General features: G+C 68.2%; 60 protein-coding genes and 1 tRNA gene (2 of these 61 running past the window's edge). 29 read left to right on the forward strand and 32 right to left on the reverse strand.

Translation table 11 applies throughout. The features are described from left to right. From IM738_RS02665 to IM738_RS02685, 5 genes are all read left to right on the forward strand, one after another. Positions 1-238, forward strand: partial view of a hypothetical protein gene (locus IM738_RS02665; RefSeq protein WP_236964353.1) — the 3' portion only. The gene continues 1,082 nt to the left of window position 1, outside the view; only the last 238 of its 1,320 coding nucleotides appear in the window; the start codon falls outside the window, past its left edge; it ends in the stop codon at positions 236-238. A gap of 19 nt (positions 239-257) precedes the next feature. Continuing rightward, positions 258-1,493: a hypothetical protein gene (locus IM738_RS02670; RefSeq protein ID WP_236964354.1), complete on the forward strand. Its 1,236-nt coding sequence runs from the start codon at positions 258-260 to the stop codon at positions 1,491-1,493. Positions 1,494-1,503: 10 nt separating this feature from the next. Then, complete coding sequence (locus IM738_RS02675; RefSeq protein ID WP_236964355.1) at positions 1,504-2,424, forward strand: hypothetical protein; 921 nt, start codon at positions 1,504-1,506, stop codon at positions 2,422-2,424. 2 nt (positions 2,425-2,426) lie between these two features. After that, entirely contained in the window at positions 2,427-3,968 is a 1,542-nt protein-coding gene (locus IM738_RS02680; RefSeq protein WP_236964356.1) for a hypothetical protein, read from the forward strand. A gap of 127 nt (positions 3,969-4,095) precedes the next feature. Beyond that, positions 4,096-4,443, forward strand: coding sequence for a hypothetical protein (locus IM738_RS02685; RefSeq protein ID WP_236964357.1), 348 nt, complete (start codon positions 4,096-4,098; stop codon positions 4,441-4,443). A 21-nt stretch (positions 4,444-4,464) separates the two neighbouring features. Here IM738_RS02685 and IM738_RS02690 read toward each other — a convergent pair whose 3' ends face one another. Both IM738_RS02690 and IM738_RS02695 read right to left on the reverse strand, forming a co-directional pair. Beyond that, entirely contained in the window at positions 4,465-5,334 is an 870-nt protein-coding gene (locus IM738_RS02690; protein WP_236964358.1) for a Rossmann-like domain-containing protein, read from the reverse strand. Then, the gene (locus IM738_RS02695; protein ID WP_236964359.1) at positions 5,331-6,173 is read right to left on the reverse strand and encodes a helix-turn-helix domain-containing protein; all 843 of its coding nucleotides are present in this window, start codon (positions 6,171-6,173) and stop codon (positions 5,331-5,333) included. The genes IM738_RS02690 and IM738_RS02695 overlap by 4 nt, the downstream gene beginning before the upstream one ends. A 122-nt stretch (positions 6,174-6,295) precedes the next feature. Here IM738_RS02695 and IM738_RS02700 point away from each other — a divergent pair, with 122 nt between their 5' ends. Next, positions 6,296-6,697: a hypothetical protein gene (locus IM738_RS02700; protein WP_236964360.1), complete on the forward strand. Its 402-nt coding sequence runs from the start codon at positions 6,296-6,298 to the stop codon at positions 6,695-6,697. A gap of 114 nt (positions 6,698-6,811) precedes the next feature. Here the strand turns inward: IM738_RS02700 and trhP are convergent, their stop codons facing one another. Then, positions 6,812-8,188 (reverse strand): prephenate-dependent tRNA uridine(34) hydroxylase TrhP, encoded by a 1,377-nt coding sequence (gene trhP / locus IM738_RS02705; RefSeq protein WP_236964361.1) that lies wholly within the window; start codon positions 8,186-8,188, stop codon positions 6,812-6,814. A gap of 197 nt (positions 8,189-8,385) precedes the next feature. Here trhP and IM738_RS02710 point away from each other — a divergent pair, with 197 nt between their 5' ends. The 9 genes from IM738_RS02710 to IM738_RS02750 all read left to right on the forward strand — a co-directional run bounded on the left by IM738_RS02710 (position 8,386) and on the right by IM738_RS02750 (position 18,740). Further along, complete coding sequence (locus tag IM738_RS02710; RefSeq protein WP_236964362.1) at positions 8,386-8,715, forward strand: collagen-like protein; 330 nt, start codon at positions 8,386-8,388, stop codon at positions 8,713-8,715. A 30-nt stretch (positions 8,716-8,745) separates the two neighbouring features. Then, positions 8,746-8,904 (forward strand): DUF3309 family protein, encoded by a 159-nt coding sequence (locus IM738_RS02715; protein WP_236964363.1) that lies wholly within the window; start codon positions 8,746-8,748, stop codon positions 8,902-8,904. Between the two features lie 167 nt (positions 8,905-9,071). Then, positions 9,072-11,975, forward strand: coding sequence for an aconitate hydratase (locus tag IM738_RS02720; RefSeq protein WP_236964364.1), 2,904 nt, complete (start codon positions 9,072-9,074; stop codon positions 11,973-11,975). A gap of 64 nt (positions 11,976-12,039) precedes the next feature. Next, on the forward strand, positions 12,040-12,960 hold the full coding sequence (locus IM738_RS02725) for a S1C family serine protease (protein WP_236964365.1): 921 nt from the start codon (positions 12,040-12,042) through the stop codon (positions 12,958-12,960). Between the two features lie 13 nt (positions 12,961-12,973). Continuing rightward, on the forward strand, positions 12,974-13,975 hold the full coding sequence (locus IM738_RS02730) for an AAA family ATPase (RefSeq protein WP_236964366.1): 1,002 nt from the start codon (positions 12,974-12,976) through the stop codon (positions 13,973-13,975). Positions 13,976-13,990: 15 nt separating this feature from the next. Then, on the forward strand, positions 13,991-15,109 hold the full coding sequence (locus IM738_RS02735; RefSeq protein WP_236964367.1) for a DUF58 domain-containing protein: 1,119 nt from the start codon (positions 13,991-13,993) through the stop codon (positions 15,107-15,109). Then, positions 15,106-16,176 (forward strand): VWA domain-containing protein, encoded by a 1,071-nt coding sequence (locus tag IM738_RS02740; protein ID WP_236964368.1) that lies wholly within the window; start codon positions 15,106-15,108, stop codon positions 16,174-16,176. Before IM738_RS02735 ends, IM738_RS02740 begins: the two co-directional genes overlap by 4 nt. A 228-nt stretch (positions 16,177-16,404) precedes the next feature. Continuing rightward, positions 16,405-17,622 carry an FAD-dependent monooxygenase gene (locus tag IM738_RS02745; RefSeq protein ID WP_236964369.1) on the forward strand — a complete coding sequence of 406 codons (1,218 nt, stop codon included), beginning with the start codon at positions 16,405-16,407 and terminating at the stop codon, positions 17,620-17,622. A gap of 143 nt (positions 17,623-17,765) precedes the next feature. Further along, a complete protein-coding gene (locus IM738_RS02750; protein WP_236964370.1) occupies positions 17,766-18,740 on the forward strand; it encodes a Bug family tripartite tricarboxylate transporter substrate binding protein in 975 nt (324 codons plus the stop codon). Between the two features lie 125 nt (positions 18,741-18,865). Here IM738_RS02750 and IM738_RS02755 read toward each other — a convergent pair whose 3' ends face one another. The 10 genes from IM738_RS02755 to IM738_RS02800 all read right to left on the reverse strand — a co-directional run bounded on the left by IM738_RS02755 (position 18,866) and on the right by IM738_RS02800 (position 27,483). Next, positions 18,866-19,957 (reverse strand): DNA glycosylase AlkZ-like family protein, encoded by a 1,092-nt coding sequence (locus IM738_RS02755; RefSeq protein WP_236964371.1) that lies wholly within the window; start codon positions 19,955-19,957, stop codon positions 18,866-18,868. 24 nt (positions 19,958-19,981) lie between these two features. Beyond that, positions 19,982-20,860, reverse strand: coding sequence for a tryptophan 2,3-dioxygenase (gene kynA, locus IM738_RS02760; RefSeq protein WP_236964372.1), 879 nt, complete (start codon positions 20,858-20,860; stop codon positions 19,982-19,984). Positions 20,861-20,871: 11 nt separating this feature from the next. Then, on the reverse strand, positions 20,872-22,146 hold the full coding sequence (gene kynU / locus IM738_RS02765) for a kynureninase (RefSeq protein WP_236964373.1): 1,275 nt from the start codon (positions 22,144-22,146) through the stop codon (positions 20,872-20,874). 128 nt (positions 22,147-22,274) lie between these two features. Continuing rightward, the gene (kynB, locus tag IM738_RS02770) at positions 22,275-22,904 is read right to left on the reverse strand and encodes an arylformamidase (protein WP_236964374.1); all 630 of its coding nucleotides are present in this window, start codon (positions 22,902-22,904) and stop codon (positions 22,275-22,277) included. Between the two features lie 103 nt (positions 22,905-23,007). Beyond that, the gene (locus tag IM738_RS02775; RefSeq protein WP_236964375.1) at positions 23,008-23,925 is read right to left on the reverse strand and encodes a class I SAM-dependent methyltransferase; all 918 of its coding nucleotides are present in this window, start codon (positions 23,923-23,925) and stop codon (positions 23,008-23,010) included. 15 nt (positions 23,926-23,940) lie between these two features. Then, complete coding sequence (locus IM738_RS02780) at positions 23,941-24,261, reverse strand: YkgJ family cysteine cluster protein (RefSeq protein WP_236964376.1); 321 nt, start codon at positions 24,259-24,261, stop codon at positions 23,941-23,943. Then, the gene (locus IM738_RS02785) at positions 24,258-24,818 is read right to left on the reverse strand and encodes a DUF2867 domain-containing protein (RefSeq protein WP_236964377.1); all 561 of its coding nucleotides are present in this window, start codon (positions 24,816-24,818) and stop codon (positions 24,258-24,260) included. Before IM738_RS02785 ends, IM738_RS02780 begins: the two co-directional genes overlap by 4 nt. 37 nt (positions 24,819-24,855) lie before the next feature. Next, a complete protein-coding gene (locus IM738_RS02790; protein WP_236964378.1) occupies positions 24,856-25,320 on the reverse strand; it encodes a GNAT family N-acetyltransferase in 465 nt (154 codons plus the stop codon). Next, complete coding sequence (argF, locus tag IM738_RS02795; protein ID WP_236964379.1) at positions 25,317-26,264, reverse strand: ornithine carbamoyltransferase; 948 nt, start codon at positions 26,262-26,264, stop codon at positions 25,317-25,319. Before argF ends, IM738_RS02790 begins: the two co-directional genes overlap by 4 nt. Positions 26,265-26,274: 10 nt before the next feature. Then, positions 26,275-27,483 (reverse strand): aspartate aminotransferase family protein, encoded by a 1,209-nt coding sequence (locus IM738_RS02800; RefSeq protein ID WP_236964380.1) that lies wholly within the window; start codon positions 27,481-27,483, stop codon positions 26,275-26,277. Between the two features lie 275 nt (positions 27,484-27,758). Here IM738_RS02800 and IM738_RS02805 point away from each other — a divergent pair, with 275 nt between their 5' ends. The 3 genes from IM738_RS02805 (at position 27,759) to IM738_RS02815 (ending at position 29,327) form a co-directional block, all read left to right on the forward strand. Further along, positions 27,759-28,076: a DUF3579 domain-containing protein gene (locus IM738_RS02805; protein WP_236964381.1), complete on the forward strand. Its 318-nt coding sequence runs from the start codon at positions 27,759-27,761 to the stop codon at positions 28,074-28,076. Between the two features lie 202 nt (positions 28,077-28,278). Then, positions 28,279-29,109, forward strand: coding sequence for a TIGR00266 family protein (locus IM738_RS02810; RefSeq protein ID WP_236964382.1), 831 nt, complete (start codon positions 28,279-28,281; stop codon positions 29,107-29,109). Beyond that, positions 29,106-29,327, forward strand: a complete 222-nt coding sequence (locus IM738_RS02815) for a hypothetical protein (protein ID WP_236964383.1) — start codon at positions 29,106-29,108, stop codon at positions 29,325-29,327. Before IM738_RS02810 ends, IM738_RS02815 begins: the two co-directional genes overlap by 4 nt. 25 nt (positions 29,328-29,352) lie before the next feature. Here IM738_RS02815 and rpsT read toward each other — a convergent pair whose 3' ends face one another. Then, positions 29,353-29,652, reverse strand: a complete 300-nt coding sequence (rpsT, locus tag IM738_RS02820) for a 30S ribosomal protein S20 (RefSeq protein ID WP_077335571.1) — start codon at positions 29,650-29,652, stop codon at positions 29,353-29,355. 118 nt (positions 29,653-29,770) lie between these two features. On the opposite strand from rpsT, the gene murJ reads away from it, so the two are divergent. Genes murJ through IM738_RS02835 form a run of 3 tightly spaced genes read left to right on the forward strand, consistent with a single transcriptional unit; the run spans position 29,771 to position 32,876 of the window. Further along, positions 29,771-31,336, forward strand: a complete 1,566-nt coding sequence (murJ, locus tag IM738_RS02825; RefSeq protein WP_236964384.1) for a murein biosynthesis integral membrane protein MurJ — start codon at positions 29,771-29,773, stop codon at positions 31,334-31,336. 39 nt (positions 31,337-31,375) lie between these two features. Further along, positions 31,376-32,233: a SirB1 family protein gene (locus IM738_RS02830; protein ID WP_236964385.1), complete on the forward strand. Its 858-nt coding sequence runs from the start codon at positions 31,376-31,378 to the stop codon at positions 32,231-32,233. Between the two features lie 10 nt (positions 32,234-32,243). Next, positions 32,244-32,876, forward strand: a complete 633-nt coding sequence (locus tag IM738_RS02835; protein ID WP_236964386.1) for an NAD-dependent dehydratase — start codon at positions 32,244-32,246, stop codon at positions 32,874-32,876. A 3-nt stretch (positions 32,877-32,879) separates the two neighbouring features. Here IM738_RS02835 and IM738_RS02840 read toward each other — a convergent pair whose 3' ends face one another. The 5 genes from IM738_RS02840 to purM all read right to left on the reverse strand — a co-directional run bounded on the left by IM738_RS02840 (position 32,880) and on the right by purM (position 37,197). After that, positions 32,880-33,878: a GlxA family transcriptional regulator gene (locus IM738_RS02840; protein ID WP_236964387.1), complete on the reverse strand. Its 999-nt coding sequence runs from the start codon at positions 33,876-33,878 to the stop codon at positions 32,880-32,882. Further along, entirely contained in the window at positions 33,863-34,486 is a 624-nt protein-coding gene (locus IM738_RS02845; RefSeq protein WP_236964388.1) for a DJ-1/PfpI family protein, read from the reverse strand. The genes IM738_RS02840 and IM738_RS02845 overlap by 16 nt, the downstream gene beginning before the upstream one ends. Continuing rightward, positions 34,483-35,040 (reverse strand): cysteine hydrolase family protein, encoded by a 558-nt coding sequence (locus IM738_RS02850; protein WP_236964389.1) that lies wholly within the window; start codon positions 35,038-35,040, stop codon positions 34,483-34,485. The genes IM738_RS02845 and IM738_RS02850 overlap by 4 nt, the downstream gene beginning before the upstream one ends. A 210-nt stretch (positions 35,041-35,250) precedes the next feature. After that, positions 35,251-35,982, reverse strand: coding sequence for a Crp/Fnr family transcriptional regulator (locus tag IM738_RS02855; protein WP_236964390.1), 732 nt, complete (start codon positions 35,980-35,982; stop codon positions 35,251-35,253). A 177-nt stretch (positions 35,983-36,159) separates the two neighbouring features. Next, entirely contained in the window at positions 36,160-37,197 is a 1,038-nt protein-coding gene (gene purM, locus IM738_RS02860) for a phosphoribosylformylglycinamidine cyclo-ligase (RefSeq protein WP_236964391.1), read from the reverse strand. Positions 37,198-37,390: 193 nt separating this feature from the next. On the opposite strand from purM, the gene IM738_RS02865 reads away from it, so the two are divergent. The 5 genes from IM738_RS02865 to folK are packed head-to-tail and all read left to right on the forward strand — an operon-like array spanning position 37,391 to position 42,021. Beyond that, the gene (locus tag IM738_RS02865) at positions 37,391-38,500 is read left to right on the forward strand and encodes an AI-2E family transporter (RefSeq protein ID WP_236964392.1); all 1,110 of its coding nucleotides are present in this window, start codon (positions 37,391-37,393) and stop codon (positions 38,498-38,500) included. 17 nt (positions 38,501-38,517) lie between these two features. Continuing rightward, positions 38,518-39,204, forward strand: a complete 687-nt coding sequence (gene hda, locus IM738_RS02870; protein WP_236966447.1) for a DnaA regulatory inactivator Hda — start codon at positions 38,518-38,520, stop codon at positions 39,202-39,204. A 6-nt stretch (positions 39,205-39,210) separates the two neighbouring features. Continuing rightward, on the forward strand, positions 39,211-39,879 hold the full coding sequence (locus IM738_RS02875; protein WP_236964393.1) for an HAD family hydrolase: 669 nt from the start codon (positions 39,211-39,213) through the stop codon (positions 39,877-39,879). Then, positions 39,876-41,534 (forward strand): polynucleotide adenylyltransferase PcnB, encoded by a 1,659-nt coding sequence (pcnB, locus tag IM738_RS02880; protein ID WP_236964394.1) that lies wholly within the window; start codon positions 39,876-39,878, stop codon positions 41,532-41,534. Before IM738_RS02875 ends, pcnB begins: the two co-directional genes overlap by 4 nt. Then, on the forward strand, positions 41,515-42,021 hold the full coding sequence (folK, locus tag IM738_RS02885; protein WP_236966448.1) for a 2-amino-4-hydroxy-6-hydroxymethyldihydropteridine diphosphokinase: 507 nt from the start codon (positions 41,515-41,517) through the stop codon (positions 42,019-42,021). The genes pcnB and folK overlap by 20 nt, the downstream gene beginning before the upstream one ends. A gap of 111 nt (positions 42,022-42,132) precedes the next feature. Here folK and pdxH read toward each other — a convergent pair whose 3' ends face one another. Then, complete coding sequence (pdxH, locus tag IM738_RS02890) at positions 42,133-42,768, reverse strand: pyridoxamine 5'-phosphate oxidase (protein WP_236964395.1); 636 nt, start codon at positions 42,766-42,768, stop codon at positions 42,133-42,135. Positions 42,769-42,820: 52 nt separating this feature from the next. Beyond that, positions 42,821-43,474: a gamma-glutamylcyclotransferase gene (locus tag IM738_RS02895; RefSeq protein WP_236964396.1), complete on the reverse strand. Its 654-nt coding sequence runs from the start codon at positions 43,472-43,474 to the stop codon at positions 42,821-42,823. Between the two features lie 101 nt (positions 43,475-43,575). Here IM738_RS02895 and IM738_RS02900 point away from each other — a divergent pair, with 101 nt between their 5' ends. Continuing rightward, positions 43,576-44,175, forward strand: a complete 600-nt coding sequence (locus tag IM738_RS02900) for an OmpA family protein (protein WP_236964397.1) — start codon at positions 43,576-43,578, stop codon at positions 44,173-44,175. 63 nt (positions 44,176-44,238) lie between these two features. On the opposite strand, the gene gloA is transcribed toward IM738_RS02900, so the two are convergent. Both gloA and IM738_RS02910 read right to left on the reverse strand, forming a co-directional pair. After that, positions 44,239-44,652, reverse strand: coding sequence for a lactoylglutathione lyase (gene gloA / locus IM738_RS02905; RefSeq protein ID WP_236964398.1), 414 nt, complete (start codon positions 44,650-44,652; stop codon positions 44,239-44,241). A 31-nt stretch (positions 44,653-44,683) separates the two neighbouring features. Then, a complete protein-coding gene (locus IM738_RS02910; protein ID WP_236964399.1) occupies positions 44,684-45,247 on the reverse strand; it encodes a PaaI family thioesterase in 564 nt (187 codons plus the stop codon). Positions 45,248-45,299: 52 nt separating this feature from the next. Between IM738_RS02910 and IM738_RS02915 the strand changes: the two genes are divergently transcribed. Continuing rightward, positions 45,300-45,785 (forward strand): MarR family winged helix-turn-helix transcriptional regulator, encoded by a 486-nt coding sequence (locus tag IM738_RS02915; protein WP_236964400.1) that lies wholly within the window; start codon positions 45,300-45,302, stop codon positions 45,783-45,785. Further along, positions 45,772-46,992 carry an MFS transporter gene (locus IM738_RS02920; RefSeq protein ID WP_236964401.1) on the forward strand — a complete coding sequence of 407 codons (1,221 nt, stop codon included), beginning with the start codon at positions 45,772-45,774 and terminating at the stop codon, positions 46,990-46,992. Before IM738_RS02915 ends, IM738_RS02920 begins: the two co-directional genes overlap by 14 nt. 34 nt (positions 46,993-47,026) lie before the next feature. On the opposite strand, the gene IM738_RS02925 is transcribed toward IM738_RS02920, so the two are convergent. The 9 genes from IM738_RS02925 to pepN form a co-directional block, all read right to left on the reverse strand. Beyond that, a complete protein-coding gene (locus IM738_RS02925; protein ID WP_236964402.1) occupies positions 47,027-47,638 on the reverse strand; it encodes a hypothetical protein in 612 nt (203 codons plus the stop codon). Between the two features lie 112 nt (positions 47,639-47,750). Further along, a complete protein-coding gene (locus IM738_RS02930) occupies positions 47,751-48,032 on the reverse strand; it encodes a DUF427 domain-containing protein (protein WP_236964403.1) in 282 nt (93 codons plus the stop codon). A 13-nt stretch (positions 48,033-48,045) separates the two neighbouring features. Then, positions 48,046-48,186: a hypothetical protein gene (locus tag IM738_RS02935; protein ID WP_236964404.1), complete on the reverse strand. Its 141-nt coding sequence runs from the start codon at positions 48,184-48,186 to the stop codon at positions 48,046-48,048. Positions 48,187-48,251: 65 nt separating this feature from the next. Continuing rightward, entirely contained in the window at positions 48,252-48,839 is a 588-nt protein-coding gene (locus tag IM738_RS02940) for a thioredoxin fold domain-containing protein (protein ID WP_236964405.1), read from the reverse strand. A 59-nt stretch (positions 48,840-48,898) separates the two neighbouring features. Continuing rightward, on the reverse strand, positions 48,899-49,324 hold the full coding sequence (locus IM738_RS02945) for a DUF6691 family protein (RefSeq protein WP_236964406.1): 426 nt from the start codon (positions 49,322-49,324) through the stop codon (positions 48,899-48,901). After that, complete coding sequence (locus IM738_RS02950; protein ID WP_236964407.1) at positions 49,321-49,794, reverse strand: YeeE/YedE family protein; 474 nt, start codon at positions 49,792-49,794, stop codon at positions 49,321-49,323. The genes IM738_RS02945 and IM738_RS02950 overlap by 4 nt, the downstream gene beginning before the upstream one ends. Positions 49,795-49,877: 83 nt before the next feature. After that, a tRNA-Thr gene (locus IM738_RS02955) sits at positions 49,878-49,953 on the reverse strand. An 11-nt stretch (positions 49,954-49,964) separates the two neighbouring features. Continuing rightward, positions 49,965-50,984: a class 1 fructose-bisphosphatase gene (locus IM738_RS02960; protein ID WP_236964408.1), complete on the reverse strand. Its 1,020-nt coding sequence runs from the start codon at positions 50,982-50,984 to the stop codon at positions 49,965-49,967. Between the two features lie 9 nt (positions 50,985-50,993). After that, a protein-coding gene (gene pepN / locus IM738_RS02965) for an aminopeptidase N (RefSeq protein WP_236964409.1) crosses the window boundary here: on the reverse strand, positions 50,994-53,369 show its 3' portion. It continues 327 nt past the right edge of the window; 2,376 of the gene's 2,703 nt are visible here — the last part of the coding sequence; the start codon falls outside the window, past its right edge — the gene reads right to left on this strand; the stop codon is at positions 50,994-50,996.

Below are 53,369 nucleotides of genomic sequence, written 5' to 3' on the forward strand. Positions count from 1 at the left end.
CATGGCGTCGGCCTCGCAGACCTCGATCAACGCGAGCCTGGAAACCAAGGCCAGCCTTGCCGGCAGCATGGAGGTGAACTTCAAGAGCGACTACCTGCCGCTGGAGAAGCTGGCGAACCCCGAGGCGATCGCCGCGATCCAGATGAACGCGCAGCCGGGCATGGTGAAGACGATGGCCTCGCGCCCGCCCGCCCCCGCGGCCGGCCAGACACCGCCCGCGACCGCGCCGGCGGCCTGAGCTTTCCACGGAGACCACCATGTCCGCCACCATCGTCCGCAACCCGCACACCGAGCCGGCCTGGCTGGACGACGATACCCTGCGCGCGGTGCGCCCCCAGGTGCGCCACCTGCTCGAATCCTCGGCCGGTTTCCGCGAGCTCGAGCCCGCGAAACAGCAGGAGATCGCGCGCACCATGGTGCGCGTCGCCTCGTACATGGCCAACCCGCAGGGCCTGGCGAAACAGGAGCTCACGCCCGGCCAGGGCGTGCTCGCGAAAGTGCCGGCGCCGGCGGGGCAGGGCGCGCCCGCGCAGGCGCTGGCCAACCCGGTCGACCAGGCGAAGAACAAGGCGTCCGAAAAAATCGGCACCTTCGCCGGCAGCGATTTCGAGGCCGGCTCGGTGAAGCAGGGCGCCGACAACTTCAGGAACTTCGTCGGCGCCGTCGACTTCCCGAAATTCGTCGGGGGGCTGATCCAGAACGTGTTCCAGGCCATCGTGGACGCCTCGATCCAGCAGATGGAGGCGTACGCCGAGCTGCTGAAGGCGGTGGCGCAGACCGTCGACCAGTTCGCGGCCGACAACATCAGCATGAACAACGCGCGCGACTGGATGTCGCAGCGCTTCCCCGCCGACCTCGCCATCGACACCAGCGACCCGGAGGCCGGCCCGCGCCTGGGCATGAAGAACGAAGACAGTGCCGAGGAGGCCCTGGCGCGCGTGAGCCAGGAGCTGCAGCTGGCCGAACCGGTGACCGACCTGTCCGACGAGGAACAGGAAGGCCGGCTGGTGATGGCCGCGCGCATGCAGATGGCGCGCAGCCGCCAGCAGATGCTGTCGTCCATGGTGATGCTGGGCATCAACCGCATCGTGGTGACCGACGGGCTGATCAACGCCAAGGTGGTGTTCAATTTCCGCGCCTCCGACGACGCCAAGCGCGACGCCAAGGCCTCGCTGTACGACCGCGACTCCAGCTACAACAAGAACACCACCGTGGCCGGCGCGCACTTCGGCTGGGGGGGCGCGGCCAGCGCGAACACCAATGTGCAGAGCCACATGACCACGGTCTCGTCGTCGGTCGATGAGACCTCGAGTTCCAGCCAGGAGATGAAGGCCAAGCTCACCGGCGAGGTGCGGGTCAACTTCAAGTCGGACTACTTCCCGATGGAGAAGCTGGCCTCGCCGGGCATGATCGCCAGCATCCAGGGCAACGCCACGCCGTTCGACCCGAACACCCGGTCGAACCCCGCGGGCGCGCCGGCCGCGGCGGGTTGAGGGGTGTGCCATGTTGCGTCTCGCGCCGCCGCCACCACCGACCGAACGCGCCCCGGTGCGGCACCCGCACGCGGCCCTGCTCGGCGCGGTGTCGGTGGCCCTGTCGGCGCTCGACCGCCACGAGCAGGCCCACGCCACGGCGCTGGCCGGCATCGACTTTGACCTGCCCGAGGCCGCGCCCACGGTCGACGACCGCGTCCAGCTCGACGCCGCCGCGCCGCTGTACTTCGCCAGTGAACTGGAGCGGGCCGGGTTGCTGGGCACGGCCGAGCTCATTGCAGGCCTTTTCGTGAGCGGCACCATCACCCAGCCCCTGGGGCCGACCGCGACGCTGCTGCATGAATTCTGGCGGGGTCGGCGCGCGCGCCTGGACGCCGATGAGCGCAACGCGATCTTCGAGCGGGTGATCGAGACGCCGCATTTCGACCGCCTGATGCGCGCCCTGTGCGAGGCCATCGTCGCGCAGGCCGACGGCGTGGACCTGCGCGAGCAGGTGCTGCTCGCGACCCACGCGCAGGGGCTGGGGGCGTTCCTCGCGCAACGGGTTGACCCGATGGCCGCCATCGCCGCGCGCGACATCGTCGAGACCATCAACACCGCGCTGGTGTTCCTGCGCGACCGCTTGCTGCAGGCCGCTTTCGGCGTGAACGACCTGTGGCGCCTGGTGGCCATCGTCGGCAGCCAGAACGGTGTGCCCGCCGGCATGGCCCGGGAGCACCTCGAACGGGGGCGCCACGGGCAGACCGTGCTGCTGTGGCTCGGGCAGCATGTCGCGGACAGCGCCATCCGCTTCGACCCGGCCCGGCCCGGGGACGTGGCGGTGATCGCGGCGGCGCAGCGCTGGCTGGCAGCGTCGCCCAGCGCGGCCGCGCCCGTGCGCCAGCCCGCAGCCGACGCCGCGCCGATGCCGCCGCTGTTGATGGCGGCCTAGCCATGATGGCCGCAGGCGCCTTGTCGACCGCGGCGGCGCTGTCGTCCCGCACGGCCCCGGCGCAGGCGCCACCGCCCTGGATACGCCGGGCCGTGCGCGATGTGCTGGAGCGCACGCCCCGCTACCACGGGCTGCCCCCGCCGCAGCGCCAGGCGCTGGCGCAGGCCATGGTCAAGGTGTCGACGCTGGCCGCCGAGCTGATCGCCGAAGAGGGCCAGGCGGAAGGCGAGATCGAGCGCCGCGACACCGCCAGGCCCGCGGTGCCGCTGGCCACCGCGCAGTCGGCGCAGCCAGAGTTCGGCGAGAGCGCCGACCGCATCGCGGGCATCACCCGCAACGTGCTGAATGCCGTGTCGTTCCCGCGCTTCGTCACCGACCTGATCAACGGCGTCTTCAAGGCCATGCTCGACGCCAACGCACAGCAGATGAACCAGTACGTGCAGCTGCTCAACGCGGTGTCGGCCTCGGCCGAGGGCTTCGAGCGCACCCAGTTCGGGCTGGTGCAGGTGCGGCAATGGGTGGCCGACCATTTTCCGGAGTCGATCGAATACGACGCCCCCGATCCCGAGGACCTGCCCAAGCCCGGGGAGAAGGTCGATCCGGACGACATGGAGGAGTTCGCCAGCATCCCCTTGCGCCTGCGCAGCGGGGCCTCGATGCCGGGGGAGGCCGAAATCCGCGCCACCCTGGGCGTGCCGCCGGAAGAATCGATCGACGCCAGCAACCCGGAAAAGCTGGTGCCGTTCGCGCGCCGCTACCTGGCGCGCCAGCGCCAGCAGCAGCTGGCGACCATGGTGATGATGGGCATGCAGCGCATCGTGATCGACAGCGGCAAGATCAACGCGTCGATGCGGTTCCACATCGACACCCGCAGCGCCGCCAGCGAAGACAAGGGCAGCGAGTTCGGCTTCAAGAACCGGGTGAAGGCCGGTGGCAGCTTCGGCGTCGGCCCCTGGGGCGCCAGCGCCGAGGTCGAGAACACCATCAGCTACGTGTCCACGGAACGCACCCAGCGCACCGAGGAAATCAACACCGACCTGGAGCTCAACTCGTCGGTGGAGCTGAACTTCCACACCGACTATCTGCCTCTGAACCAGATGGCGGCCCAGGCCCAGGCCGACCGCATCCGCAACAGCACCCTGAACCCCGCGGCGCCGATTCCAGACCCGTCCGCGGCGCGCAACGCGCGCCTGCAGATGCAGCAGCAATCGGAGCAGCAGCGCCGGGCCGGGGTGGACAAGGCGGTGACCGAAGCATCGAAGCCGCCGCCGCCTCCGCCCCCAGCTGCTCCTGCTCCTGCAAAAGCGCCTGCGCCAGCGCCTGCAAAAACACCATCGCCATCGCCTTCGCCATCGCCATCGCCTTCGCCAGCACCAGCACCAGCACCAGCGAACCGCCCGCCGGCGCCAGCGAACGCGCCGGCCGGTCCACCCGCCAAGGTGAATGCCCCCGCCGTCACGACACCGCCCCCACCAGCGGCGAACGCCGGTGGCGGCGGCGCGCCGGCGCCCGCTCCCAAGGACTTGTTCAGCACGCCGCAGTGACCAGATTGACAGGGCGGGAGGGGGGTGGGCGGGATCGATCCCTTACGATGCGCGCAGGGAGGCGAAGCAGGCTCGGCAACGGGTGGCGGGTCCTTGCCTGCTCGTCATTTCAAACAAGGAACACACCATGACCCGATCCCCTCAAACCCTCCGCCGCCGCGCGGTGGGCGCCCTGTCTCTGGCCATTGCCCTGACTGTCCTGTCGGGGTGCGGTGGTGGCGGCGGGGGATCGGACATCAACACGCTGCACGACGCCTACAAGGCCCTCGCCCCGGGCATGACCAAGGCCGAGGTGCTCGACCTCGTGCCGTTCAAGCCCTCGCAAGGCGCGAGCACCAGCCAGGTGCTGTGGGTGGAAGGCCAGGAGGCGCTGGGCGTGCGTTTCAACGGCAGCTCGTCGACCGGCGTGATCACGTTCGCGCAATGGGGCATGTCGATCCCTGCCGGTGGCCAGAACGAATCACGCAGCTTCTGAGCCCGGCGGTCCCGCGGCGGGTCAGTCCCTTTGGGTCAGCGCCCGCCAGCCCGGCCATGAACCCCGCTCGATCGCGAACTTGCGCGTGGCACCGCTCCACGATGCGCCGGCGGCCATGGCCGCAGCGAAGCCGGCCGGGTCGGTGATTCGCGTGCCGCCCAGCAGCGTCACGCCGCGCTCGAACAGGGTGTCGGGCCACAGGCCCGCCGAGGGGCCGATCACCGCGAAGCGCGTGGCCCGGGGCGCGGCCGCGAGCATGTCGTCCAGCGTGTCATTGAGCAGCATGGTCGAGGTGCCGACCACCAGGTTGCAGTCGGCCAGCAGCGCGCGGTCGAGGCCGATGGTCACGCCGGGAAAACGCTCGCGCTGGCGCGCCACCATGGCTTCGTTCATCTCCACCACCGACAGGCGCCCGCCGGCCTCGGCCACGCGCCGCACCAGCGGCGGGAAGAAGCCGATCATGCCCAGGTGGTCGGTGGCGGCGAGCTCCACATCGCCCAGCGAGTTGCCGGCCGGCGGCGGCTCGTAGCCCACGCGGCGCCAGACCGAATCGGTCATGGCGTTGATGGCGGCCAGCGCCAGGGCGCGTTCCACGGCGTTGCCATCGAGCAGCCTGGACGCCAGGCCCATCGGGTCGGCACCGGCCAGGGGCAGGGCACCGCCGCCGTGGGCCGCCAGCAGGCCGTTGAGCGTGTCGCCGAGCAGCACGTACGAGAGGCCGAAGGCGCCGTCGTCAAGCTCGATCGCGCAGAACTCGGCGTCGTGTTCGCCCGGCGCCGCGTCGCGGTGCGGCACGTGCAGGCGGTGCACGCGGGGCGTGGGCCAGCGCCGGGCGATGGCGTCGAGCTGCCGGGTGATCGCGGTCGCGATGGGCATGGTCGGAAGGCTCATGCAGGCATGGTAGCGGCCATCGCGCGCAGGGCATCGGCGGTGGCTTCGTCGCCGGGGAAGAAGGTTTCGAGCGCCAGTTCCTGCAGGGTGATGTCCACCGGCGAGCCGAACACGGTGGTGGTGCTGATCAGGTGCAGCGTGCCACCCGGCGTCTGGAACAGGAAGGGCATGAGCACGCCGGGGTGTTCGCCGTCCAGGCGTTGCGCGGCGTCGGCGGGCTGGGCAGGGTAGGCCATCAGCTCGGTCAGCAGGTCCGCCAGGCCCTCGTCGCCGGTCTGGTGGATCTGCTGGCGCAGGCGGGCGAACAGGTGCTCGCGCCACTGGTTGAGGTTCACGATGCGTGGCGCCAGGCCGCCCGGGTGCAGGCTGATGCGCAGCAGGTTGGCGGGCGCCTGCAGCAGCTCGGGCGCCACGCCGGACAGCAGCGGCGCGACCATTCGGTTGGCCAGGACCAGGTTCCGGTGCCGGTCGAAGGCCACGGCGGGCCAGGGCTCGTGGCTGTCCAGGATGTGCTGCACGGCGCGGCGCGCGGCCTGCATGCTGGGGTCGTCCATGGCGTGCTCCCGGTACATGGGCGCGTAACCCGCCGCGACCAGCCATGCGTTGCGCTCGCGCAGCGGCACCGCCAGCCGCTCGCACAGCCGCAGCACCAGCTCGCGGCTGGGGCTGGCCTTGCCGGTTTCCACGCAGCTCAGGTGGCGCGTGGACAGCTCGGCGTCGGCTGCCAGGTCGAGCTGGCTCAGGCGGCGCAGCTGGCGCCAGTGGCGCAGGTGGTCGCCGACGCTGGTGCGGCGCGTGGGTGATGTGGGTGTGGGTGTGGGGGCGAGGGCGGCATGCATGGGCACATGGTAGAGCGGGTGCGCCGACGGTCCATGACCTGCGGGGTCATGGACCCGGTGCGGATGCGAGCCGAGCATGGCGGCTCCCGTTCCTTCTTTTCAACCCTTTCAAGGAGTTCACCATGTTGAATCTGTCGGTTTCTGCGTTGCGTCGAGTGCTCTGGCTGGACGCCGCCAGCGGCCTGGGCATGGCCGTCGCCCACTTCGGGTTTTCAGACCTGTTGTCCGAGTGGCTCGGCCTGCCCCTGGCCTGGCTGCAGGTGTCGGGTGTGATCGTGTGCGGCGCGGCGTTGCTGTCGGGCGCGCTGGCCTTGCGAGCCCGGCCTCCGGCCGCGGGCGTGCGCCTGCTCGCGGCGGGCAATTTCCTGTGGGTGGCCGCCAGCGTGTGGGCGGTCTGGGGCGCCGGCCTGCCGCTCACCACGCTGGGCGCGGTGTGGGTGCTGCTGCAGGCGGCATTCGTGTTCGGGCTGGCCGAGCTGGAGTGGGCCGGCAGCCGTCAGGCGCAAGGCCTGGCGGTGGCCTGATACGGTTTTACCTTCAAACGCATAACGGCGTTGGTTCGCCTTGCCGTGCCAGAGCACTGTCTGCGGCTCCCGCCTTGTTCTGCGCTTGAATGCAAAACCGCATGAGAAGCGGGCTCAGATCAGGCGCGCGATCAGCGCGCCTTCGGTCGGCGCACCCAGCGGCACCCAGACGCGGATCGGGCTGCCCTGCGCGACCTCGATGGCCTCGCCGTCCTGGTTGCGCATGGCGTCCAGCTGCACGATGCGGTTGCCGCCGGGGTGGATCACCTCCAGCCGGTCGCCCACGGCGAAGCGGTTCTTGGCCTCGACCTCGGTCCAGCCGTCTTCGCGCACCTGCAGCACCTCGCCCACGAACTGGCTGCGCTGGCTGGCCGAGTGGCCGGTGATGTAGTTCTGGTAGTCCTGCGCCGGGCGGCGCTCCATCAGGCCGCCGGTGTAGCCGCGGTTGGACAGGCCTTCGAGTTCGAGCAGCAGCTCGGGGTTGAAGGGCTTGCCGGCCACGGCGTCGTCGATGGCGCGGCGGTACACCTGCGCGGTGCGCGCCACGTAGTAGTGGCTCTTGGTGCGGCCCTCGATCTTGAGCGAATCGATGCCCATGGCCGCCAGCTTGCCCACGTGCTCGACGGCACGCAGGTCCTTGCTGTTCATGATGTAGGTACCGTGCTCGTCTTCCATGATCGGCATCAGCTCGCCCGGTCGGCCGGCTTCTTCGATCAGCCAGACCTTGTGGGCCTCGGGGTGGCGCTGGCCGTTGCCCACGGTGGAGAAGGCGCTCGCCGCTTCTTCGTCTTCCTGCGCGAAGTTGAAGCCGTCGAGCTGGGCCAGCGGCACGGCTTCACCGGTGTCGGTGTCGGTGGTCGCGGCCTGGGTCTTGTATTCCCAGCGGCAGGCGTTGGTGCAGGTGCCCTGGTTGGGGTCGCGGCGGTTGAAGTAGCCGCTGAGCAGGCAGCGGCCCGAATACGCGATGCACAGCGCGCCGTGCACGAAGACTTCCAGCTCGATGTCGGGGCAGTCGTTGCGGATCGCGGCCACCTCGTCGAGGCTCAATTCGCGGCTCAGGATGATGCGGCTCACGCCCTGCTTGTGCCAGAACTTCACCGCCGCGCTGTTGGTGGTGTTGGCCTGCACAGAGAGGTGGATCGGCACCTCGGGCCAGAGGCCTTTCTCCATCTGCTCGCGCACCAGCATGATCAGGCCGGCGTCGGCCATGATGAGCGCGTCGGGCCGGAGCTCCACCACCGGCTGCAGGTCGCGCAGGTAGGTGCGCAGCTTGTCGTTGTGCGCGATCAGGTTGCTGGTGACGAAGAATTTTTTGCCGCGCGCGTGGGCCTCTTCGATGCCCTGCGCGATCTGTTCCATGCGGAACTCGTTGTTGCGCGCGCGCAAGGAATAGCGCGGTTGCCCGGCATACACGGCGTCGGCGCCAAAGTCGTAGGCGGCGCGCATGCGTTGCAGCGTGCCGGCGGGGAGCAGGAGTTCGGGGGCTTTCATCACACCCGGGATTGTCCCGCAAAGCCCGGGGTGTTTCCAGCGAAGGTGGCGGCGTGTTCGCCAGCGCACAGACGTTTCCGAAACGCCCCGCTACGCTGAGCCCACGCTGGTTGGACACACAGGTCTGACCGGCCACAAGGGTGATCCGGGCGACCCACGCCCCACCCGCCACAACCGCTTCCGCACAAGGATTCCCCATGAAAAACATCGCATTGATCTTGACGCTGCTGTCCACCATCGGCCTGGCCGCCTGCGACCGCACCCCCGTGGTGGTCAACACACCGCCCGCCACCGTGACGGTGCCCGGCCCCGCCGGTCCTGCGGGCGCATCGGGCGCCACCGGCGCCACGGGGCTGCAGGGTGACACCGGTGGTCAGGGGGTCCAGGGCAGCACGGGAGCCCAGGGCTACACCGGCGACCAGGGCGCCACGGGCACCCAGGGCGAAGAGGGGAAGACCGGCAAGACCGGCGGCAGCACCACCGTGATCATCGAGCCGGCCGCCCCGGCCCCGGCTCCCGCCAATTGAGCTTCACCCAGCCACACACAGGAGCCCATCATGAGCCTTGGAACCATATTGCTGATTGTGCTGATCCTGATGCTGATCGGTGTCTTTCCCACCTGGTCGCACAGCAAAAGCTGGGGCTACGGGCCCACCGGCGGGCTGGGGCTGGTGGTGGTCATCCTGATCGTGCTGGTGCTGATGGGGCGCATCTGATCACCTTCTCCCCATGCCCCTGAGCGACGCTCCGGAGCAGGCCACGGTGCCGGATGGACCCGTGGCCGTTCAACGGCCGTGACGGGGTCATATCCACTACAGACAGCGAGGTGATGGCCTGAGCGGCAAGAATGGTCCGGTCGGGAATCCTCCCGAAGGAGTCGTTCATGCCATCCCGCGTTGATTTCGCCCATCCGTTTGCCGCCACCGTCAAGACCTTCCGGACGGCGTCCGGCAAGAGCGGACGTTTCTATTCCCTGCCAGCCCTGGCGAAACAGCACCCCCAGGTGAGCCGCCTGCCGGTGTCGCTGCGCATCGTGCTGGAGAGTGTGCTCAGGCACTGCGATGGTGAGCGCGTGCTGCCCGAGCAGGTGGTGCGCCTGGCCAACTGGCAGCCCAACGCCGAACGCACCGACGAAATTCCCTTCACCGTGGCGCGTGTCGTGTTGCAGGACTTCACCGGTGTGCCCCTGCTCGCCGATCTGGCCGCCATGCGCAGCACCGCGCTGCGCCTCGGCCAGGACCCCCGCAAGATCGAACCGCTGGTGCCGGTGGACCTGGTGGTGGACCACTCGGTCATGGTCGACCACTACGGCACGAAGAGCGCGCTCGACCTCAACATGAAGCTGGAGTTCCAGCGCAACCGCGAGCGCTACCAGTTCCTGAAATGGGGCATGCAGGCCTTCGAGACCTTCGGCGTCGTGCCGCCGGGCTTTGGCATCGTGCACCAGGTCAACCTGGAGTACCTGGCGCGCGGCGTGCACATGAAGGGCGGTCTCTACTACCCCGACACCCTGGTCGGCACCGACAGCCACACCACCATGATCAACGGCATCGGCGTGGTGGGCTGGGGTGTGGGCGGCATCGAGGCCGAGGCCGCCATGCTGGGCCAGCCGGTGTCTTTCCTCACGCCCGACGTGGTGGGCTTCGAGCTCACCGGCCGCCTGCGCGAGGGCTGCACCGCGACCGACCTGGTGCTGACCGTGACCGAGATCCTGCGCCGCCACAAGGTGGTGGGCAAGTTCGTCGAGTTCTTCGGTGAGGGCACGGCCTCACTGTCGTTGCCCGACCGCGCGACCATCGCCAACATGGCGCCCGAATACGGCGCCACCATGGGCTTCTTTCCGGTGGATCACAAGACGCTCGACTACTTCCGGGGCACCGGCCGCAGCGCGGCCGAAATCGAGGCCTTCGAGGCCTACTTCCGTGCGCAGGGACTGTTTGGCGTGCCCGGCGCCGAGGGGGCTTCGCAGGCTAGCGGTGAAATCCTCTATTCGCAGGTGGTCACGCTGGACCTGGGCCAGGTGACGCCCAGCCTCGCCGGCCCCAAGCGCCCGCAGGACCGCATCGAACTCGGCCGGGTGTCGCAGCAGTTCGCCGAGCTGTTCAGCCTGCCCGCCGCGCAAAACGGCTTCAACCGCCCGGCGGCGCTGTTGCACACGCGCCACCAGCCCGAGCTGGGTGAGCCGGCCGACACCCTGGCGCCCGAGAAGGCGACGCCCACGCCCGCTGGCGCGCCGCGCTTTGTGGCCGAGATGGAAGCCAACAAGCCCGCGCGTGCCACCGCCCGTGCCGCGACCGAACCCCCTTCGCACGCCGTGCAGAAAAAGCTGTCCATCGGCAACGGCGACGTGCTGATCGCCGCCATCACCAGCTGCACCAACACCAGCAACCCCAGCGTGCTGCTGGCCGCCGGCCTGCTGGCGAAGAAGGCGGTCGAGGCCGGGCTCAGGGTGCAGCCGCACATCAAGACCTCGCTCGCGCCGGGCTCGCGCATCGTCACCGAGTACCTGACCCGCACCGGGCTGCTGCCGTACCTGGAAAAGCTGGGCTTCTCGCTCGCGGGCTACGGCTGCACCACCTGCATCGGCAACGCCGGCGACCTCACGCCCGAGCTCAACGCCGTCATCACGCAGAACGACCTGGTCTGCGCCGCCGTGCTCTCGGGCAACCGCAATTTCGAAGCCCGTATCCACCCCAACCTCAAGGCCAACTTCCTGGCCAGCCCGCCGCTGGTGGTGGCCTACGCCATCGCCGGGACCGTGTTGCGCGACCTCATGACCGAGCCCGTCGGCTTCGGCCCCCGGGGCAAGGCGGTGTACCTGGGCGACATCTGGCCGTCCAGCGACGAGATTCATGCGCTGCTGAAGTACGCGATGCACGGCAAGGCCTACCGCGAAAACTACGAGCGCATCGCCACCGAGCCGGGCAAGCTCTGGGAGCACATCCGTGGCGTGGACGGTCTGGCCTACACCTGGCCCCAGAGCACCTACATCGCCGAGCCGCCCTTCTTCGAGGGTTTCGAACTGGACACGCCCCCCAGCCTGTCGGCCTCGGTCCGTGGCGCGCGCATCATGGCCTTGTTCGGCGACTCGATCACCACCGACCACATCTCGCCTGCGGGCTCGATCCAGGAGCAGTCCCCCGCGGGCCAGTGGTTGCTCGCACACGGGGTGCTGAAGGCCGACTTCAACAGCTACGGCGCGCGGCGCGGCAACCACGAGGTGATGATGCGTGGCACCTTTGCCAACGTGCGCATCAAGAACCTGATGCTGCCCGCTGGCCCCGACGGATCGCGCGAAGAGGGCGGCCGGACGATCTACCAGCACGAGGGTACCGGCCAGGGCCAGACCATGAGCATCTTCGACGCCGCCATGCGCTACCGCGGGGCGCAGGTGCCGACGGTGGTGTTCGCGGGCGAGGAGTACGGCACCGGCTCCAGCCGCGACTGGGCCGCCAAGGGCACCCAGTTGCTGGGCATCAAGGCCGTGATCGCGCGCAGCTTCGAGCGCATCCACCGCAGCAACCTGGTGGGCATGGGGGTGTTGCCGCTGCAGTTCCAGGACGGTGAATCCTGGGAGCGGCTCGGCCTGACCGGGGAAGAGGTGATCGACGTGCTGCCGCCGGCCGACCTGCAGCCGCAGAGTGAAGCCCGGCTGGTGATCACCGGACCGGACGGCCGCCGCCGCGACATCCCGCTGGTGCTGCGCATCGACACGCCGATGGAAGTGAACCATTTCCGTGCCGGTGGAATCCTCCCCCATGTGCTCAGGCAATTGTTGAGCGCTTGAGCCGCCCCTTCTAACGCGGCATGATGTGTCTGAACCGCCGGCCCCCGGCGCACCAGGAGTCGCCATGCGAAAGCCTGCCCTGTACAGCCGATCGGCACGCGCCGCCCCTGTGGCAGAGCCCGTGGGGGACGGCGCGGCGGCGGCCCCGCCGGCCTCGGGCACGGTGTCCCGGCGGTCGCGCTGGCGCTCCGGCCTTTCCGCCGCCGCCGTCAACCCGCGCGTGATGTGGGCGGCGCTGGCCCTGCTCGGCGCCCTGTTGCTGGCCTCGGTGTGGCAACAGTCGACGCGAAGTCCCAAGGCGCTCACGCAAAAAGACATCGACGCCGCCGTGCTGCGCACGCTCACCACACAGAACCTGCCTTCTCGCGCGGCCCGCGCCGCCGAGAAAATCCGCCCCGCCGTGGTGCGCGTGGTGTCCTACGTGAAGAACAAGAAGGGCGAAGACGTGGAACACGGCGTGGGCACCGGCGTGGTCATCACCGACAAGGGCATCATCCTCACCAACCTGCACGTGGTGCAGTCGGCCCAGACCATCAAGCTGGTGTTTGCCGACGGCTCCGAGTCGGGCGCCCACATCGCGGGCGTGCAGGCCCAGCACGATCTCGCCGTGCTGCAGGCGCGGGTGATTCCGGACGACTTTCACGCCGCCACGCTGCGCACCACGGCCGACCTGGTGCCGGGAGACGAGGTGGTGGCCGTGGGGTTCCCCTTCGGCATCGGGCCCTCGACCTCGGCGGGCGTGATCTCCGGCCTGGGGCGTGCCTTCAAGTCACCCGAGGGCGAGCAGGAAATCAACAACCTGATCCAGTTCGACGCCGCCGCCAACCCGGGCAATTCCGGCGGGCCGCTGGTCACCATGGACGGCGAGGTGGTCGGCATCGTCACCGGCATCCTCAACCCCACCAGCCACCGGACCTTCGTGGGCATCGGTTTTGCTGTACCGATCGAAAGTGCGGCGGGTGCCGCCGGTCTCCCCCCCTTCTGAACAGGAGCGATTCATGAGCGAGAGCAACACCCCCGACACCGCCCGCCTCATGGAGCAGATCCTCTACGAGGTGAAACGCGTGGTGGTCGGGCAGGACCGCTTCCTGGAGCGGGTGATGGTGGCCATGCTGGCGCAGGGCCACCTGCTGGTGGAGGGCGTGCCCGGGCTGGCCAAGACGCTGACCGTCAAGACCCTGGCCGATGTGGTGCAGGGGCGCTTCAAGCGCATCCAGTTCACGCCCGATCTGGTGCCCGCCGACCTCGTGGGCACACGCATCTACAACCAGAAGACCGGCGACTTCAGCACCTCGCTCGGCCCCGTGTTCGCCAACCTGCTGCTGGCCGACGAGATCAACCGCGCGCCCGCGAAAGTGCAGAGCGCGTTGCTGGAGGTCATGCAGGAGCGGCAGGTCACCATCGCGGGCGAGTCGCACAAGGTGCCCAGCCCCTTCCTCGTGATGGCGACGCAGAACCCCATCGAGACCGAGGGCACCTACCCGCTGCCCGAGGCGCAGGTGGACCGCTTCATGATGAAGGTGCTGGTGGACTATCCGACCGACGAAGAGGAGTACGTGATCGTCGAGCGCGTCACCGGCCCGGCCGTGCAGGTGAACGCCGTGGCCACGACCGACCAGCTGGCTGCGCTGCAGGCCCAGTGCCGCCAGGTGTATGTGGACCCTTCGCTGGTGCAGTACGCCGTCAAGCTGGTGTCGGCCACCCGGAACCCGGAGAAGCACGGCATCAAGGACATGGCGCAGCTCATCACCTACGGCGCCAGCCCGCGCGCCACCATCGGCCTGGTCGAAGGCGCGCGTGCCCTGGCCATGCTGCGCGGGCGCAGCTACGCGCTGCCCGAAGACATGATGGACATCGTGCCCGACGTGTTGCGCCACCGGCTGGTGCTGTCGTACGAGGGCCTGTCCGAGGGGCTGGACAGCGACGCGCTGATTGCCCGCATCGTGAAAGCGGTGCCCGCGCCCGCGCGGCCGCTCGAACACGAGAAAAAAGTGGCCTGAACGGGGATCGGCACCATGCTGTTCGGCCTCTTCAAGTCCAGCGCGCCCGAGCCGCCGCCACCGCCCGCCGCGGGCACGGGTGAGAAAGCCGATGCCCTGCTGCGCCGTCTGGAATGGACCGTGATCCGCCGGCTCGACGGTCTGCTGCAGGGCGACTACCGCACCCTCATGCGCGGCACCGGGCTCGACCTGGCCGACCTGCGCGAGTACCAGCACCACGACGACGTGCGCCACATCGACTGGAACGTCACCGCGCGGCTGCAGCAGCCGCACGTGCGCGTGTTCACCGAAGACCGCGAGATGGCCGCGTGGTTCCTGCTCGATCTCAGCCCCTCGGTGAATTTCGGCTCGGGTGAGCAGCGCAAGCTCGAACTGCTGCAGGGGTTTGTCGGCGTGCTCGCGCGCCTGATCAGCCGCCACGGCAACCGCGTGGGCGCGGCGCTGTACGGCGGGCGGGGCCGGGCCGTGGTGGACACGGTGTTGCCGCCGCGTGGTGGGCGGCTGCAGGTGCTTCGCTTGTTGAACTTGTTGATCACCCCCGACGCGCTGCGCGCGACCCCCTCAAGGGGGCGACACCAGCCGTCCGTCCTGAGCTCGTCGAAGGGCGGCCCGGCGGTGTCCCCGCGCGACGCCACTTCGGACGGTTCGACCCGCCTGGCCGACCTGCTGCACGTGGCCACCCACACCGTGCGCCAGCGCTGCACCGTGTTCGTGGTGTCCGATTTCATCAGCGAGCCCGGCTGGGAGCAGCCGCTGGGCGAGCTGGCGCGGCGCCATGATGTGGTGGCCGTGCGCCTGCTCGACCCGCTGGAGCTGAACCTGCCCGATCTCGGCCTGATCCATGTGCGCGACGCCGAGACCGGCGAACAGTTGTTGGTGGACACGCACGACAAGGGCTTTCGCCAGCGCTTCGCGCGCATCGCCGCGCAGCGCGAGGCCCAGCTGCGCGAGAGCCTCACGCGGGCCGGCGTGGACACGCTGGAGCTGGCCACCGACGACGATCTGGCCGACGCCATCCTGCGCTTCGTGGACCTGCGCCAGCGACGCCAGGGGCTGCGCCGCGGCCTGCCGTCGCACCTGTCATCGCGCCCGGCCGCACCCTTCCGCCAACGGGCGCAGGAAGGCACCCCATGAACGCACTGCCCTTCAGTTTTCTCTGGCCGCAGCTTCTGTGGCTGCTCCTTCTGTTGCCGCTGCTGGTGCTGCTGTACTGGTGGTTGCTGCGCCGGCGCAAGCAGGCCTCGCTGCGGTTCGCCAGCCTGGCAATAGTGCGCGAGGCCATGGGCAAGGGCCCGGGCTGGCGCCGCCATGTGCCGCCCGTGTTGCTGCTGCTCGCCTTCGCCGCGATGCTGCTGGCCTCGGCCCGGCCGGTGGCGACCATCGTGCTGCCGTCCACCCAGCAGACCATCATCCTGGCCATGGACGTGTCGGGCAGCATGCGCGCCACCGACGTGTTGCCCAACCGCCTGGTGGCTTCGCAAAACGCCGCCAAGGCGTTTCTGAAAGAGCTGCCGCGCCATGTGAAGGTGGGCATCGTGGCCTTTGCCGGATCGGCCCAGGTGGTGCAGCCCATCACGCTCAGCCGCGAAGACCTCAGCGTCGCCATCGACAAGTTCCAGTTGCAGCGTGCCACCGCCATCGGCAGCGCCATCGTGGTGGCGCTGTCGGAACTGTTCCCCGGGCAGGTCGATCTGGCGAGCGTCACCTACGGCCGCAGCAACGACCCGTTTGCGCCGCAGGGCCGGGCCATCGACCAGCCCGGGGCCGAAGCCGAGAAGAAACCGTTCGAGCCGGTGCCGCCCGGCTCCTACAGCTCCGCCGCGGTCATCCTGCTCACCGACGGCCAGCGCACCACCGGCGTGGACACGGCCGAGGCGGCCAAGATGGCGGCCGACCGGGGCGTGCGCGTCTACACCGTGGGGGTGGGCACGGTGGACGGGGAGGTGATCGGTTTCGAGGGCTGGTCCATGCGCGTGCGGCTGGACGAAGAGACGCTGAAGTCCGTGGCCCGTGACACCAAGGGCGAGTACTTCTACGCCGGCACCGCCGAAAACCTCAAGCAGGTCTACGAATCGCTGAGCACGCGGCTCACGGTGGAGAAGAAGGAAACCGAGGTCTCGGGCCTGCTGGCGCTGGCGGCGGCGCTGCTGGTGCTGATGTCGGCCGGGCTGTCGCTGTTCTGGTTCAACAGGGTGTTGTAGCCCCCGGCGTCTTCCCCTCTTCGGTGTGAATCCTGGGCTCCAACCTTGCGCGGGTCGTTGCCCATCAGGGGCGCGAACCCGCTGGGGGTGGCCCTGTTCTGGGGTTCCGAGCCCCCACACGCCGCGCCGTTGCTCCCGACTGGGCGGATTCGCCTTGGGGCGGCTCGGGCCGAATCGCCTCTGATCTTTATCAACGCTGTTCAGGCTTGCGCGGGCACAATGACTGGCATGACAAACAAGGTGGTGGTGGCGGGCGGCGGCATCGGTGGCCTGGCCTGTGCATTGGCGCTCGCTCGCGAGGGCGTGGAGGTGGACCTGCTGGAGCAGGCGGCGGCTTTCGGCGAGGTGGGCGCGGGTCTGCAGCTCGGACCCAATGCCGTGCGGGTGCTCAACGCCTGGGGCCTGACCGACGCGCTGTGCGCCAGCGCGGCTTTCCCGGAGGCCTTGCATGTCCGCGACGCGCACAGCGCGAGCCCGCTGGGCCACCTGCGGCTGGGGGCGATGTCGCGAGCGCACTATGGCCAGCCCTACGCCACCCTCCACCGTGCCGACCTGCACAGCCTGCTGCTGGAGGCGGTGCAGCACGAGCGGCGGGTTCACCTCCACCTCGACACCCGGCTGGCCGGGTACGAAGAAGGCCCCACAGGGGTGAACGTGGCCTGCGAGAACGAAACGGTGTTCGAGGCCGACGCGCTGATCGGCGCCGACGGCCTGTGGAGCCGGGTGCGTGCCGAAATGCTGGGTGCACAGCCGGCCCGTGTGAGTGGGCACCTGGCGTACCGGGGCATGGTCGCGGCAGAGGACCTGCCCGGGGTGATGCGCGAACCGCTGGTCACGGCCTGGCTGGGTCCGCACCTGCACGTGGTGCACTACCCGGTGCGGCGCGGCGAATGGTTCAACGTGGTGGCGGTGGTCGAAGGCATGCTCGGTCGCGGCCACGGCGGACCACCGGGCAGCGACCCGCAAAGCTGGAGCCATGAAGCGCGGCAGGCCGACCTGCTGCGCACGATCGGCCCGGTCTGCCAGGACCTCAAGGCGATGCTGGACCGTGTGCCCGAGTGGACGCTCTGGGCGCTCAACGACCGTGCGCCGCTGTCCAGTGCCGCCGAACACGCCAAGGGCCGTGTGGCCTTGCTGGGCGACGCGGCGCATCCGCTGCGGCCCTACCTGGCGCAGGGCGCCGCGATGGCGCTGGAAGACGCGTGGACGCTGGGCCGCCTGGTGGGTGCGGCCGGTGGTGCGCCCGACTGGCCCGGGCTGTTCGCGCGTTACGCCGACACGCGCTGGCAGCGCAACGCCCGCGTGCAGAGCCGCTCGCAGCGCAACGGCACCATCTTTCACGCCAGCGGGCCACTGCGCTGGGCGCGCAACGTGTCGATGGCCCTGCTCGGTGAGTCGCTGATCGACAACCCCTGGCTGTACAGCGGCCCGCCGGAGCCTGTGTAACCCCCCTGCGCCGCTGCGCGGCTTCCCCCCAGGGGGACCTACACCAGTGGCCGGGCGAAGCCCGTTCCACGGTGTGTCTGGACGAGCGCCTGCGTGCGGGCTGCTAACCTGCCGGTCTGTTGTCAACTTCAAGGAATCGCCGCATGTTCCAACCCCAACGCCGCCACGCCATCGCCGCCGCCATTGCACTGGCCTGCAGCGCGTCCCCCGTGTTCGCCCAGACCCCTTGGCCCAGCAAGCCGCTGAAGATCGTGGTGGGCTTCCCCGCCGGCTCCTCGCCCGACCTGATGGCGCGCCTGCTCGCCGAGCCGCTGCAGCAGGCGCTGGGCCAGCCGGTGGTGGTGGAGAACAAGACCGGTGCCGGCGGCAACATCGCGGCCGACCAGGTGGCCCGCGCCACCGACCACCACACCATCGGCCTGATGATCAACGGCAACCTCACCATCGCCAAGATCCTCAACCCGGCCACGACCTACGACCCGCTGAAGGACCTGACACCGGTGTCGCTGATCGCGACCTCGCCGCTGGTGCTCACCGTGCCGGCGAGCGTGCCCACCGCCGGCACGGCGTATTTCGCGGCCGCGCGCCAGTCGGGTGACCAGTGGAACTACGGCACCCCGGGCATCGGCACCGTGGCCCACCTGGGCATGGAACTGCTCAAGGCCAAGGCCGGCATCGCGCCGGTGCACGTGCCGTACCCGGGCAACCCGCAAGTGATCACCGCGCTGCTGGGCGATCAGATCCAGATGTCGCTGCTGCCACCGGGCCTGGCCATGGCGCAGGTGCGCGCGGGCAAGCTCAAGGCCATCGGCGTGACCTCGGCCGGGCGCAGCAGCGTGGTGCCCGAGGTGCCGAGCCTGGCCGAAGCCGGCGTGAAAGACCTGCAACTGGAGATCTGGAACGCGGTGGCCGCACCCAACAGCCTGCCCAAGGCACACGTGAACCGGCTCTCCTCGTTGCTGGCCGAGATCGTGCGCCGGCCCGAGATCCGCCAGAAGATCCTGGCCCAGGGCTGGCAGGTGGCGGGCACCTCGCCCGAAGGCCTGGCCAACCGCATCCGCGTGGACACGGCGGCGATGGCGGACGTGATCCGCAAGAACAACATCAAGCCGAATTAGAAACACCCCCGCCGCGCTGCGCGCGACCCCCTCTAGGGGGCAACGCGAGCGGCCTGGCAAAGCCAGTTCCGCCGCGTTCTGGGCTCGGACATTTCGCTCCGGACAGGTATCACTCCTGCACCGGTTCAATTCCGCTCGACGTTGAGACAGGCGGCCATGTCCGCCAGCTCTTCTTCCAACGCCGTGCGATAGCCAGCGTCTTTTGGGGCTTGTCCGCCGACGTAGCCAATGTCGGCACGCAGCCGCCCATCCATCACCGACAGGTTGCCCCAGCCGATGACTTGGTCGCGCCACAGCAGCGGCATGGCGTAGTAGCCGCGCACGCGTTGGGCGGGCGGCGTGTAGGCCTCGAAGCGGTAGGCCCAGCCCCATAGGCGCTCAAAGCGATCGCGGTCCCAGACCACGGGGTCGAAGGGCGCCAGCAGGCGGACCCCTTCGGGCGCTTTCCAGCGCCGGGAGCAGGGGTCCTCTCCGGCCGGCCAATACCACGCGACACCATCCACCTCGGCACGCGGCAGGCGCTGCACGGCCCGCTGCAGCGCGGCGCGCAACTGGTCCTGCCACTGCGGCACGGCGTGTTTGAGCATGGCCACCAGCTGCCGCAGGCCGGGCAGCGGCAAGGGCGCGTACTTGTTCACCAGCACGTCCACCAGCTGGTCCAGCACGGCGGGCACGTCGTCGGGCGCTTGCTGTGGCTGGTGCGCTGCGTAGAGGCGGATGCCGTTGTCGCGCCGTGCCACGCGCAGCAGGCCGCGGTAGTGCATGGCGTCGAGCAGCTGGGTGCTGGCCTTGGATCGGCCACCGAAACCGTTGGTGGTGTGGCCGTGGGCGAAGTGCGCGTCGACCTCGCGCGGGTGGGCCTCGCCACGTTGTTGCACGTGGTGCCAGACCGCCTCGGCCTGCGCCCAGCGCTCGGCCGGCCACTCGGTGCGCGCGGTGCGCGGGTGCATGCGCGCGTGCAGCTCGGGCGTGACGAAACCGTAGTTGACGAAGAAGTCCTCCTCCACCGCCAGCTTGGGGTACTGCCGCTCCAGATCACCGGCCCGGTAGCCCTTGACCCGGTGGCGCAACGTCAGGTCCTGCGCGCGGGCCGGCGAGCGGATCGGGTCGGCCTGCACGAAGCCCAGGCGCGCGATGGCCCTGGGCAGGGTGGTGGGGGTGAAGAGGCTGCGGGCTGTGGCGTAGCGGCGCAGGTGGGAAAGCGTGAGAGAGGCCATGCAGCGATGATGCCGCAGGGCGGCTTACAGCGCCGTTCTCAGCGTCCAGATTTCCGGGAAGAGAACCACGTCCAGCATCTTGCGCAGGTAGCTCACGCCGCCGGTGCCACCGGTGCCGCGCTTGAAGCCGATCACGCGCTCGACCGTGGTCACATGGCGGAAGCGCCAGAGGCGGAAAGCGTCTTCGAGGTCGGTGAGTTCTTCGCCGAGCTGGTAGAGGTCCCAGTGCTGTTTCGGGTCCCGGTAGACGGTGAGCCAGGCCTGCTCGACCTCGGCGTGCGCCTCGTAGGGCTGGGTCCAGTCGCGCTGCGTGTGGCTCTCGGGCACGGCGATGCCGCGCCGCGCCAGCAGGCGCAGCGCCTCGTCGTACAGCGAGGGCGCCTCAAACGCGGCCTGCACCATCGCCAGCCGCTCGGGGCTGTGGGCGTGGGGCTTGAGCATGGCGGCGTTCTTGTTGCCCATCGCGAACTCGATGCAGCGGTACTGGAAACTCTGGAAGCCGCTGGACTGCGCGAGGTAGGGCCGCAGCGCGCTGTACTCGGGCGGTGTCATGGTCGCCAGCACGTCCCAGGCGTGCACCAGCTGTTCCATGATCTTGGAGACGCGCGCCAGCATCTTGAACGCGGTGTTGAGCTCGTCGTTGGCGATGTGCTTCATGGCAGCGTGCAGCTCGTGCAGCATCAGCTTCATCCACAGCTCGCTGGTCTGGTGCTGCACGATGAAGAGCATCTCGTCGTGTGCGGGCGAAAGCGGCTTCTGGGCGCTGAGCACGGCGTCGAGCTGCAGGTAGTCGCCGTAGCTCATGTCGCGGCTGAAGTCGAGCTGGGCTTTTTCTTCGGCAACGATGGCTTCGGTCCGCGACGCGGGTGCGCTGTCGGGTCCGGCGTGAAAGGGGCAGGACATGGTGGGCTCCTTCAGGTCACGGCGTGCTTGCGGTTGAACTCGGGGCGTTGCCACTCGCCCGATTCGAGCACCTGCTTCAGGTGCTCGACCGAGTTCCAGACGTCCACGAAGCCGATGTACAGCGGCGTGAAGCCGAAGCGCAGGATGTCCTTGTGCCGAGCGCCGTCGCCCGCGCGGTAGTCACCGATCACGCCGCGCGCGATCAGCGCCTGCACGATGGCGTAGGCGCCCTCGTCCTTCGTGAGACACACCTGCGAGCCGCGCTGCGCGTGCTCGCGCGGGGTGGCCAGACCCAGACCGTGGCCGGCGCAGCGCTCTTCGACCAGTTGGATGAACAGGTCGGTCAGCGCCAGCGACTTCGCGCGCAGCGCGGCCATGCCGCCCAGCGGCTCGGCGGCCAGCACCGTGTCCACGCCGCAGTCCAGCGCGGCCAGGCTGATCATGGACTGCGTGCCGCACTGGTAGCGGGTGATCCCCGGCGCCGGCTGGTAGTCGGGCGTGAAGGCAAACGGTGCAGCATGGCCCCACCAGCCGGCCAGTGGCTGCCAGAAGCGGTCGGCGTGTGTCGGGTTCACCCAGACGAAGGCCGGGGCGCCCGGGCCGCCGTTGAGGTACTTGTAGCCGCAGCCCACCGAGAAGTCCGCCTTGGCGCCGTGCAGATCCACCGGCACCGCGCCCGCGCTGTGCGCCAGGTCCCACACGGTCAGGATGCCTTCGGCGTGCGCGGCGGCCGTCACCGAGGCCATGTCGTGCATGGCACCGGTGCGGTAGTTCACGTGCGTGAGCATGAGGATGGCGACGTCGGCGGTCAGCGAAGCCGCGATTTCTTCGGGCTCCACCAGCACCAGTTCCATGCCGTGCTGCTTGCACAGCGCTTCGGCGATGTAGAGGTCGGTCGGGAAGTTGCTGCGTTCGCTCACGATGCGTTTGCGCTGCGGCGCGTCGGCGGCGGCGATGTTCATGGCGGCGGACAGCACCTTGAACAGGTTGACCGAGGTGCTGTCGGTGGCGACCACCTCGCCGGGGCCGGCGCCGATCAGGCGAGCGATCTTGTCGCCGACCCTGGCCGGTTGCTGGAACCAGCCGTTCTTGTTCCAGCTCTGGATCAGGTCGGTGCCCCACTCGCGGGTCACCACATCGGCCACGCGCGCCGGCGCGGCGGCGGGCATCACGCCCAGCGAATTGCCGTCGAGGTAGAGGGTGCTGTCGGGGATGTTGAAGGCCTTGCGCAGGTCGCGCAGCGGGTCTTGCGCGTCGAGGGCGATGCAGTCTTGCAGGGTGGTCATGTGGGTTGTCTCCATCAAACAGGGTGGGTATCCGGTGCGGGGCGCTTCATTCCAGGAACACCGCGGAACCGGCTTTGCCGGGCCGCTGGTGTTGCCCCCTGGGGGTGACGCCGCAGGCGGCGCGGGGGTCATTCGAGACTTCTGAGCACGGCGCGCACGGGGCTCGCGTCGGCGGTGGTGAGCTTCAGGGGCAGGGCGATCAGTTCATAGTCGCCCTCGGGCACGTCGTCGAGCAGCAGGTTCTCCAGCACGCGCAGGCCGCGCTGTCGGATGGTCTGGTGGCTGGTCAGCAGCTTGCTGTCGGCGGGGTCGATGCTGGCGCTGTCGATGCCGATCAGCAGCACGCCGCGGTCGGCCAGCAGCGCCACGGTCTCGGGTGCGAAGGCGGGCAGGGCGTTGTCGAAGCGGTCCTGCGGCATGCGTTCGTAGACACGCACCAGCACTCTGGGCGGGAGGTCTTGCATCGCGTGTGCCAGGTGTTCCGGTCGCACCAGCGGCCCGCAGCCGATGGCGTGGATCACGCGGCAGGGGCCGATGAAGGCCTGCAGGTCGACCGCGCCGATGGCCGCGCCCTCGGGGTCGTAGTGCAGCGGCGCGTCGGCGTGGGCGCCCACGTGCGGACTCAGCGTGATGGCGCTCACGTTGACCGGGCAACCCGGGCCGATGCTCGCCACCCACTGCTGCGAGTAGGCGGTGTCACCCGGAAAAACGGGCGACGGCGCGTGAACGGATGGGGAAATGTCCCAGAGCTTTTTCATGGTGCGGTGAAGGTAGCACCGGCGAAAAAACCATGGTGTCGGTAATTTCCAACGGCCTGAAAAAATACTTCAGGCTTAAATTAAATGATTCAACCCTTGCCGATCAGGGCAGCGGCGGCATGCGCGCCACCAACACCTTGAGCGCCCGGTCGCTGGACACGTCGGCGAACACCGTCGGGTTGGGCAGGCGCTGCACCAGCTCCAGCTCGGGCGCCTCGGCGGCGAGCAGGTCGCGCAGGAACTGCTCCGGGATTTCCGGCGCGTTCAGGCAGAGCAGGGCGTGGCCGCCGGGGCGCAGCAGGTCGGGCAGGCGGCGCACCAGCCGCGCGTAGTCCTTGTGGGCCACGAAGCTGCCGCGCTGGAAGCTCGGCGGGTCCATGATCACCAGGCCATACGGCCCCAGGCGCGTGACCTTGCCCCAGGAGCTGAAGAGGTCGTGCGCGAGGAACTTGGCGCCGCTGTGGATGCCGTTCAACTGGTGGTTCTGCTGGCCGGTGGTGAGCGCCCCCTGCGCCATGTCGAGGTTCACCACCTCTTTCGCGCCGCCCTGCAGCGCCGCCACCGAAAAGGCGCAGGTGTAGGCAAACAGGTTGAGCACCTTGTGGCCCTGCGCGTGCGCGCGCACCCAGCGCCGGCCCTCGGCCATGTCCAGGAACAGACCATGGTTCTGGCCGCGCACCAGGTTGACGCGGTACTTCGCACCCTCTTCCGAGACCACGTGCGATTCGGGCACGCTGCCGGCGAGCACGGTGGTTTCGCTGCGGCCCTCAAACCGGGTCTGCAGCACGGCGTTGAGCGGTTCACCGGGCGCGATCTGCGCTTGCCGCGCCTGCAGGGCGGCGGTCAGCGCGGCCTGTTCTTCGGCCGTGGCCTCGCCGAACTTGGTGAGCACCCACACGGGCGGGAAGGCGTCCAGCGCCCAGGCCTCGCAGCCCGGGTGCAGGCCGCCGCGCCCGTGGAAGACCCGTTGCGCGTCGGTGGGCATGGCCATCGTGGCGATGGCGTCGAACAGGGCTTGCATGGGAGGGGGTGCGGGTCAGCCGCCGAAGGATGGATTCAGGGGCGCGAGCCCATGGCGGCGGCGCGCCTGCGCGCAGGCGTCGCTGCCTTCTTCAAACTCGCGACACGGATTGGGTCGCCACTCGTAGATGCCGCAGACGGCCTTCTCGCCCACCTTGCCGGAGAGCGCCGCACAGCGCGGGAGGCCGTGGTCGGTGCCGCGCAGGCGGGCGGTGTGGTCGGTGACAGGTACCCACAACCCATCGGGCACGCTGCCGCCTTCGGATTGTGTTTCGTGGACCGAAAAGTCCACGCGGAAACTGGCGCAACAGGCGCCGCAGGTTTGGCACTGGCTCATGCAGCGGTGGCGCGGGCCATCTTGGCAATGCGTTGCAGCAGGCGCTGGCGAATCAGGCCGCTCACCGGCCGAATCGCGTACCAATATGGCGCGAAGCGGCGGCGCTGCGCTTCGGTGGCGCAGTGGACGCGCGTGTGGGTGACCAGCCGGCAACCCTGTGCGCTCACTGGTTCGACACAAACATTGAGCAGCAGCCGGGGCTGGTCGGACATGTGGGTGAACGCAGCCGCATCGGTCACCGGGCGCAGACCGTAATCCAATCGCCAGAACTGACCGGCCAGGCCGAATACCACCTCACGGTCTGGCGCCTGGCCCAGGCAGGTGAAGCTGTGAAAGCCGAACGCCTGGGGTGGCAGGGTATTGCGAGAGAGGCCAAGGCTGCGCAGCAGCCGGCCCGGCATTTCGCGAACAGCGATGGCCCGCTGGACCCACGGGTCTTCGGCGCTGAGCCCGGGCACGATGCTGGCGTAGGCCTGTGCCGTAGTGATGTCGTCAAGCTGCAGCGCGTGTCGCTCGGCGAACTGCCATTCGGGCAACAGGTGGTTCATCAGTTTCATGGAATGCGCTGGCCGTGCTCGATGGACAAAACGCCATTCACAGCGCCTTCGCGTACATGATCGCGCCGTTGTAGTGGGTCACCCGGTCGTACAAACGGCGAGCTGTCTGGTTGTCTTCGAAGGTCGTCCAGTACACCCGTGAACAGCCCACGGCCTGGGCTTCGGCGTACACCCGTTCGATCAAGGCACGTCCAACGCCTTGGCCTCTGGCTGAGGTTGATGTGAACAGGTCTTGCAGGTAACAGACGTCGCGCAGGCGCGTGGTGCTGGGGTGGCAGACGGTGTGGGCCAACCCGACAACTTGCCGATCCAGCACAGCGACAAACGCCTTGACCGGACCGGACGCGATGAAAAACCGGTCCCAGGTCTGGCCGGTGATGGCCTTATCCAGCGCGGTATCTCCGGTGCGACCGTAAAAGGCGTTGTATCCGTCCCAGAGTGGGCGCCATTGCCCATGGTCGCCCAGCTCAACGGGCCGCACCAGGATGCCGGAAGGGCTCACGCCAACCGACCCAGCAGCAGGTACTCCATCAGCGCCTTCTGCACGTGCATGCGGTTCTCGGCCTCGTCCCACACGACCGACTGAGGGCCGTCGATCACCTCGGCGCTGACCTCTTCACCGCGGTGCGCGGGCAGGCAATGCATGAACAGCGCGTCGGGGCGAGCCACGGCCATCATGGCTTCGTCCACGCACCACTGCGCGAAGGCGGCGCGGCGCACTTCGTTCTCGGCCTCGTAGCCCATGCTGGTCCAGACGTCGGTGGTCACGAGGTCGGCGCCGGCGCAGGCGGCCTTCGGGTCCTTGAAGACTTTGTAGCAATCGGGGCTGGAGATGCCAGCCAGCTTGGGGTCGACTTCGTAGCCGCTGGGCGTGCTCACGTGCACGGTGAAGCCCAGCAGCTCGGCCGCCTGCAGCCAGGTGTTGGCCATGTTGTTGCCGTCACCCACCCAGGCCACGACCTTGCCTTTGAGCGCGTCCAGCGGGTTGCCGCTGATGGCAGGCCGGTGCTCGACCAGGGTGAACAGGTCGGCCAGGATCTGGCAAGGGTGGAACTCGTTGGTCAGGCCGTTGATGACCGGCACGCGCGAGTGCGCCGCGAAGCGCTCCAGCTTGCTCTGCTCGTAGGTGCGGATCATCACCATGTCCACCATGCGGCTGATGACCTTGGCGCTGTCTTCGATGGGTTCGGCGCGGCCGAGCTGGCTGTCGCCGGTGGTCAGATGCACCACCGACCCACCGAGCTGGTACATGCCGGCCTCGAAGCTCACGCGGGTGCGCGTGCTGGCCTTTTCGAAAATCATGGCCAGCGTGCGGTCCGGGTCGGCGAAAGGCTGGTGCTTCTCGAACGCCTTGAACTTGGCCTTGATGAAGGCCGCGCGCGTGAACAGGTAGGCGTACTCGTCGGCGCCGAGGTCCTTGAACTGGAGGTAGTGGCGGATGGGCATGCGCGGGTCCTCAGGCGTTTTCCGACAAGAAGGTGGTGATGATGGGCAACAGGATGGCCGCGACTTCGTCGGCCTCGGCGATGTTCATGATCAGCGGTGGCACCAGGCGGATCACGCTGTCGGCGGTGACCGACAGCAGCAGACCGGCGTCGGCCGCGCGCTGGGTGATCACGCCGCAGGGCTTGTTCAGCTCCACGCCGATCATCAGGCCCTGGCCGCGGATCTCCTTCAAGCCCGGGTTGCCCGCCAGGCCTTTGGCCAGCGTGTCGCGCAGGTGGGCGCCCACGGTGGCGGCGTTCTGGAGCAGGCCGTCTTCTTCCATGATGCGGATGGTTTCCACACCCGCGCGCATGGCCAGCGGGTTGCCGCCGAACGTGGTGCCGTGGTTGCCCGGCTGGAAGATGTGGGCGGCCTTGGGGCCGGCCACCACCGCGCCGATCGGCACGCCCGAGCCCAGGCCCTTGGCCAGCGGCATCACGTCGGGTTTGATGCCGGCCCACTGATGGGCAAACCACTTGCCGGTGCGGCCCATGCCGCACTGCACCTCGTCGATCATCAGCAGCCAGTCCTTGGTGTCGCACAGCGCGCGCACGTCCTGCAGGTACTGCACGCGCATCGGGTTGATGCCGCCTTCGCCCTGGATGGTTTCAAAGAACACGGCCACCACGTTGGGGTTGCCTTCGGTGGCTTTCTTCAGGGCCTCGATGTCGTTCACCGGCACGCGGATGAACCCCTCCACCAGGGGGCCGAAACCCGCCTGGATCTTGGGGTTGCCGGTGGCCGAGAGCGTGGCAATCGAGCGGCCGTGGAAGGCCTTCTCGTAGACCACGATCTCCGGGCGTTCGATGCCCTTGTCGTGGCCGTACTTGCGCGCGAGCTTCAGCGCGGCCTCGTTGGCTTCCAGGCCGGTGCTGCAGAAGAACACGTTGGTCAGGCCCGAGCGCTCCACCAGCAGCTGCGCCAGCTTTTCCTGGTCGGGCACGTGGTAGTAGTTGCAGCAATGCATCATCTTGGCCACCTGCTCCTGCAGCGCGGGCACCAGTTTGGGGTGGCCGTGGCCCAGGGTGTTGACGGCGATGCCGGCCAGCGCGTCCAGGTACTCCTTGCCGTTCACGTCCCAGACGCGGCAGCCTTTGCCGTGCGACATGGCGATCGGCAGTCGGCCGTAGGTGTTCATCACGTGGGGCGACGACGGGGCGGCGGGGGTGGCGGCATTCATGCGGAACTCCGGAGTGGAAGGGGCCAAAAGAAAGCGGCTCAACGCAGGTTGAGCCGTTGAAAAGCGATTCTAGGCGCAGGCACCGGCACCATCTTTGCTTGTTGGGCATCAGAGCCATGCGGCAGATCCGCTCGCAAGCCTCCGGGTTTCCCCTGAGATCAAGTCTTATATAAGATAGAATACCCATCGCACTGCGGTCGAGCGATCCTTGATCTGGCGGTGGTTTCTTCACTCTCCCGAGCCCTCCATCCGAAGGCCTTTTCAACGCTCCACCGATGGCCAACCCCGCCGCCAAGCAAGTGTTCATCCAGGGCATCACCAGCTCGGGTCGCGTCTTTCGCCCCAGTGACTGGGCCGAGCGGCTGGCTGGCGTGATGAGCCAGTTTCGCCCGGGGGGCGGCAAGGCCATGCAGGGAAGTCACATCGCCTACTCGCCCTGGTGTGTGCCCACGGTGATGAGCGGAGTGAAAGTGGTGGTGGTGAACACCGACCTGCGCGAAGCCGAACCCATGGCTTGGGATTTCGTCATGCATTTCGCGCGCGACAACGACCTGCAGGTGGTCGAAGCCTGCCTGATGCCGGACAAGACGTAGCCCACCCCCGCCGCGCTGCGCGCGACCCCCTCAAGGGGGCAACGCGATGCGGCCTGGCGAAGCCAGTTCCGCCGCGTTCTGGGCTCGGGCACTTTGCTCCGGTGTGGTTGCCTTGGCGCTGACTGCGACCGTGCCCTGCCAAACACCGCTTCCGCTATCCTCCGCCGATCGGGCATGTGCCCTGTTTCTGGAGGGATCTGCCATGGCGATGGACGACGTTGACTACTTCCTGCACGGCGACGACATGCAGCTCGTCGAAATCGAGCTCGACCCCGGCGAGGCCGCCATCGGCGAGGCTGGCAGCATGATGTACATGGAAGACGGGATCCGGATGGACACCGTGTTTGGCGATGGCTCTGCCGCGTCGGGCTCGGCCGGGCTGTTCGGCAAGCTGCTGGGCGCTGGCAAGCGCCTGATCACGGGTGAATCGCTGTTCACCACGGTCTACACCAACGACGGCAGCGGCAAGAAGAAGGTGGCGTTTGCCGCGCCCTACGCCGGCAAGATCATGCCGTTCGACCTGAGCCAGCACGGCGGCACCCTGATCTGCCAGCGCGACGCGTTCCTCTGCGCGGCCAAAGGCGTGTCGCTCGGCATCGCGTTCCAGCGCAAGCTGGGCACCGGTTTCTTTGGTGGCGAGGGCTTCATCATGCAGAAGCTGGAAGGTGACGGCCTGGCGTTCGTGCATTCCGGCGGCACGGTGCTGGAGCGTCGGCTGCAACCCGGCGAGGTGCTGCGCGTGGACACGGGCTGCGTGGTGGCCTACACACCCGACGTGGACTTCGACATCCAGTTCGTGGGTGGCGTGAAGACGGCGCTGTTCGGTGGCGAGGGCCTGTTCTTCGCGGTGCTGCGCGGTCCGGGCACGGTGTGGATGCAGTCGCTGCCGTTCGCGCGCCTGGCCTCGCGCATCTTCGCGGCCGCGCCCAGGATGCAGGGCGGCGGTGGCCGTGGCGGCGAGCAGGGCGGTTTGGCCGGTGGCATTCTGGGTGGCAGCCTGCTGGGCGGCTTCATCGGCGGGGACGATGAGTGACCCCCACCCGCACCGCCTTCGGCGTCACCCCCCAGAAGGCGGCGCTGGTGGCCCGGCAAAGCCGGTTCCACGGCATCCTTGGATGCAGGCACCTGCGCCGGATGCGTTTCTGTTTTCGAGCGCCCATGAAAAAACCGCCCGAAGGCGGTTTTTTCACTTTTTGCTGGCAGCGCACCGTTTCAAACGGCGGACCGGGATGGTCCGGGCTGGTGGCCTGACGGATCAGGCCGGTGAATGCCGCAATTAAGCGGCGGCGAGTGCCAGGGCCTTGACCTTGGTCGACAGGCGGCTCTTGTCGCGAGCGGCCTTGTTCTTGTGGAAGATGCCCTTGTCGGCAACGATGTCCACCACTTGTTGCATCTTGGCGAACAGTTCGGTCGCCTTGGTCTTGTCGCCAGCCAGAACGGCTTTTTCAACGTTCTTGACGGCGGTGCGGTATTTGGAACGCAGCGAGGTGTTCGCGGCGTTGATCTTGACGTCCTGGCGGACGCGTTTGCGGCCAGAGGCCAGGCGGGGGTTCTTTTTCTTCGGCTTGGTTGCCATGGTGAATTTCCTTCAGATGTTTGGGGATGTTGCCAGCAAAGCCCGCGATTTTAGCACGGCGACGGCGTTTGACCAGTCCTCGGGCGGCACGGCGAGGGGGCGTGGTTAAACTTCGCCCGTGTCACTCTTCAAATCTGCCTCCCTGGTTTCCCTTCTCACGCTGGCGTCGCGCATCACCGGCCTCGTGCGGGAGCTGCTGATGGCCTCGACGTTTGGCGCCAGCGCACTGACCGACGCGTTCAACGTCGCCTTCCGCATCCCCAACCTGCTGCGCCGCCTGTTCGCCGAGGGCGCGTTCAGCCAGGCGTTTGTCCCGGTGCTGGCCGGCGCGCGCGCCACAGACGGCGACGAGGCCACCCGCGAGCTGGTGGACCAGATCGCGACGGTGCTGGTCTGGGCGCTGCTGGTCACTTGCGTGCTGGGCGTGGCGGCGTCGCCGATCCTGGTCTGGGCCATGGCCAGCGGCCTGAAGCAGAGCGCCCACGGCTTTGAGGCGGCCGTGCTCATGACGCGCTGGATGTTCCCCTACATCGGATTCATGTCGCTGGTGGCGCTGTCGGCCGGCGTGTTGAACACCTGGAGGCGTTTCGCGGTGCCGGCGGCCACGCCGGTGCTGCTCAACGTGGCCATGATCGGTGCGGCCTGGTTCGGCGCACCCTGGTTCGAGACGCTGGGCATCGAGCCCATCTATGCGATGGCCGGCGGCGTGATGCTGGGCGGCATGTTGCAGCTGGGTGTGCAGATCCCGGCCCTGCTGCGCATCGGCATGCTGCCCCGCGTGGGGCTGCGCTGGTCGTCGCTGGTGAATGCCTGGAACCACCCGGGCACCCGCCGAGTCACGACGCTGATGCTGCCGGCGCTGCTGGGTGTGAGCGTGGCGCAGATCTCGTTGCTGATCAACACCCAGATCGCCTCGCACCTCGTCACCGGCAGCGTGAGCTGGCTGACCTACGCCGACCGGCTGATGGAGTTCCCCACCGCGATGCTGGGCGTGGCCCTGGGCGTGGTGCTGCTGCCGCAGCTGGCGGCGGCCCGGGCGGCTGGCGACGGGGTGCGCTACAGCCAGCTGCTCGACTGGGGTCTGCGGCTGGTGGTCTTGCTCGCGGTGCCCTGCGCGGTGGCGCTGCTGACCTTTGCCAGGCCGCTGGTGGCGGTGCTCTACCACTACGGTGCGTTCACCGAACGGGACGTGCAGCAGACCACCGTGGCGCTCATGGGCTATGGCGCCGGGCTGCTGGGGCTGGTCGCGATCAAGGTGCTGGCGCCGGGCTTCTATGCGCGGCAGGACATCCGCACGCCGGTGATGATCGCCATCGTCGTGCTGCTGCTCACGCAGGCCATGAACCTGGTGTTCGTGCCCTACCTGGCCCACGCCGGCCTGGCGCTGGCCATTGGCATCGGCGCCATGGTCAATGCGCTGTGGCTGCTGATCGGGCTGCGCCGGCGCGGCGCCTACCAGCCGTCCCCGGGCTGGGGCCTGTTTTCCCTGCAGGTGGTGGCGGCCAGCGCCTTGCTGACGGTGTTTCTGCTGTGGGTGGCCAATTCGGTGAACTGGACCGGTTTTGAGGGTCGGGCGCTGGAGCGGGTGGGCCTGCTGGCGCTGTGTGTGGTGGGGGCGGCGGCGATCTACTTTGTGGCCTTGTTGCTTTCAGGGTTAAAACTTCGGCAATTCGTCCGAAAATAAGGGATAGGGCGCGTGGGTCGCGCCTGTCGCCGCCATGCCATGCCCTCTGCCTACCAGCTTCCCCCGTCCACGCCGCTGGCCTATTTCGCCTCGCTGGTGAGCGAGGATGACGGCCTGCCGCTGCTGGAGGCCGCGGCCTCGATCGCGCAGGACGAGTATCCCGACCTGGACGTGCAGGAGGTGCTGGGCGATCTGGACCAGCTCCTGGCGAGGGTGCGCCGTCGCTGCACCGATGACGCCGGGCCGCTGCAGCGGCTGCGCACGCTGAACCAGTTTTTCTTTCGCGACATGGGTTTTGGCGGCAACGTCAACCACTACCACGACCCCGACAACAGCCACCTGAACGTGCTGCTCAAGACGCGGCGCGGCATCCCGATCTCGCTCGCCGTGCTCTGGCTGGAGCTGGCGCAGGGCCTCGGGCTCAAGGCGCGCGGTGTCAATTTCCCCGGGCACTTCCTGGTGAAGATCAACCTGCCCGAAGGCCAGGTGGTGATCGATCCGTTCACCGGCCAGTCGCTCAGCCGCGAAGACCTCTCCGAGCGGCTGGAGCCCTACAAGCGGCGCAGCGGCCTGGTCGACGATTTCGACGTGCCCGTGGGCCTGTACCTGCAGGCCGCGCCCTCGCGCGACATCCTCGCGCGCATGCTGCGCAACCTCAAGGAAATCCACCGCACCGCCGAAGACTGGCTGCGCCTGATCGCCGTGCTCGACCGCTTGCTGATCCTGCTGCCCGACGCCTGGGTCGAGTACCGCGACCGGGGCCTGGCCTGGGCCGAGATGGGCGATGCGCGGCTGGCCGTCGCCGATCTGGAGGTGTACGTCGCCCACACCGACGACACGCTCGACCGCGACGCCATTGCCCAGCGCATGCAGGAACTGCGTCGGGCGCTGAACTGAGCCGCCGCCCATGACCACCGTGCTGCTGGTGGGGGCCACCGGCCTGGTGGGCCAGGCCGTGTTGCAGCAGGCCCTGGCTGACGCGCGGGTGGCCTGGGTGATTGCCCCCACGCGCCGTGCGCTGCCGGTCCATCCGAAGCTGTTCAACCCGCTGGTGAATTTTGACCACCTGCCCGAGGGGGCCGACTGGTGGGCGGTGGACGCGGTGATCTGCACCCTGGGCACGACCATCAAGGTGGCCGGCTCGCAGGCCGCTTTCTACCAGGTCGATCACGATCTCCCGTTGCAGGTGGGCGAGCTCGCACTGCGGCACGGTGCCCGGGCCTACGCCCTCAATTCGGCGCTCGGTGCCGACCCCGCGTCGCGCGTCTTTTACTCGCGCACCAAGGGTGAACTGGAACGCGACCTGGAGGCGCTGGGGTTCGCCTCGCTGACCTTCGTGAGACCCGGTCTCATCGGCGGGGATCGCAAGGTGGCGCGGCCGGCCGAACAGGTGGCGGTCAGGGTGTCGCAGTGGTTGAGGCCGGTGCTGCCACCGCGCTACCGCGTGGTGCCCGCCGAGCGCATTGCCCACCACCTGCTGTCGTCGGCGCTGGCCGGCACGCGGGGCACCCACGTGCTGATGTCCGAGCAACTGCTGTGAGTGTCAGGCTGCGGGCCGCGCCGGCGAGCCGCTTTTCCCCAACTGGTGCCAGGTGCGGCGCAGCTGCGTGTCGGAGCTGAACCCCGCCATCTCGGCGGCCTGCCCGACGCTGCGGCCGGCGTTCAGCGCTGCCTCGGCCAGATCGAGCCGGATGCTGCGCAGGTAGTGCATCGGCGCGATGCCCGCGTGCTGGATGAAGAGTCGCGTCAGGTGGCGAGACGACGTGCAAGCCACCTCGGCCATGCGTTGCGCGTCCCAGGTCTGTTGTGGTTCCTGGCTCACCGCGTCCTGCACCCGATGCACAGCGGGATGCATGTGGTTGCGGTGGCGCAGAAAAGGCGACAACTCCGGGTCGCCGGGGCCACGCCGCAGGGCCACCACCATGGTCTGCGCCACACGGGCCGCCAGCGCCGGGCCGCAGACGGCGGCGATGCGGTGCAGAAACAGGTCGATGCCGGTGGTCACACCCGCGCTGCTGCTCACCGCGCCGTCGAGCACGAACACCCGGTTGGCCACCGCGTCGCAGCGCGGCGCGACCTGGCGCAGTTCGTCCAGGTGGTGGTGGTGCGTGGTGGCGCGGTGGCCGTCGAGCAGCCCGGCGTGCGCGGCCAGGATGGCGCCGGCACACACCGTGACCAGCTCCAGCCGGCCCGGCCGCAGCCGCAGGCCGCGCAGCCAGTGCAGCAACTCGGGCATCCCCTGGCCGCGCACGTCGATGGTGTCGCCGGGCTGGCCGAGCAACACCACCCAGGTGGGCGCCGGCCGCGCTTCGGCATCTGGATCGGGCAGGGGTTCGATGCCGCTGATCTGCGCGCCCACCGAGCTGGTGGCCTGCGCTTGCGGGCCGATGAACTTCAGCTCAAAGGCCGCCGGCTGGCCGCTGGCCAGCAGGCACTGGTTGGCGATGCGCAGCGCCTCGGCCGGGCCCGCCCAATCCAGGATCAGGCTGCCCGGCAGCAGGACGAAGTCGACCCGGATCGGGCCGCTCAGTGCCGTGTCCACTGGAACTCCATCTGCCTGGCGGTGCGCAGCGCGAGCGCCTCGCCCGCCAGCCGCGCGACCAGGTGCAGGCTCATGTCGATCCCGGCGCTGATGCCGCCGGAGGTGACGATCCGGCCCTGATCGACCCAGCGCACGCCGGCTTTCACGTCCAGCGCGGGGAAGGCTCGCGCCAGGTCGGCCTGGTCTTCCCAGTGGGTGGTGACCGGGCCGGCGGTGAGCACGCCGCTGGCGGCGAGCACGAAGGCGCCGGTGCAGACCGAGGCCGTCAGCGGCGCCCGTTCGCTGGCCTGCGCCACCCAGCGCAAGGTCTCGGCGCAGCGCATCACCGCGTCCACGACGCCGCCCGGCACGATCAACACGTCCACCGGTGGTGCGTCGGCCACACCGTGGTCGGGCAGCAGCGTCAAACCGGCGCGGGCGCGCACCGGCTCACGGTGGCGCGCCACGCTCACCACCTCGAACGGCGCGGGATCTGAGGGGCGTTCGCGCAAGGCCATGCGGCTCGCGGTGGTGAACACCTCGTAGGGGCCGGCGAAGTCCAGCGCCTCGACCTCGTCGAAGGCCAGGATCGCCACCGTCAGCGTTGGCGTTGGCGTCGCACCGCTCATGACAGCTGCTCCAGCGCCTCGGCCACGCTGCAGAGATGCGCGAAGCGGTCCTTGAGCACGGTGGCCGTGCGGCTTTGGATGTCGGCGGCGCTGAGCGGCCGGCCGTCGGGCTGCACCATGTCGAAGGTCAGCGTCGCTTCGGTCACGAAATCGACCGACCAGCCGAGGTCTGAGGCGTGGCGGGTGGTGGTTTCGCAGCACTGTTCGGTGCGGATGCCGCTGACGATCAGGTGGCCGATGCCATGGCGCGTCAGCCAGACCTCCAGCCCGGTGCCCACCAGGGCGCTGTGGCGGTGTTTGATGAACGTGGCCGCAGCATCAAAATCGGACAGGCCCTGCAGCGGACGGACATGGCCCGAAGCCAGCGAAAACGGGTTGTCCGTCGTCTCCGGCCCGTCACTGTGAAAGATGCGAATCACCGGCACCGCTCGTGCCACGCAGCCAGCAATCAGCGCGTTCTGTGCGGCGAGGTACGCGGGCAGATCGCGCTCTGAAAACGAGGGACGGTGGCGAAATGATTCCTGGACGTCGATGACCAGCAAGGCGGAAGGCATGTCGGGGCTCCTGGTTGGAAGGGGAATGCCCGTATTGTTCCGCTTCGAGGGTGAAGCGTCCGCTCTCAGGCTGACAGGATTCGATCATTTTCGGACACGTCGTGGCGTCCGGCGCCTTCCAGAACAATGCCTGAAGCGTGTCGACGCTGGTGCAGTCACTGACCCGACATGGATGGACAGCTGACGGTTCGTGTCAGGAGACCGGGCCGCTCACGCTGCCAGCCGCATGGGCAGCGTGCGTTCGTATTGTTTCCTCGCCACGGCGTAGCACTCGCAGGCGCCCTGTTCCAGGCGTTGTCGGTCGATCACGGTGATGTGGCCACGGTGGTAGCGAATCACGCCGCTGCGCTGCAGCTTGTGCGCGGCCGCCGTCACGCTTTCGCGCCGCACACCCAGCAGGTTGGAGAATTGTTGGTGCGTCAGTGGCACCTCACTCTGCGGGGCCTGGTCCAGGCTGATCAGCAGGCGCCGGCAGACCCTCTGTTCAATCGAGTGGAAATGGTTGCACACAGCCGTCTGTGCCACCTTCGCGACCAGACTGTGGGCGTAGCGCAGCATGAGGGGTACGGCGGGTCCTGCTTGAGTGAGTTCCTGGCGCACGGCCTGGGAGGGCAAGCGACAGGCTTGCCCGGCGCGTTGCACCACGGCCAGGGTTTGCGCGGTGTTTGCCCCCATCAGCGAATCGATGCCAACGACACCATCATTCCCCACCGCACAGATCTCGGTGGACGAGCCGTCTTTCGTGAGATACAGCAGCGAGACCATGGCGGTGGTGGGGAAGTACAAATGGGCAGGGTTTTCAGCGCAGGCGTGAAGCTGCTGGTCCAGAGAGAGGTCGACGGTTTCAAGCTGGTTGCGCCAGCGGGTCCACACCGATTCGGGCAACGCAGCCAGGAAATGGTTCTCACGTGGATCGCATGATGGAAAGGAGGTGATGTGCATGGCGCGCTCCCGAGGGTTGAACATGCCCTGATCTTGTCCAGTGACACATGTTCGATCCATAGGCGATCGCCATCAATTGCCGTGGGCCTTGTCCTACAAGGCGCCTGACAGTGCCATGACCGGACATGAAGCGGCAAAGGCCCGCGAACGGGCCTTTGCACATCGGGAAAAGGGGACTCAGGCCACGGTGACCGAAGCACCTTCGCCCTTGGCCGCGATCGAACCGATCTCAAACACCGTCTCACCCAGCTCGCGCAGCGTGGCGGCGCAGGCGGCGGCTTCTTCGGCGGCGATCACCACGACCATGCCGATGCCGTTGTTGAAGGTGCGGTTCATCTCGATGTCGTCGATGCCGGCGACCTTCTGCAGCCAGGCGAACAGCTCGGTCTGCGGCCAGCTGCCCTTCTTGAGGTGGGCGGCCGTGCCTTCGGGCAGCACGCGCGGGATGTTCTCCAGCAGGCCGCCGCCGGTGATGTGGGCCAACGCCTTGACGGGGTGTTTGGCCAGGGTGGCGAGCACGTTCTTCACGTACAGGCGGGTGGGGGCCATGATGGCCTGGCGGAACGGCTGGCCGTCCAGCGTGGCGGGCAGGTCGGCTCCGGCGCGCTCGATGCACTTGCGCACCAGCGAGAAACCGTTGGAGTGCACGCCGTGCGAGGCCAGGCCCAGCACCACGTCGCCGGGCTTCACGTTCTGGCCGGTCAGGATCTTGGACTTCTCGACCGCACCCACGCAGAAGCCGGCCAGGTCGTATTCGCCGGCCGGGTACATGCCAGGCATTTCGGCCGTTTCGCCGCCGATCAGCGCGCAGCCGCTGAGTTCACAACCCTTGGCGATGCCGCCGACCACGGCCGCAGCCGTGTCCACGTCCAGCTTGCCGCAGGCGAAGTAGTCGAGGAAGAACAACGGCTCGGCGCCTTGCACCAACACGTCGTTCACGCTCATGCCCACCAGGTCGATGCCCACGGTGTCGTGCAGGTTCCATTCAAACGCCAGTTTGAGCTTGGTGCCCACGCCATCGGTGCCCGACACCAGCACCGGTTCCTTGTAGCGCTTGGGCACCTCGAAGAGCGCACCGAAACCGCCGATGCCGGCCAGCACGCCTTCGCGCATGGTCTTTTTGGCCAGCGGCTTGATGCGTTCGACGAGCGCGTCGCCCGCGTCGATGTCAACGCCGGCGTCTTTGTAGGAGAGGGGGGTGGTGCTGGAGGTCATGGCGGGTGGGCTGGCGGTGTGCCGCAGGGGGTCTTGCGGAGGGACGGGGATTGCCAGAGCCCGTGCGTCCGGGGGACGCGGCACGGGATGGCGGGGGCCTTTGGGTGGTGGCCCAGAGGCGCGGACTAGAATTTGCCCCAGATTTTAAGGGTTCGCCCTCGCGGCCCGATCGTTCACCCCGACGCCACCTTCCATGACCCTCACCCCCAACCAGATCCGCTTCCTGTCCTGGGCGGCCATTGCCCTGGCGACCTGGGCGGTTCTGGCCATGCTGGCGCCGGTGCTGATGCCTTTCCTGCTGGCGGCGGTGCTGGCCTACGCGCTGCACCCGCTGGTGGAGAGGCTGCACACCTACAAGATCCCGCGCTGGCTGGGTGCGGGACTGGCCATCGCCTTGCTCATGCTGGTGATGGCAGCCGTGGTGCTGCTGATCGTGCCCGTGATCACCAAACAGGTGCCGCTGCTCAAGGAGCAGGTGCCGGCGCTGCTGGACCGTGTCAACGACTCGCTGACGCCGCTGGCCGCGCGTTTCGGTGTGGACCTGCAGGTGGACGTGTCGATGGTGCGCGTGTGGTTGCAGAAACTCATCACCGGCCACGAAGGTGAGTTGCTTGATGGCCTGCTGTCTTCGTTGCGCATCGGCGGCAGCGCGCTCGCGGCGGTGTTCGGCAACCTGGTGCTCACCCCCATCGTGGCCTATTACCTGCTGCTGGACTGGGCCAACCTGGTCGAGCGCAGCAAGGGCCTGATCCCGCCGCGCTGGCGCGCGAACGTGCAGAGCTTTCTGGACGAGACCGACGAGGTGCTGGGCCAGTACCTGCGGGGTCAGTTGCTGGTGATGGGCGTGCTCGCGGTGTTCTACACCGTGGCGCTGGCGCTGGTGGGGCTCAAACTCGCGCTGCCGATCGGCGTGTTCACCGGTCTGGCGGTGTTCATCCCCTACCTGGGCTTTGGTCTGGGCCTGGTCATGGGCTTGCTCGCCGCGGTGTTGCAGTTTCAGTCCTTGCTGGGCGTGGTGCTGGTCGGCGCGGTGTACACCGTGGGCCAGGTGGTCGAGAGCATGTACGTGACGCCGCGCCTGCTGGGCGAGCGCATCGGCCTGCACCCGATCGCCGTCATCTTCGCCCTGATGGCCTTCGGGCACCTGTTTGGTTTTGTCGGGGTGCTCATCGCCCTGCCCGCGAGCGCGGTGCTGCTGGTGGCGATGCGCCGTGCCAAGGCCGGGTACCTCTCCAGCCGGCTCTACCTGGAGGCGCCGACCCGGGGCGGGGCTGCGCCGGCCGCACAGGACACCACCGAATGAACCCGGGCCAGCCTCCCATGAAGCAGATGGCGCTCGACATCGGCCTGGCGCCCGTGCCCACCCTGGCCAATTTCGTGGCGGTGGGCAACGAGGCGGCGCTGGAGCACCTGAGCCTGTGGACCGGCAATCCCAGGCGTTCGCCCGTGCCCACCTTGCTGTGGGGCGAGGGCGGAAGCGGCAAGACGCACCTGCTGCGCGCGGCGCGCGAGGCCCTGCGGGACCACGGCGGCCAGGTGGGCTGGATCGACGCCTCGACCCTGCATCCGGTCGAGTACGACGAGCGCTGGGTCGCCGTGGTGCTCGACGACTGCCACCTCTACACCGCCGAGCAGCAGGCCGCCGCGTTCAACTGGTTCGTCAACGCCCAGACACCGGCCCACGGCCCGGCGCGCTGGGTGCTGGCCGCCGCCGACCGGCCACCGGCCGACCTGCAGCTGCGCGAGGACCTGCGCACCCGCCTGGGCTGGGGCCATGTGTTCCAGGTCAAGGCGCTGGGCGAGGCCGAGCGCCGCGCGGTGCTGCGGCGGGCCGCCGACGAGCGCGGTGTGTTCCTGAGCGACGAGGTGATGGATTTCATGCTCAACCGCTTCTCGCGCGACCTCTCCAGCCTCATGATGCTGCTCGACCAGCTCGACGCCTATGCCCTGCGCACCCAGCGCGCGATCACCATCCCGCTGATCAAATCCATGCTGGAAAACGAATAGACCTTGATGCGCCTAGCCCTTTTTGATCTCGATCACACCCTCATCCCCATCGACTCCGACCATGCCTGGGGACAGTTCACCGTCACGCTGGGCTGGCGCGACGCTGAGACCCACACCCGTGCCAACGACGCCTTCTACGAACAGTACAAGGCCGGCACGCTGGACATCCACGAATACATCCGCTTCTCCGTCGCCCCGCTGGCCGAACACGGCGTGGCCCGGTGCGACGCCGCGCACCGCCGGTTCATGGACGAGGTCATCCGCCCGGCCATGAAGCCGCAGGCCATGGAACTGGTGCGGCGCCACCAGGCGGCGGGTGACACGGTGATTGTGGTCACCGCGACCAACGCCTTCGTGACCCGACCGATCGCCGAGGCCTTTGGGGTGCCGGAGCTGATCGCCATCGATCTGGAGCGCGATGCCCAGGGCAACCCCACCGGCGCCATCCGTGGCACGCCCTCGTTCCGGGAGGGCAAGGTCGCTCGTGTGGAACAATGGCTGTCCGAGCGTGGTCTGGACTGGTCGCGTGTCGAGCACAGCACCTTCTACAGCGACTCCATCAACGACTTGCCGCTGCTGGACAAGGTGCACGAGCCGGTGGCCACCAATCCCGATGCCCGGCTCAGCGCCATTGCCGCCGAACGGGGCTGGCGCATTCTGAACCTATTCGAATGATCAAAAAATTCATCAACAAGCTGCTCGGCAAGTCCAACGAGCCCAAGCCCGCCAAAACGCCGAAGTTCGGCAAACGGGACGATGTGCCGGCCTCCGTGCACGGCATCGACCGCAAACTGGTCGACCAGCGCGCGCTGGACGTGGTGCACACCCTGAAAGACGCGGGCTTCGAGGCCTACCTGGTCGGTGGAGCGGTCCGTGACCTGCTGCTCGGCCTGCGCCCGAAAGACTTTGACGTGGCCACCAGCGCCACGCCCGAGCAGGTGAAAGGGCTGTTCCGCCGTGCCTTCATCATCGGCCGGCGCTTCCGCATCGTGCATGTGGTCTATGGGCGCGGGCGTGAACACGAAATGATCGAGGTGTCCACCTTCCGCGCCTACCTCGACAGCGCCGACGCCGAGCAGGTGGCCGGCAACGAGCGCACCAGCAAGGGCGAACTCGCCGGCATGAAACACGCGGTGGACGCCAGCGGCCGCGTGCTGCGCGACAACGTGTGGGGCCCGATCGAGCAGGACGCCGCGCGCCGCGATTTCAGCATCAACGCCATGTACTACGACCCCGAGTCGGAGATCGTGGTCGATTTCCACAACGGCATCCGTGACGCGAAGAAGAAGACGCTGCGCATGATCGGCGACGCCGCCACGCGCTACCGCGAAGACCCGGTGCGCATCATCCGCGCCGTGCGTTTTGCGGCCAAGCTCAGCGGCCTGGGGTTCACGTTTGACGCCAAGACGCTGGAGCCGCTGGCGTCCTCGCGCAAGCTGCTGCTGGATGTGCCGCAGAGCCGCCTGTTCGACGAGATGCTCAAGCTGCTGCAGACCGGCCATTCGCTCGCCAGCGTGGCGCAGCTCAAGGCTGTGGGTCTGAACACGGGCATCTATCCGCTGCTCGACGTGGTGGTGGAGCGCGCCGACGACGAGTTCGTCAAGCTCGCGCTGCAGGACACCGACCGCCGTGTTGGCGAAAGCAAGCCGGTGGCGCCGAGTTTCCTGCTGGCCTGCGTGCTGTGGGCCGACGTGCGCAAGGGCTGGAGCCAGCGCCTGCAGCCGCGTGGCAACCAGCGCCCGCCCCCGGCGTTTGGCGCGCTCCAGGACGCGGTGGACGAGGTGTTCGAGAGCCGCATCGGCGACGTGTCGGGCCGCGGCAAGCTGGGCGCTGACATGCGCGAGATCTGGATGATGCAGCCGCGCTTCGACAAGCGGGTGGGCACGTCGCCTTTCAGCCTGGTGGAGCAGGCCCGGTTCCGCGCCGGTTTCGATTTCCTGCGCCTGCGTGCGCAGGTGGGCGAGGTGGAAGAAGAGCTCGCCCACTGGTGGGAAACCTTCAGCATGGCCAGCGACGAAGTGCGCGAAGACATGGTGGACGCGCAGCGCAAGGTCAACCAGCCCAAGGCGGGCCCGGGCAAAGCACGCCGTGTGAAGAAAGACGACCCCGATCACCCGGTGTCGTCCAACGCCGCTGTACCGGCCGACGATCCGCGCTTTCGCGGCGCGGACGACGGCGATGAAACGTCGGGCGAAGACGGCGGTGAACCGAGCGCCGCCGGCGACGCACCCGAGGGCAGTGCGCCCGCCAAGAAGCGCCGCCGCCGCCGCCGCAAACCCGGTGGCGCTGGTGGCGCCAGCGGCCCTGCCGATGCGGGCGGCGCCGACTGACGTCCGGCCGGTCCGGGTTGTGGTACGCCCTGAAATCACGGCCTTTGTGGCACTCGGTGCCAACTTGGGCGACGCCGCACAGGCGCTGCGCGACGCATTCGCCGCGCTGGCCGGCGTGCCCGGTGTGCGGCTGGTGAAGGCGTCCAGCCTGTACCGCACGGCACCCATCGAATCGAACGGGCCGGACTACATCAACGCGGTGGCCGAGATCGCCACCACCCTCACCGCGCCCGAGCTGCTGATGGCGTTGCAAGCCATCGAACACGGCGCAGGGCGCGAGCGGCCCTACCGCAACGCGCCGCGCACGCTGGACCTGGACCTGCTGCTCTACGGCAACGCGAGCATCGACTCAGCAACACTGACCGTGCCGCATCCACGCATGTGGGAGCGCGCGTTCGTGCTGGTGCCGCTGCACGAGATTGCGCCAGGGCTGGTGACCACAGACATGCGGAAAGCGGTGTCAGAGCAAGCGATTCAGCGCGTGTAAATCGCACCCGGAGCGCGTGGCTTCATCCAGGATGCGGTGGAACCGGCTTCGCCGGGCCACTCGCATCGCCCCCTGGGGGGTGACGCCGCAGGCGGCGCGGGGGGGAAATCTTCAAGGCGCCAGCCGCTCCCGCAGCCACCCACCATCGCCCTGCAGCGTGTAGCGCAGTCGGTCGTGCAGGCGGCTCTTGCGGCCCTGCCAGAACTGCCAGTTGTCGGGCTTCAGGCGGTAGCCGCCCCAGTGCGGCGGGCGCGGCGGTTGCAGCAGGAACTGGGCGCCGTATTTCGCGGCGTTGGTCACCAGCACGGTGCGGCTGTCGATCACTTCGCTTTGTGGGCTGGCCCAGGCGCCGATGCGGCTGTCCAGCGGGCGGCTGTGGAAGTACTGATCGCTCTCGGCGTCGCTCACTTTCTCCACCATGCCTTCGATGCGCACCACGCGCTCCATCTCGACCCAGTGAAACTGCAAGGCGGCGAACGGGTTGCCGGCCAGCTCGCGGCCCTTGTGGCTCTGGTAGTTGGTGTACCAGACGATGCCGCGTTCGTCGTAGCCCTTGATCAGCACGATGCGCGTGCTCGGACGCAGGTTGGAGCCGACGGTGGCCAGGGTCATGGCGTTGGGCTCGGGCACCTCGCCGCTGATGGCCTCGTTGAGCCAGCGCTCAAACTGTTTCAAGGGATCGGCGTGGGAGGCCGACTCGCTGAGTTCGGCCTTTTCGTAGCTTTTGCGCAGGTCGGCGATGTTCATCCGGGCAGTATAGAAGCGGGCCGGTGGCTGACGAGTGCGGCGGGTCAAGCTTTCAGGGCAGATCGTCCGCGAGGCGCAGCAGTTGCGCCAGCGCGTGGTCTTCGATGCCGTGCGCGCGCAAGCCATGCAGTGTCTGGCGGGCGTAGTCCAGCGTGCTGCCGTAGCGCCCGCACGAATGGGTGAATATCTCGCGGTAGCGCTCGTCGCTCAGGGGGCCTGTGTGGTTGGGGCTGCGCTCCGACAGCGTGAAGGCGAGGGCGCGCACCGGGCCCTGGTCGGTGCGGCACAGCAGCCACTTCGGGTCGTACACCGGGTTGGGCATTTCGCGGGCCCACAAGGCCGGCATCTGTGCCTCCACCTGATCGTGGGGCAGGCGCAGGGCCATGCCGGTGCAGCTGCCGCCACGCATCAAGGCGAACACCAGGCCCGGGCGCTCGGGTGTGCCCCGGTTCACCCGGCTCCACATGTGCAGGCAGCGGTGGTGACCGTGCACCCGGGCGATGCGCTGCTCGGCGGCCTGGAACTCGGGGCGCCACACCAGGGATGCGTAACCGAACACCCAGAGGTCGGCCTTCGGGCCCATGGAGCGCCACTGCGCCAGGGTGTCGGCCATCATCTGCGCGCCGTCGCGCCGGGCCGGGTCCCAGGTGTCTGGCCGGCGGGTGCGTGGGGCGTTGAGGGTGGTCGGTGCGGCGGTGTCGGCCATTTACAATCTTCGGTGGGTTTGGCACCCCGCGCCTGAAGGCCCGGTGAGTCGCCAAACGGTGTTCTGTATTCCTCTAATTATTCTTCACGGAGTGTGTGCCCATGTCTTCCCAAGATGACAACCCAGAAGGCCGCGTTGTCGCGGTGGTGTTGATTGCAGCGGTGCTGCTGGCGGTGGGCCTTGCGGTGGGTGTGGGGATCCAGAAGGTTCGTGCCCATGGCGCCAAGGCCGCGGTAACGGCCACTGCGGGGGCTGCCGGAGCGGGTGTTGCGCCCGCTGGCGCGGTGGTCGCGGCGGGGGCCGGCACCGGCGCAGCGCCGGTCGCCGCTGAAGCGGCCGCCGCCACCGCGGCGCCCGCCGCCGCAAGCGACGACGCCAGCGTGGTGGTGGAAAACGGCGTGGTGAAGTTCTACTTCGCCCCCAGCAAGTTCGAGCTGGCGCCCGGCGCGCTGGGCGCGCTGGCCGATGCCATCGCGGCCGCCAAGGGCGGCAAGCGCCTCGTGCTGTCGGGGTTCCATGACGCCACGGGCGACCCAGCCAGGAATGCCGAGATCGCCAGGAAGCGCGCGTTCGCCGTGCGCGATGCGCTGATCGGCGCGGGCGTGACCGGTTCCAGCCTGGAGCTCAAGAAGCCCGAGCAGACCACCGGTACCGGCAACAACGCCGAAGCCCGCCGCGTGGAAGTGATGATCGTGCCGTGAGCGGACGCTTGCTTCAGCAAAAAGCCCGGCAGTGCCGGGCTTTTTCTTTGGCTGGGTCGGGCCTCAGCGCAGGCCTTGACCGGCCTGGTGGTCCGACCGTTGGATGAGCTCGATCTTGTAGCCGTCCGGGTCGGTCACGAAGGCGATGACCGTGCTGCCACCGGCCACCGGACCGGCCTCGCGCGTGACGTTGCCACCGGCGGCCTTGATCTTGTCGCAGGCCGCGTACGCGTCGGGCACGCCCAGGGCGATGTGGCCGTAGGCCGTGCCGAGTTCGTAGCTTTCGGTGCCCCAGTTGTAGGTGAGTTCGATCTCGGCCTGGCCGGGGTTGCCGCCGTCAAAGCCCAGGAAGGCCAGCGAGTATTTGTATTGCGGATTTTCCGAGGTACGCAGCAGCTGCATGCCCAGCACCTGGGTGTAGAAATCGATGGAGCGCTGCAGGTTGCCCACGCGCAGCATGGTGTGGAGGAATCGCATCGGTGGCCTTTTTGTACGGGGGAGGCGCCGATTATGTGGTGGAGCCGCCCGCCGGTTTGTGGTGCAGGTCGAAGACCAGGCAGGTCGTCGTGGCATGGGCGTAGAGCGTTCCGTCGGGGCCGACCAGTTGTGCTTCGGCGGTGGCGAGCTGGCGGCCGCAGTGGATCACGCGGCCGATGGCGCGCACGCGCTGCACCTTGGGGGTGAGTGCTCGCACGATGTTCACGCTCAGCTCGGCCGTGGTGTAGGCGCGAACGGGCGGCATTTTGGTGTGCACGGCACAGCCCAGCGCCGAGTCGAGCAAGGTGGCGAACCAGCCGCCGTGCACCGTGCCCATGGGGTTGAGGTGGTGCAGGCCGGGGGTGCCCTGGAAGACGGCGCTGCCGTCGCCGACCTCGACGATCAGGAAGTCCAGCGTCTGGGCGATGGCAGCGAAGGGGATGTCACCGTTGAGCATGGCCTGCATCTGCTCCAGCCCGGTCTTGCCCGCGATCTGCTCTGGCCTCGCCACGCCGGGGCCCGGGCCGCGCTCCAGCCGTTGAAGGATCTCGCGCTCCTGCGCCAGCCAGTTGTCCAGGGTGTCATTCGCGCTCATGGGTTTCTCCATAACAGTTGCATATGCATTGATTGTAGATACAATTGATCGCATGAACCCTGTCGCCACCGCGTCAACCCGCACAGCCCCTGCGGTCAAGCCCCAGGGCTGCACCAACCTCAAGCTGCGCCAGCTGATGCGCCGCATCGCCAGCCACTACGACGCCGAGCTGGGCAAGACCGGCCTCAAGACCACGCAGTACTCGCTGCTGTCCTACGTGGTGAAGCTCGGGCCGATCCGGGCGGTGGATCTGGCGGCACAGATGAAGATGAGCAGCTCCACGCTCTCGCGCAACCTGCAGCCGCTGGTGGCCGCCGGCTGGCTGGTGATGGGTCCAGGCGCCGACGCGCGCAGCCGCCTCATCAGCGCCACGACCGAAGGCCAGGCCAAGCGCACCGAGGCGCAGCGGCGCTGGCGGGTGGCGCAGGAAAGCCTCAACCAGACCCTGGGCCTGGACCGCGTGCGGGCGCTGCACTCGCTGATCGACGAAGCCATGGACCTGCTCAACCCCGAAGGAAGCACCGATGAAACGGCATGACACCCCTGTGGTCTGGTGGCTGGTGTTGCTGGCGGCGGCGGGCGCCTTCGCCCTCACCATGGGCACGCGCCAGACCATGGGTTTCTTTCTCTCTCCGCTGAACACCGCCACCGGTCTGGGCGTGGGCAGCATCAGCCTGGCCTTCGCTTTCGGGCAGCTCTGGTGGGGGCTGACACAGCCGTTTGCGGGCGCTGTGGCCGACCGCGTGGGCGCGGGGCGCGTGCTGTTGGTCGGGGTGCTGCTGGTGGCGCTGGGCACGTTCCTCACGCCGTTCATGACGACCACCTGGGGCCTCATCTTCGCCATTGGCGTGCTGGCCGCGGGCGGCGCCGGCATGGCCGGGCCGTCGGTGCTGATGGCCGCCACCGCGCGGCTGATCCCGGCCGAGCGGCGCGGCGTGGCCACGGGCGTGGTGAACGCGGGCGGTTCGTTTGGCCAGTTCATCATGGCGCCGCTGGCCGCTGCGCTCACCGCCAGCCTGGGCTGGATGGGCGCGCTGCAGGCCCTGGGCTTCATCGTGCTGCTGGCCTTGCCCGCCGCCTGGGTGCTGCGCGGGCCCGGCCCGGCCGCTGCGCCGGGTGCTGCGGCGCCGGCCGTGGCGCTGCCGGCGCGCGAGGCCATCCGCCGCGCGCTGGGCACGCCGAGCTACCTGCTGCTGTCGGCCGGGTTCTTCGTCTGCGGTTTTCACGTCGCGTTTCTCGCCACGCACCTGCCGGGCGTGGTGGCGGCCTGCGGGCTGCCGGCGCCGGTGGGGGCCTGGGCGCTGGGCGTGATCGGCCTGTTCAACATCATCGGCAGCCTGGCCATGGGATGGGCCGTGGGCCGCTGGCGCATGAAGTCGCTGCTCTCGCTGGTGTACACCTCGCGCGCCGTGGCGGTGCTGGTGTTCCTGCTGGCGCCCAAGACCGAGGCGGTGTTGCTGGTGTTCGCCGCCGTGATGGGGCTGACGTTTCTCTCGACCGTGCCGCCCACGGTGGGGCTGGTGGCCAAGTTCTTCGGCACCGGCAACATGGCGATGCTGTTCGGTCTGGTGATGCTGTCGCACCAGGTGGGCGGCTTCCTCGGTGCCTGGCTGGGCGGCCAGGTGTTTGAAGCCACCGGCAACTACGACGTGGTCTGGTACATCGACATCGTGCTGGCGGTGGCCGCGGCGCTGGTGCACCTGCCGATCAAGGAGTCGGCGCCAGTGCGTTTGCGGCCCGCCTGAGCGGACAAGGTCCGGGGCTGTCGGGCGGTGGGCGTCAGCCCTGCACGACCTTCAGGTACGCGTCCCTCGTGGCGGGAGAGACCGCATCCAGCAGTTGCTCGTAGGTCGTCTGGTGCCGCACCAGCAGACGTGCCGAGGCCACACTCCGCGAGCGGCAATACCAGTGGCAACTGTGCTGCATCAGGTAGAGCTCGGCCAGCAGCGTGCGGGCTTTCTTGCGGGGGTCGGGTGTCGCCGTCGCGCTGTCCAGCGTCTGCGCGATGCCCCTGGCGTGCACCCGCATCACCTCCCTCAGGTCAAAGCCGGGCGCAAGGAAGGCGGGCAACCAGCGGTGGGCGTGGGGCAGGGGGTTGCGGTTGACGCGGGTGGCGGCTTCATCGGCCTGGGACAGCTCGTCGCTGAAGCGTTGAAACTGCTGGGCCAGCTGCTGCTCGGTCGCTTCGTGCATGGACCAGATCTGCCCCTGCCGATCGGGATCGCTCTCGCCCAGGGCCCGCATGTAGCCCTCGTTCAGGCGCTCCATCAGCTTCTCGATCTGGTGTCTGCCCAGGTGGCTCGCGAGCAGGGCGATGCGCTGGCGCTGTTCGCTGGACTTCAGCAGGTAGCCGCCAACGGCGAACAGGAGAAAAAGGGTCAGGGCATCCATGGGGTGGGCGGGCGTCGTCGGGCAGCCGGTGTGGTCACCTGCCAAAGATGATTGAATGGAAGCGCTGCCGGTCCCCGCCGGGTCGTGGCCGGCGGCGGCAGCCTTGAAAGGTTCAGGCCTCGACCTTGACGCCCTTCCAGAACGCCACACGTCCGCGGATGTTCTCGGCCTCGGGTTTCGGGTCCGGGTAGTACCAGGCGGCGTCGGGGTTCAGCTCGCCGTTGACCAGCAGCGAGTGGTAGTGGGCCTGCCCCTTCCAGGCGCAGGCCGTGCGGTGGTTGCTGAAGGTCACGAAAGCGCGGTTGAGCGCGCTTTCGGGAAAGTAGTGGTTGCCCTCGACCAGCACGGTGTCGTCGCTTTCGGCGATCACGGCGCCGTTCCAGGTGGCCTTCACGCCTGAACCCCCATCACTTGTTCTTCTCTTTGCCGCGCGGGATGACCGAGGTCATGGGCGGCATCGGACGGTCCGAGGTGCCGGGTCCCTTGGGGGCGGAGGTGTCTTTTTTCGGCTTCTTCGCCATCTTTTCGTTGCGCTGTTCTTTGCCCATGGTGTGCTCCTTAGCGGGCCGCGACGTGCGGCAGAGGGTTGAATGTTAATGCCGGCCGGGTGGGGTCAAGGCCGTGCCAGGCCCAGAAATTCGGCCAGGGCCGGCGTGTCCATCGAGCCGGCCCTGGCGACGATCTGGCCGCTGGTGGCGTTGCGGGCCACGATGTAGGGCACCGACTCGGCACCTAGACGGTCCAGCAACAGGGTATTGGCTTTGATCGCGGCTTCGATGTCGGCCGGGATGCTGGCCGATGCGGCGGTGCCGCCCTGGCCGGCAAGGATGGATTTCTCATGGGCGCTCATGGCCTCGACCGGGTTGGCTGCCTGCATCAGGGCCGCCCCCTGGGGCAGGCTCTTGGGGCCGAGCAGGGCCACCGGCGCCCAGACGAACTTGAGCTTGGTGTGCAGCGGCAGCGAGGCTTCCCACAAGTGGCTGCAGTGAGGACACTGCGGATCGAACAGCACGTAGACGGTCTGCGCGCTCATCAAGGCCCCGGCGGTGAAGCCTTTGGCCTCGGCGGCCAGCGTGTCGAAAGCCTGCGCGGTGTCGATGCGGCTGGCGGCGGGGGCGCTGCCGGCCTCTTCTTTCGAGCAGGCGGCGAGCCAGAGCGGGGTGGTCGCCAGAAAGGTCAAGGCAAAACGTCGTGTGGTCATGGAGCGGGATCGGTGAGGGGAATGACGGGTTGAGATCATCGCAGAGCGACTCGGTTCCCTCAGGCCTTGGCGCGCAAGCCCTGCGCCAGCGCACCCAGGGCGATGCCGCCCAGTGCCCAGAGCAGGTCCGTGTTGCCGGTGCCCAGGCCCGCGATGGCCGGTCCCGGGCACACGCCACACAGGCCCCAGCCCACCCCGAACAGCGCCGCGCCGGCGAGGGTGTCGCGGTTCCAGTGGCTCACATGCTGATGAAAATATCCGCCGAGCAGCGGCCGGCGCAACAGCCGCGGCCCGAAGCGGTAGGTCAGCAGGGTGACCACCACCGCACCGCCCATCACCAGCATCAGCCCGAAGTCCTGGAAGCGCAGAAAACCCAGCACCACCTCCGGTTGAATCATGGTGGACAGCGACAGGCCGAAACCGAACAGTGCTCCACTGGCCAGCACGGCCAGCGCCTTGAGCGGGGTCATGGTGAAGCCGCTCATGCGAACCACCTTCCGACGAGGTTGGCGGTCAGAAACGCCGTGCCCATGAAGGTCAGCACCGCCGCCAGCGAGGGCCACTGCAGCGAGCCCAGGCCACAGATGCCGTGGCCCGAGGTGCAGCCGTTGCCCAGCCGCGCGCCGTAGCCCACCAACACGCCGCCGATCAGCAGTTGCCAGGCGGGGATGTCGGTGGAGCCGGGCGTGCCATCGGAGAAGCCGAGCCACCAGACCAGCGCCCCCAGGATCAGACCCAGCGCATACACCAGCCGCCAGACCCGCGAGTCCGTGAATCGCGCCTGCTGAAAGAACGGGCGCTTGACAAGGAACGACCAGGTGGACGAAAACACCGTGCTCATGCCACCGACCAGACCGGTGCAGACAAACAGCAGCGCGACACCCGCGCCGATGAACGCACCGCCGAGCAGGTAGTGCTGCCAGCCGAAAGGGAAGAGGGAGGCCAGTGGGTCCATGGGCATCGAAGGCTGTTCGCCCGACGCGCGGGCAGGAATGAAAAAGCCCGCTGTCCAGAAGACAGCGGGCTTTTCAGATTGTGTGGTGCCGGAGAGATGAATCGAACACCCGACCTTCTCATTACGAATGAGCTGCTCTACCGACTGAGCTACACCGGCAACGCCCGCGATTATAGCGTGCCGTGGTAGCTGGTGATGCGCTCGACCTCGTTCCTGGAACCGAGGATCACGCTCACGCGCTCGTGCAGTTTGGTCGGTTGGAGATCCAGGATGCGCTCGCGACCGTTGGTGGCCGCGCCGCCCGCTTGTTCCACCAGCCAGGCCATGGGGTTGGCCTCGTACATCAGGCGCAGCTTGCCCGGCTTGTCGGGTTCGCGCTTGTCCCAGGGGTACAGAAACACGCCACCACGGGTGAGGATGCGGTGCACGTCGGCCACCATGGAGGCGACCCAGCGCATGTTGAAGTCCTTGCCGCGTGGGCCGTCCTTGCCTGCGAGGCACTCGTTCACATAGCGCTTCACCGGCTCGTCCCAGTGCCGCATGTTGCTCATGTTGATGGCGAATTCTTTGGTGTCGGCCGGAATTTGCACGTGTTCCCGGGTCAATACGAAGGAGCCTTGTTCTCGGTCCAGTGTGAACATGGCCACGCCATCGCCCACGGTGAGCACGAGTGTGGTCTGTGGGCCGTAGACGCAGTAGCCGGCAGCCACCTGCTGCGTACCGGGTTGCAGGAAGTCCTGCTCGCTCACGGGCTCAACGGCATCGGGGTCGTCGTTGCCCTTTTTGAGCACCGAGAAGATGGTGCCGATGGACACGTTCACGTCGATGTTGGAGGAACCATCCAGTGGGTCGAACATCAGCAGGTATTCGCCCTGTGGGAAGCGGTTGGGCACCACGTAGATGCTGTCCATCTCTTCGCTGGCCATGGCCGCCAGGTGCCCGCCCCATTCGTTGGCTTCGATGAGCACTTCGTTGGCGATGATGTCCAGCTGCTTCTGCACCTCGCCCTGCACGTTCTCGGTGTCGGCGACACCGAGGATGCCGCCCAGGTCGCCCTTGTTGACCGCCTGGCTGATGCTCTTGCACGAGCGAGCGACGACCTCCAGCAGCAGGCGCAGGTCGCCCGGGATGTGGCCATCGACGCGCTGTTGTTCGACGAGGTAGCGGGTGAGTGAGATTTTTTTGGTCATGGGTTGTCCTTAATCGGCCAGGGCGCGGGTCACGACCTCGCGCACATCGTTGCTCAGGTCCGACTTCGCGGCCACACGGGCGATCGCCTCTCTCGCTGCGTTGCGGTAGGGCTCGGCGAGCTTCTTCCAGCGGTCGAGCGCGCGCGCGAGGCGGGCGGCGACCTGAGGGTTGAGGGCGTCGAGCTCCAGCACGCGCTCGCTCCAGAAGACATAGCCCGCTGCGTCGCCGCGGTGGAAGGCGCCGGGGTTGGCACTGCAGTAGCTGAAGACCACGCTGCGTGCGCGATTGGGGTTCTTCAGGTTGAAATCCGGGTGGGTCATGAGATGACGCACCGCCGGCAGCACATTGCCGCCGCGGTCGGGCGCGCCGGCCTGCAGCGCGAACCACTTGTCGATCACCAGGGCCTCGCCCTTGAACATCGCATGGAAACGCACCAGGGCGTCCTGCGCCAGCGGCTGGCCGCTCACCACCAGGGCCGAGAGCGCGTTGAAGCGGTCGGTCATGTTGCCTGCGTCCTTGAAGCGCTGGTAGGCCTTGCCGGGCCAGACCGCATCACCGCTCGCGCGCGCGGCCAGGCAGAGCATGGTCAGCGCCAGGCCAGCGAGTGCGCGGCGGCCGGTGCTCACCGGGTCGGGGCGGTAGGCGCCGTTGTCCTGGTGGGCGTCGAAAGCCCAGGCCCAGTCGGCCTGCAGGGCCCCGGCGAGCTGTTCGCGCATGGTCTCGCGCACGGCGTGAATGCGCTGCGGGTCCACCACGTCGAGCTGCTCGGCGATGTAGGTTTCGCTCGGCAGGGTGAGCACCAGTTCCTTGAACGCAGCGTCCAGCGTGGGGTGACGCAACACGTCGCGCATGGCGTTCAGGTAGGCGGCATCCAGCGGCTCGTTCGTGACAGGACCGTCGGCGCGGATGGCCGCCAGCGCGAGACGCAAGGCCAGTCGCTGGCCGGCTTCCCAGCGGTTGAAGGCATCGGTGTCGTGCGCCAGCAGGCTCAGCAGTTGGGTGTCGGTGTAGTCGGCGTCCAGCACCACCGGGGCCGAGAAGCCTCGCAGGATGGAGGGCACCGGTTCGGCGTCGAGATTGACGAAGGTGAAGCTTTCGCTGGCCTGTGTCAGCACGAAGGTGCGCGTGCCGTTCTCCGCCTGGTTCCAGTGCGCCAGCTGCAGCGGCAGCTCGGTGCCGCTGGCATCCAGCAGACCGATGGCGACCGGAATCACGAACGGCTCTTTCACCGACTGCCCCGGTGTGGGCGCACAGCTCTGCGTGAACGTGAGCGTGTAGCTGCGGGCCGCGGCGTCGTACACACCACGCGCACGCACCACGGGCGTGCCGGCCTGGCTGTACCAGCGCTTGAACTGCGGCAGGAGGCGGGCGAGGTCGCTGTCGGGGTTGGCGTCGGCGATGGCCTGGGCGAAATGATCGCAAGTGACGGCCTGGCCGTCGTGGCGCTGAAAGTACAGGTCCATGCCGAGACGGAAACCCTCACGCCCCACCAGGGTCTGCATCATGCGCACGACCTCGGCGCCTTTTTCGTAGATCGTGACGGTGTAGAAATTGTTGATTTCCACATAGCTGTCGGGCCGCACGGGATGGGCCATCGGGCCGGCGTCTTCGGGGAACTGCATGGTGCGCAGCACGCGCACGTCCTCGATGCGTTTGACCGCGCGTGCCGAGGGCTCGGCGCACAGGTCCATGCTGAACTCCTGGTCGCGGAAGACGGTCAGGCCTTCCTTGAGAGAGAGCTGGAACCAGTCGCGGCAGGTGATGCGGTTGCCGGTCCAGTTGTGGAAATACTCGTGGCCCACGACCGATTCGATGTTGGCGAAATCGGTGTCGGTCGCGGTGGCGCTGTTGGCGAGAACGTACTTCGTGTTGAAGATGTTCAGGCCCTTGTTTTCCATGGCGCCCATGTTGAAGTCGCTGGTGGCGACGATCATGAAACGTTCCAGATCGAGCGGCAGACCGAAGCGGGCCTCGTCCCAGATCACGCTGTTGATCAGCGAGTTCATCGCGTGCTCGGTCTTGTCCATGTCGCCGGGGCGCACGAAGACCTGCAGCAGGTGCTGGTTGCCGCTGCGCGAGGTGATGCGCTGCTCGCGCGCCACCAGCTGGCCGGCCACGAGCGCGAACAGGTAGCAGGGCTTCTTGTGCGGATCGACCCACTTGGCGAAGTGGCGGCCATCGGGCAGAGATCCTTCTTCCACCAGGTTGCCGTTGGACAGCAGCACCGGGTACTTGGCCTTGTCGGCGCGCAGCGTCACGGTGTAGCTCGCCATCACGTCGGAGCGGTCGAGGAAGTAGGTGATGCGGCGGAAGCCCTCGGCCTCGCACTGCGTGAAGAAGGTGTCCTGGCTCACGTACAGGCCCATGAGCTGGGTGTTCTTCTC

This window comes from Hydrogenophaga sp. SL48, from assembly GCF_021729865.1.
GTDB lineage: Bacteria > Pseudomonadota > Gammaproteobacteria > Burkholderiales > Burkholderiaceae_C > Hydrogenophaga.

Excerpts from the sequence above, each read along its gene's own strand:
- IM738_RS02670 (WP_236964354.1), top strand. The coding sequence starts at position 258 with ATGTCCGCCACCATCGTCCGCAACCCGCACACCGAGCCGGCCTGGCTG.
- IM738_RS02675 (WP_236964355.1), top strand. The coding sequence starts at position 1,504 with ATGTTGCGTCTCGCGCCGCCGCCACCACCGACCGAACGCGCCCCGGTG.
- IM738_RS02680 (WP_236964356.1), top strand. The coding sequence starts at position 2,427 with ATGATGGCCGCAGGCGCCTTGTCGACCGCGGCGGCGCTGTCGTCCCGC.
- IM738_RS02685 (WP_236964357.1), top strand. The coding sequence starts at position 4,096 with ATGACCCGATCCCCTCAAACCCTCCGCCGCCGCGCGGTGGGCGCCCTG.
- IM738_RS02690 (WP_236964358.1), bottom strand. The coding sequence starts at position 5,334 with ATGAGCCTTCCGACCATGCCCATCGCGACCGCGATCACCCGGCAGCTC.
- IM738_RS02695 (WP_236964359.1), bottom strand. The coding sequence starts at position 6,173 with ATGCATGCCGCCCTCGCCCCCACACCCACACCCACATCACCCACGCGC.
- IM738_RS02700 (WP_236964360.1), top strand. The coding sequence starts at position 6,296 with ATGTTGAATCTGTCGGTTTCTGCGTTGCGTCGAGTGCTCTGGCTGGAC.
- trhP (WP_236964361.1), bottom strand. The coding sequence starts at position 8,188 with ATGAAAGCCCCCGAACTCCTGCTCCCCGCCGGCACGCTGCAACGCATG.
- IM738_RS02710 (WP_236964362.1), top strand. The coding sequence starts at position 8,386 with ATGAAAAACATCGCATTGATCTTGACGCTGCTGTCCACCATCGGCCTG.
- IM738_RS02715 (WP_236964363.1), top strand. The coding sequence starts at position 8,746 with ATGAGCCTTGGAACCATATTGCTGATTGTGCTGATCCTGATGCTGATC.
- IM738_RS02720 (WP_236964364.1), top strand. The coding sequence starts at position 9,072 with ATGCCATCCCGCGTTGATTTCGCCCATCCGTTTGCCGCCACCGTCAAG.
- IM738_RS02725 (WP_236964365.1), top strand. The coding sequence starts at position 12,040 with ATGCGAAAGCCTGCCCTGTACAGCCGATCGGCACGCGCCGCCCCTGTG.
- IM738_RS02730 (WP_236964366.1), top strand. The coding sequence starts at position 12,974 with ATGAGCGAGAGCAACACCCCCGACACCGCCCGCCTCATGGAGCAGATC.
- IM738_RS02735 (WP_236964367.1), top strand. The coding sequence starts at position 13,991 with ATGCTGTTCGGCCTCTTCAAGTCCAGCGCGCCCGAGCCGCCGCCACCG.
- IM738_RS02740 (WP_236964368.1), top strand. The coding sequence starts at position 15,106 with ATGAACGCACTGCCCTTCAGTTTTCTCTGGCCGCAGCTTCTGTGGCTG.
- IM738_RS02745 (WP_236964369.1), top strand. The coding sequence starts at position 16,405 with ATGACAAACAAGGTGGTGGTGGCGGGCGGCGGCATCGGTGGCCTGGCC.
- IM738_RS02750 (WP_236964370.1), top strand. The coding sequence starts at position 17,766 with ATGTTCCAACCCCAACGCCGCCACGCCATCGCCGCCGCCATTGCACTG.
- IM738_RS02755 (WP_236964371.1), bottom strand. The coding sequence starts at position 19,957 with ATGGCCTCTCTCACGCTTTCCCACCTGCGCCGCTACGCCACAGCCCGC.
- kynA (WP_236964372.1), bottom strand. The coding sequence starts at position 20,860 with ATGTCCTGCCCCTTTCACGCCGGACCCGACAGCGCACCCGCGTCGCGG.
- kynU (WP_236964373.1), bottom strand. The coding sequence starts at position 22,146 with ATGACCACCCTGCAAGACTGCATCGCCCTCGACGCGCAAGACCCGCTG.
- kynB (WP_236964374.1), bottom strand. The coding sequence starts at position 22,904 with ATGAAAAAGCTCTGGGACATTTCCCCATCCGTTCACGCGCCGTCGCCC.
- IM738_RS02775 (WP_236964375.1), bottom strand. The coding sequence starts at position 23,925 with ATGCAAGCCCTGTTCGACGCCATCGCCACGATGGCCATGCCCACCGAC.
- IM738_RS02780 (WP_236964376.1), bottom strand. The coding sequence starts at position 24,261 with ATGAGCCAGTGCCAAACCTGCGGCGCCTGTTGCGCCAGTTTCCGCGTG.
- IM738_RS02785 (WP_236964377.1), bottom strand. The coding sequence starts at position 24,818 with ATGAAACTGATGAACCACCTGTTGCCCGAATGGCAGTTCGCCGAGCGA.
- argF (WP_236964379.1), bottom strand. The coding sequence starts at position 26,264 with ATGCCCATCCGCCACTACCTCCAGTTCAAGGACCTCGGCGCCGACGAG.
- IM738_RS02800 (WP_236964380.1), bottom strand. The coding sequence starts at position 27,483 with ATGAATGCCGCCACCCCCGCCGCCCCGTCGTCGCCCCACGTGATGAAC.
- IM738_RS02805 (WP_236964381.1), top strand. The coding sequence starts at position 27,759 with ATGGCCAACCCCGCCGCCAAGCAAGTGTTCATCCAGGGCATCACCAGC.
- IM738_RS02810 (WP_236964382.1), top strand. The coding sequence starts at position 28,279 with ATGGCGATGGACGACGTTGACTACTTCCTGCACGGCGACGACATGCAG.
- rpsT (WP_077335571.1), bottom strand. The coding sequence starts at position 29,652 with ATGGCAACCAAGCCGAAGAAAAAGAACCCCCGCCTGGCCTCTGGCCGC.
- IM738_RS02830 (WP_236964385.1), top strand. The coding sequence starts at position 31,376 with ATGCCCTCTGCCTACCAGCTTCCCCCGTCCACGCCGCTGGCCTATTTC.
- IM738_RS02835 (WP_236964386.1), top strand. The coding sequence starts at position 32,244 with ATGACCACCGTGCTGCTGGTGGGGGCCACCGGCCTGGTGGGCCAGGCC.
- IM738_RS02845 (WP_236964388.1), bottom strand. The coding sequence starts at position 34,486 with ATGAGCGGTGCGACGCCAACGCCAACGCTGACGGTGGCGATCCTGGCC.
- IM738_RS02850 (WP_236964389.1), bottom strand. The coding sequence starts at position 35,040 with ATGCCTTCCGCCTTGCTGGTCATCGACGTCCAGGAATCATTTCGCCAC.
- IM738_RS02855 (WP_236964390.1), bottom strand. The coding sequence starts at position 35,982 with ATGCACATCACCTCCTTTCCATCATGCGATCCACGTGAGAACCATTTC.
- purM (WP_236964391.1), bottom strand. The coding sequence starts at position 37,197 with ATGACCTCCAGCACCACCCCCCTCTCCTACAAAGACGCCGGCGTTGAC.
- IM738_RS02865 (WP_236964392.1), top strand. The coding sequence starts at position 37,391 with ATGACCCTCACCCCCAACCAGATCCGCTTCCTGTCCTGGGCGGCCATT.
- hda (WP_236966447.1), top strand. The coding sequence starts at position 38,518 with ATGAAGCAGATGGCGCTCGACATCGGCCTGGCGCCCGTGCCCACCCTG.
- IM738_RS02875 (WP_236964393.1), top strand. The coding sequence starts at position 39,211 with ATGCGCCTAGCCCTTTTTGATCTCGATCACACCCTCATCCCCATCGAC.
- pcnB (WP_236964394.1), top strand. The coding sequence starts at position 39,876 with ATGATCAAAAAATTCATCAACAAGCTGCTCGGCAAGTCCAACGAGCCC.
- folK (WP_236966448.1), top strand. The coding sequence starts at position 41,515 with ATGCGGGCGGCGCCGACTGACGTCCGGCCGGTCCGGGTTGTGGTACGC.
- pdxH (WP_236964395.1), bottom strand. The coding sequence starts at position 42,768 with ATGAACATCGCCGACCTGCGCAAAAGCTACGAAAAGGCCGAACTCAGC.
- IM738_RS02895 (WP_236964396.1), bottom strand. The coding sequence starts at position 43,474 with ATGGCCGACACCGCCGCACCGACCACCCTCAACGCCCCACGCACCCGC.
- IM738_RS02900 (WP_236964397.1), top strand. The coding sequence starts at position 43,576 with ATGTCTTCCCAAGATGACAACCCAGAAGGCCGCGTTGTCGCGGTGGTG.
- gloA (WP_236964398.1), bottom strand. The coding sequence starts at position 44,652 with ATGCGATTCCTCCACACCATGCTGCGCGTGGGCAACCTGCAGCGCTCC.
- IM738_RS02910 (WP_236964399.1), bottom strand. The coding sequence starts at position 45,247 with ATGAGCGCGAATGACACCCTGGACAACTGGCTGGCGCAGGAGCGCGAG.
- IM738_RS02915 (WP_236964400.1), top strand. The coding sequence starts at position 45,300 with ATGAACCCTGTCGCCACCGCGTCAACCCGCACAGCCCCTGCGGTCAAG.
- IM738_RS02920 (WP_236964401.1), top strand. The coding sequence starts at position 45,772 with ATGAAACGGCATGACACCCCTGTGGTCTGGTGGCTGGTGTTGCTGGCG.
- IM738_RS02925 (WP_236964402.1), bottom strand. The coding sequence starts at position 47,638 with ATGGATGCCCTGACCCTTTTTCTCCTGTTCGCCGTTGGCGGCTACCTG.
- IM738_RS02935 (WP_236964404.1), bottom strand. The coding sequence starts at position 48,186 with ATGGGCAAAGAACAGCGCAACGAAAAGATGGCGAAGAAGCCGAAAAAA.
- IM738_RS02940 (WP_236964405.1), bottom strand. The coding sequence starts at position 48,839 with ATGACCACACGACGTTTTGCCTTGACCTTTCTGGCGACCACCCCGCTC.
- IM738_RS02945 (WP_236964406.1), bottom strand. The coding sequence starts at position 49,324 with ATGAGCGGCTTCACCATGACCCCGCTCAAGGCGCTGGCCGTGCTGGCC.
- IM738_RS02950 (WP_236964407.1), bottom strand. The coding sequence starts at position 49,794 with ATGGACCCACTGGCCTCCCTCTTCCCTTTCGGCTGGCAGCACTACCTG.
- IM738_RS02960 (WP_236964408.1), bottom strand. The coding sequence starts at position 50,984 with ATGACCAAAAAAATCTCACTCACCCGCTACCTCGTCGAACAACAGCGC.